The 57,477-nt window shown below is 65.5% G+C and carries 49 protein-coding genes and 1 pseudogene (2 of these 50 running past the window's edge); 34 read left to right on the top strand and 16 right to left on the bottom strand.

Going from position 1 to position 57,477, the window contains the following annotated elements:
- The 9 genes from FBZ90_RS08710 to FBZ90_RS08670 form a co-directional block, all read left to right on the top strand.
- On the top strand, positions 1-619 hold the end of the coding sequence (locus FBZ90_RS08710) for a pentapeptide repeat-containing protein (protein WP_145731046.1). The gene continues 680 nt to the left of window position 1, outside the view; 619 of the gene's 1,299 nt are visible here — the last part of the coding sequence; its start codon lies off the left edge, out of view; it ends in the stop codon at positions 617-619.
- 764 nt (positions 620-1,383) lie between these two features.
- Positions 1,384-3,771, top strand: coding sequence for a response regulator (locus FBZ90_RS08705; RefSeq protein ID WP_145731044.1), 2,388 nt, complete (start codon positions 1,384-1,386; stop codon positions 3,769-3,771).
- Complete coding sequence (locus tag FBZ90_RS08700; protein WP_186455676.1) at positions 3,746-4,309, top strand: response regulator; 564 nt, start codon at positions 3,746-3,748, stop codon at positions 4,307-4,309. Before FBZ90_RS08705 ends, FBZ90_RS08700 begins: the two co-directional genes overlap by 26 nt.
- Before the next feature lie 265 nt (positions 4,310-4,574).
- A complete protein-coding gene (locus tag FBZ90_RS08695; RefSeq protein WP_246130240.1) occupies positions 4,575-6,734 on the top strand; it encodes a putative bifunctional diguanylate cyclase/phosphodiesterase in 2,160 nt (719 codons plus the stop codon).
- Positions 6,735-6,983: 249 nt separating this feature from the next.
- Positions 6,984-7,226 carry an RHS repeat domain-containing protein gene (locus FBZ90_RS08690; protein WP_211101952.1) on the top strand — a complete coding sequence of 81 codons (243 nt, stop codon included), beginning with the start codon at positions 6,984-6,986 and terminating at the stop codon, positions 7,224-7,226.
- A gap of 290 nt (positions 7,227-7,516) precedes the next feature.
- On the top strand, positions 7,517-9,400 hold the full coding sequence (locus tag FBZ90_RS08685; protein WP_186455675.1) for a hypothetical protein: 1,884 nt from the start codon (positions 7,517-7,519) through the stop codon (positions 9,398-9,400).
- 17 nt (positions 9,401-9,417) lie between these two features.
- A complete protein-coding gene (locus tag FBZ90_RS08680; protein ID WP_186455674.1) occupies positions 9,418-12,039 on the top strand; it encodes an RHS repeat-associated core domain-containing protein in 2,622 nt (873 codons plus the stop codon).
- Positions 12,036-12,566 (top strand): hypothetical protein, encoded by a 531-nt coding sequence (locus FBZ90_RS08675; RefSeq protein WP_145731035.1) that lies wholly within the window; start codon positions 12,036-12,038, stop codon positions 12,564-12,566. The genes FBZ90_RS08680 and FBZ90_RS08675 overlap by 4 nt, the downstream gene beginning before the upstream one ends.
- Before the next feature lie 108 nt (positions 12,567-12,674).
- The gene (locus FBZ90_RS08670; RefSeq protein ID WP_145731033.1) at positions 12,675-13,010 is read left to right on the top strand and encodes a hypothetical protein; all 336 of its coding nucleotides are present in this window, start codon (positions 12,675-12,677) and stop codon (positions 13,008-13,010) included.
- Positions 13,011-13,028: 18 nt separating this feature from the next.
- Here FBZ90_RS08670 and FBZ90_RS08665 read toward each other — a convergent pair whose 3' ends face one another.
- From FBZ90_RS08665 to ald, 3 genes are all read right to left on the bottom strand, one after another.
- Positions 13,029-13,370, bottom strand: a complete 342-nt coding sequence (locus FBZ90_RS08665; protein ID WP_145731031.1) for a cupin domain-containing protein — start codon at positions 13,368-13,370, stop codon at positions 13,029-13,031.
- A 19-nt stretch (positions 13,371-13,389) separates the two neighbouring features.
- Positions 13,390-13,593 carry a hypothetical protein gene (locus FBZ90_RS08660; protein ID WP_145731029.1) on the bottom strand — a complete coding sequence of 68 codons (204 nt, stop codon included), beginning with the start codon at positions 13,591-13,593 and terminating at the stop codon, positions 13,390-13,392.
- A 172-nt stretch (positions 13,594-13,765) separates the two neighbouring features.
- Positions 13,766-14,881, bottom strand: coding sequence for an alanine dehydrogenase (gene ald, locus FBZ90_RS08655; RefSeq protein WP_145731027.1), 1,116 nt, complete (start codon positions 14,879-14,881; stop codon positions 13,766-13,768).
- A gap of 160 nt (positions 14,882-15,041) precedes the next feature.
- Here ald and FBZ90_RS08650 point away from each other — a divergent pair, with 160 nt between their 5' ends.
- Positions 15,042-15,548 (top strand): Lrp/AsnC family transcriptional regulator, encoded by a 507-nt coding sequence (locus FBZ90_RS08650; protein ID WP_246130223.1) that lies wholly within the window; start codon positions 15,042-15,044, stop codon positions 15,546-15,548.
- 110 nt (positions 15,549-15,658) lie between these two features.
- A complete protein-coding gene (locus FBZ90_RS08645) occupies positions 15,659-16,393 on the top strand; it encodes an SDR family NAD(P)-dependent oxidoreductase (RefSeq protein WP_145731025.1) in 735 nt (244 codons plus the stop codon).
- A 394-nt stretch (positions 16,394-16,787) separates the two neighbouring features.
- Here the strand turns inward: FBZ90_RS08645 and FBZ90_RS08640 are convergent, their stop codons facing one another.
- Positions 16,788-17,663, bottom strand: coding sequence for a dienelactone hydrolase family protein (locus FBZ90_RS08640; RefSeq protein ID WP_145731022.1), 876 nt, complete (start codon positions 17,661-17,663; stop codon positions 16,788-16,790).
- Positions 17,664-17,736: 73 nt separating this feature from the next.
- The gene (locus tag FBZ90_RS08635) at positions 17,737-18,999 is read right to left on the bottom strand and encodes a CaiB/BaiF CoA transferase family protein (RefSeq protein WP_145731020.1); all 1,263 of its coding nucleotides are present in this window, start codon (positions 18,997-18,999) and stop codon (positions 17,737-17,739) included.
- Positions 19,000-19,209: 210 nt separating this feature from the next.
- On the opposite strand from FBZ90_RS08635, the gene FBZ90_RS08630 reads away from it, so the two are divergent.
- The 3 genes from FBZ90_RS08630 (at position 19,210) to FBZ90_RS08620 (ending at position 21,367) form a co-directional block, all read left to right on the top strand.
- A complete protein-coding gene (locus FBZ90_RS08630; RefSeq protein WP_145731019.1) occupies positions 19,210-19,608 on the top strand; it encodes an acyl-CoA thioesterase in 399 nt (132 codons plus the stop codon).
- Positions 19,609-19,692: 84 nt separating this feature from the next.
- Positions 19,693-20,031 (top strand): hypothetical protein, encoded by a 339-nt coding sequence (locus tag FBZ90_RS08625; protein ID WP_145731017.1) that lies wholly within the window; start codon positions 19,693-19,695, stop codon positions 20,029-20,031.
- Between the two features lie 247 nt (positions 20,032-20,278).
- On the top strand, positions 20,279-21,367 hold the full coding sequence (locus FBZ90_RS08620; RefSeq protein WP_145731014.1) for a GGDEF domain-containing protein: 1,089 nt from the start codon (positions 20,279-20,281) through the stop codon (positions 21,365-21,367).
- Between the two features lie 29 nt (positions 21,368-21,396).
- Here the strand turns inward: FBZ90_RS08620 and FBZ90_RS08615 are convergent, their stop codons facing one another.
- Complete coding sequence (locus FBZ90_RS08615) at positions 21,397-21,975, bottom strand: TetR/AcrR family transcriptional regulator (RefSeq protein WP_186455673.1); 579 nt, start codon at positions 21,973-21,975, stop codon at positions 21,397-21,399.
- Between the two features lie 400 nt (positions 21,976-22,375).
- Complete coding sequence (locus tag FBZ90_RS08610) at positions 22,376-22,534, bottom strand: DUF3309 family protein (protein ID WP_145731010.1); 159 nt, start codon at positions 22,532-22,534, stop codon at positions 22,376-22,378.
- Positions 22,535-23,027: 493 nt separating this feature from the next.
- Here FBZ90_RS08610 and FBZ90_RS08605 point away from each other — a divergent pair, with 493 nt between their 5' ends.
- The 6 genes from FBZ90_RS08605 (at position 23,028) to FBZ90_RS08580 (ending at position 25,987) form a co-directional block, all read left to right on the top strand.
- Entirely contained in the window at positions 23,028-23,231 is a 204-nt protein-coding gene (locus tag FBZ90_RS08605; RefSeq protein ID WP_145731008.1) for a CsbD family protein, read from the top strand.
- A 238-nt stretch (positions 23,232-23,469) separates the two neighbouring features.
- Entirely contained in the window at positions 23,470-24,210 is a 741-nt protein-coding gene (locus tag FBZ90_RS08600) for a lipid-binding SYLF domain-containing protein (RefSeq protein WP_145731006.1), read from the top strand.
- A gap of 277 nt (positions 24,211-24,487) precedes the next feature.
- On the top strand, positions 24,488-24,970 hold the full coding sequence (locus tag FBZ90_RS08595; RefSeq protein WP_145731004.1) for a ferritin-like domain-containing protein: 483 nt from the start codon (positions 24,488-24,490) through the stop codon (positions 24,968-24,970).
- A gap of 68 nt (positions 24,971-25,038) precedes the next feature.
- On the top strand, positions 25,039-25,287 hold the full coding sequence (locus FBZ90_RS08590; protein ID WP_145731002.1) for a hypothetical protein: 249 nt from the start codon (positions 25,039-25,041) through the stop codon (positions 25,285-25,287).
- Between the two features lie 51 nt (positions 25,288-25,338).
- A complete protein-coding gene (locus FBZ90_RS08585; protein WP_145731000.1) occupies positions 25,339-25,800 on the top strand; it encodes a hypothetical protein in 462 nt (153 codons plus the stop codon).
- A gap of 37 nt (positions 25,801-25,837) precedes the next feature.
- Positions 25,838-25,987: an entericidin A/B family lipoprotein gene (locus FBZ90_RS08580; protein WP_211101951.1), complete on the top strand. Its 150-nt coding sequence runs from the start codon at positions 25,838-25,840 to the stop codon at positions 25,985-25,987.
- A 70-nt stretch (positions 25,988-26,057) separates the two neighbouring features.
- On the opposite strand, the gene FBZ90_RS08575 is transcribed toward FBZ90_RS08580, so the two are convergent.
- Positions 26,058-27,347 carry an Hsp70 family protein gene (locus FBZ90_RS08575; protein WP_145730998.1) on the bottom strand — a complete coding sequence of 430 codons (1,290 nt, stop codon included), beginning with the start codon at positions 27,345-27,347 and terminating at the stop codon, positions 26,058-26,060.
- Positions 27,348-27,442: 95 nt separating this feature from the next.
- The gene (locus FBZ90_RS08570; protein ID WP_145730996.1) at positions 27,443-28,477 is read right to left on the bottom strand and encodes a LacI family DNA-binding transcriptional regulator; all 1,035 of its coding nucleotides are present in this window, start codon (positions 28,475-28,477) and stop codon (positions 27,443-27,445) included.
- Between the two features lie 655 nt (positions 28,478-29,132).
- Between FBZ90_RS08570 and FBZ90_RS08565 the strand changes: the two genes are divergently transcribed.
- The 7 genes from FBZ90_RS08565 to FBZ90_RS08535 all read left to right on the top strand — a co-directional run bounded on the left by FBZ90_RS08565 (position 29,133) and on the right by FBZ90_RS08535 (position 41,740).
- Positions 29,133-31,331 carry a TonB-dependent receptor gene (locus FBZ90_RS08565; RefSeq protein WP_145730994.1) on the top strand — a complete coding sequence of 733 codons (2,199 nt, stop codon included), beginning with the start codon at positions 29,133-29,135 and terminating at the stop codon, positions 31,329-31,331.
- Between the two features lie 120 nt (positions 31,332-31,451).
- Positions 31,452-33,467, top strand: coding sequence for a glycoside hydrolase family 3 protein (locus FBZ90_RS08560; protein WP_186455672.1), 2,016 nt, complete (start codon positions 31,452-31,454; stop codon positions 33,465-33,467).
- Entirely contained in the window at positions 33,467-34,942 is a 1,476-nt protein-coding gene (locus FBZ90_RS08555; protein WP_211101950.1) for a glycoside hydrolase family 30 protein, read from the top strand. Before FBZ90_RS08560 ends, FBZ90_RS08555 begins: the two co-directional genes overlap by 1 nt.
- On the top strand, positions 34,939-36,333 hold the full coding sequence (locus FBZ90_RS08550) for a DUF1593 domain-containing protein (RefSeq protein WP_145730990.1): 1,395 nt from the start codon (positions 34,939-34,941) through the stop codon (positions 36,331-36,333). Before FBZ90_RS08555 ends, FBZ90_RS08550 begins: the two co-directional genes overlap by 4 nt.
- 47 nt (positions 36,334-36,380) lie before the next feature.
- On the top strand, positions 36,381-38,600 hold the full coding sequence (locus FBZ90_RS08545) for a beta-glucosidase (RefSeq protein ID WP_145730988.1): 2,220 nt from the start codon (positions 36,381-36,383) through the stop codon (positions 38,598-38,600).
- Between the two features lie 92 nt (positions 38,601-38,692).
- Complete coding sequence (locus tag FBZ90_RS08540) at positions 38,693-40,282, top strand: carboxylesterase/lipase family protein (RefSeq protein WP_246130222.1); 1,590 nt, start codon at positions 38,693-38,695, stop codon at positions 40,280-40,282.
- Positions 40,283-40,417: 135 nt separating this feature from the next.
- The gene (locus tag FBZ90_RS08535; RefSeq protein WP_145730986.1) at positions 40,418-41,740 is read left to right on the top strand and encodes a sugar MFS transporter; all 1,323 of its coding nucleotides are present in this window, start codon (positions 40,418-40,420) and stop codon (positions 41,738-41,740) included.
- Between the two features lie 64 nt (positions 41,741-41,804).
- On the opposite strand, the gene FBZ90_RS08530 is transcribed toward FBZ90_RS08535, so the two are convergent.
- Positions 41,805-42,731 (bottom strand): AEC family transporter, encoded by a 927-nt coding sequence (locus FBZ90_RS08530; protein ID WP_145730984.1) that lies wholly within the window; start codon positions 42,729-42,731, stop codon positions 41,805-41,807.
- Between the two features lie 6 nt (positions 42,732-42,737).
- Positions 42,738-43,316: a Holliday junction resolvase RuvX gene (gene ruvX, locus FBZ90_RS08525; RefSeq protein WP_145730982.1), complete on the bottom strand. Its 579-nt coding sequence runs from the start codon at positions 43,314-43,316 to the stop codon at positions 42,738-42,740.
- A 101-nt stretch (positions 43,317-43,417) separates the two neighbouring features.
- On the opposite strand from ruvX, the gene gatC reads away from it, so the two are divergent.
- Positions 43,418-43,705, top strand: coding sequence for an Asp-tRNA(Asn)/Glu-tRNA(Gln) amidotransferase subunit GatC (gatC, locus tag FBZ90_RS08520; protein ID WP_040845375.1), 288 nt, complete (start codon positions 43,418-43,420; stop codon positions 43,703-43,705).
- Positions 43,705-45,189, top strand: a complete 1,485-nt coding sequence (gene gatA / locus FBZ90_RS08515; protein WP_145730980.1) for an Asp-tRNA(Asn)/Glu-tRNA(Gln) amidotransferase subunit GatA — start codon at positions 43,705-43,707, stop codon at positions 45,187-45,189. The genes gatC and gatA overlap by 1 nt, the downstream gene beginning before the upstream one ends.
- An 80-nt stretch (positions 45,190-45,269) precedes the next feature.
- On the opposite strand, the gene FBZ90_RS08510 is transcribed toward gatA, so the two are convergent.
- From FBZ90_RS08510 to FBZ90_RS08490, 5 genes are all read right to left on the bottom strand, one after another.
- Complete coding sequence (locus FBZ90_RS08510) at positions 45,270-47,156, bottom strand: DUF3857 domain-containing transglutaminase family protein (protein ID WP_145730978.1); 1,887 nt, start codon at positions 47,154-47,156, stop codon at positions 45,270-45,272.
- A gap of 300 nt (positions 47,157-47,456) precedes the next feature.
- Complete coding sequence (locus tag FBZ90_RS08505) at positions 47,457-48,308, bottom strand: aspartyl protease family protein (protein WP_145730976.1); 852 nt, start codon at positions 48,306-48,308, stop codon at positions 47,457-47,459.
- Between the two features lie 43 nt (positions 48,309-48,351).
- The gene (locus FBZ90_RS08500; RefSeq protein WP_145730974.1) at positions 48,352-49,131 is read right to left on the bottom strand and encodes a ribonuclease T2 family protein; all 780 of its coding nucleotides are present in this window, start codon (positions 49,129-49,131) and stop codon (positions 48,352-48,354) included.
- 151 nt (positions 49,132-49,282) lie between these two features.
- Positions 49,283-49,465 carry a hypothetical protein gene (locus FBZ90_RS08495; protein WP_145730972.1) on the bottom strand — a complete coding sequence of 61 codons (183 nt, stop codon included), beginning with the start codon at positions 49,463-49,465 and terminating at the stop codon, positions 49,283-49,285.
- Entirely contained in the window at positions 49,462-49,716 is a 255-nt protein-coding gene (locus FBZ90_RS08490; protein ID WP_145730970.1) for a hypothetical protein, read from the bottom strand. The genes FBZ90_RS08495 and FBZ90_RS08490 overlap by 4 nt, the downstream gene beginning before the upstream one ends.
- A gap of 676 nt (positions 49,717-50,392) precedes the next feature.
- Here FBZ90_RS08490 and FBZ90_RS08485 point away from each other — a divergent pair.
- From FBZ90_RS08485 to FBZ90_RS08465, 5 genes and pseudogenes are all read left to right on the top strand, one after another.
- A complete protein-coding gene (locus tag FBZ90_RS08485) occupies positions 50,393-51,589 on the top strand; it encodes an efflux RND transporter periplasmic adaptor subunit (RefSeq protein WP_145730968.1) in 1,197 nt (398 codons plus the stop codon).
- 4 nt (positions 51,590-51,593) lie between these two features.
- Positions 51,594-54,659 (top strand): annotated as a pseudogene (locus FBZ90_RS08480) (efflux RND transporter permease subunit); the annotation flags it as partial.
- Between the two features lie 104 nt (positions 54,660-54,763).
- The gene (locus tag FBZ90_RS08475) at positions 54,764-56,233 is read left to right on the top strand and encodes an efflux transporter outer membrane subunit (RefSeq protein WP_145730964.1); all 1,470 of its coding nucleotides are present in this window, start codon (positions 54,764-54,766) and stop codon (positions 56,231-56,233) included.
- A gap of 144 nt (positions 56,234-56,377) precedes the next feature.
- On the top strand, positions 56,378-57,172 hold the full coding sequence (locus tag FBZ90_RS08470; RefSeq protein ID WP_186455671.1) for a transporter: 795 nt from the start codon (positions 56,378-56,380) through the stop codon (positions 57,170-57,172).
- Positions 57,173-57,228: 56 nt separating this feature from the next.
- Positions 57,229-57,477, top strand: partial view of a methyl-accepting chemotaxis protein gene (locus tag FBZ90_RS08465; RefSeq protein WP_145730959.1) — the start only. 1,419 nt of this gene lie beyond the right edge of the window; 249 of the gene's 1,668 nt are visible here — the first part of the coding sequence; its start codon is at positions 57,229-57,231; its stop codon lies beyond the right edge, outside the window.

The raw sequence follows: 57,477 nt of genomic DNA, 5'->3' as shown, positions 1-57,477 counted from the left end.
CGATCTGAGCGGCGCGCTGCTGGAGGATGCCCGCTTTTCGCGGCCGCTCGATTCGCTGGCCCTGGACATGCGTCACCGGGTGCATGAGCACGAGCGCTGGATCGACAGTGGTGGTGCCCGCGGTGCCCGGGCGGAGTTGGAGGGCGCCAACCTGGAAGGCGCCGATCTGCGGGGCGTGCGCCTCGCCGGCGCGATGCTTCGGGGCGCCCGGCTGCGCGGCGCCCTTCTGGCCGGTGCCGACCTGACATTGGTGGACCTGTCGGGCGCCGACCTGACGGAGGCCAGCCTGCGCGGTGCCGTGTTGCGCGGCGCGACACTGGGGCATGCGCGGCTCGTGGCGGCGGACTTGGCTGATGCGCGGCTGGATCCGGCCGACATTCTGAATGCTGATGGCCTTCCCAGCGGCCGGTCCTGGCCTGCCGACCTGTCCGGCACCGACCTTGCCGGGGCCAGTCTGTGGCGTGCCCAAGTACAGTATGCGAATTTCACCGGCGCCAGCCTGAACGATGCCGACCTCACTCAGGCTGACACCACGGGGGTCCGCTTCGCCGATGTCCACCTGCAAGGGGCGGTGGGCCTGGATCGGCCGTCGCCCTCCGCCTCCGCCTGGGCCGGTTGACCCGCCCCGCTCCCCATCCGGCCGCCCCCGCACGGTATCTATCCCAGTCCTGCCGATTCGCACTCTGGTCAGTACATACCGTCCGAAATACTCATCCGAACCGCATAGACCGAATGAAAGAGCGCTAAATGAAGCGTCTTTGATTACGGTCCTTTCTACCAAGTGTCCATGAGAAGCGGGTGGGAGCGGTAGATGAACGATCGACTAAGGCCGGAATTGCGGGAACTGGCGGTCAAGATCGCAACGTCCTACGCCCGGTCAAACCCTGTCAGCGTCGAGGCATTGCCCTCGGTGATTGTACTGGCGTACCAGGGACTTGAAGCCTGCGTCGCCCCCCCGCCGCCCCCGCCGCCCGAGCCGGTTAAGCGGGGTCGTCGCACCACGAAGGCCGTCGTCAAGCCCCGTGGGCGCGGGCGTCCCGCCGCCAGCCGGTAACTTACGGCTTTACTCTCGACTCCTTGTGGGCGCCGATTCGGCTTTGGGACGTTACACACCCGTATCGACCTCGGGTCTGTGCGTGGCTGGATTGGCGCGTGCCGCTCATGTACAGTGCCCTGAGCACGGGGGTAGGACGCGGGCGGTGTCCTGTCTTCTGGCTGTTCGTCCGGCCTGCCGGATGCCGACATGCTTCGGCGTCTCGCGGATCGATATGGGGCCCTATCATCAAGCGGCATAAAGGTGCCGACGCGTCGATCCATGGCTGTGACCAGCGGTTACAAACGACAGCAGGTCGTCACTGCCCGCCGCCGTGAAAACGGTCGGCCATGACGTCCGACCTCGATTCCCTGTTCCTGGTTGAGGATGCCCCCGCGACCCCGGCGCGGGAACTGCCGCCGTGGCCCATCCTTGTCGTCGACGACGATGAGGAGGTGCACATCATGACCCGGCTGGTGCTCAGCCGCCTGACCTACAAGGGCCGGCCGCTGGACTTGCTGACCGCCCGGTCGGCGGCGGAGGCGGCCACCGTCCTGACCAAGCGCGAAGACATCGCCGTCGCCTTGCTGGACATCGTCATGGAGACGGATGACGCCGGCTTGGTGCTGGCGCGACGCATCCGCGAGGAATTCGACAATCACGATGTGCGCATCGTGTTGCGCACGGGCCAGCCCGGCCAGGCGCCGGTGCGTGACGTCATCGTCAATTACGACATCAACGACTACAAGGCGAAGACCGAGCTCACCTCGGAAAAGCTGTTCATCACCATCATCACGGCGCTCCGGTCCTACGACAACATCCGCACGGCGCGCGAGGCGCAAAGCGCCAGCCGGTTGAAGTCGAGTTTCCTGGCGACCATGAGCCATGAAATCCGCACGCCCATGAATGCGGTGCTGGGCATGCTGGAACTCATGTCCCATACCGGGCTGGACGATGAACAGATGGAGATGCTGTTCACCGCCCGGGATGCGGCGGGCACCCTGTTGCGCATCATCGACGACATCCTCGATTTCTCGAAGATCGAGGCCGGCCGTATGGACATCGAATGCCATCCGGTGGCGCTGGGTCCGCTGGTGGAAGGGGTGGCGGACATGCTGGCGGCCCAGGCGCGCAAGCGTGCTCTGGATCTGCACGTCCACATCGACCCCGCCATTCCCGACCTGCTGATGGGTGACCCCCTGCGCCTGCGCCAGGTGCTGTACAACCTGACCGGCAATGCCATCAAGTTCACGGAGAAGGGGGGCGTCACCCTGTCGATGCGCTGCCTGCCGGGGGCGGAGCCGGGCCGCTGCCGGGTGAAGGTGGCGGTGCAGGATACCGGCATCGGCATTGCCGAAGACGTGCAGAAGCAGTTGTTCCAGCCCTTCACCCAGGCCGAAAGCTCCACCAGCCGGCGCTTCGGCGGTACCGGCCTGGGCCTGTCCATCAGCCGGCGCCTCATCGACCTGATGCAGGGGCGCATCGGTTTGGAAAGCGCGCCGGGGCAGGGCTCGACCTTCTGGTTTGAAATCGACCTGGCCATCGCCCAGGAGCAGCCCGCCACGGCGCCGCAGCCGGCCCTGCCCTCCTTGTCGGGGATCGACGTGCTGGTCGTGGCCGAAACCCCGGCGCTGCGCGACACCGTCGCCTGCTATATCGAGGCCGCCGGGGGCCGCGTGACGGAGCCGGGGCAGGCGTGGACGGTGGCGGTGGTCATTCCCCGCCCCGGCGATGTCTGGCCGGATTTGCCGGATGGCCGGCCGGCGGTGCTGGTGGCTGCCGCGGACTCGGTCCGGCCGGCGGGCCTGCCGTCCGGCACGGTGCAGATCGGGCGGCCGATGCGGCGAGTCCCCCTGATTCGCGCCATCGCCTCCGCCGCGGGGCAAGAGATGGCGGCGCGTTCCGCCACCTCCTCCCTGCGCCAGGGGCGGGGGGAACCGCCCCCGGTCGAGGTGGCCATCGCTCAAGGCCGGCTGGTCCTGGTGGCGGAGGACCAGCCCGTCAACCAGATGGTCATACGCCGGCAGCTGAGCCTGTTGGGCATCGCGGCGGAGATCACCGAAGACGGCCGCCAGGCCCTGGCGGCGTGGCGCTCGGGCCGTTTCGGCCTGGTCCTGACCGATTGCAACATGCCGGAAATGGACGGGTTCGAACTCACCGCCGCGATCCGCGAGGCGGAGACGGGCACCGGCCTGCGGACCCCCATCATCGCATTGACCGCGAACGCCATGGCCGGTGAATCGCAGCGCTGCCTGGCGGCGGGCATGGACGGGTTCCTGGCGAAGCCTCTGGAACTGGATCGGCTGGACCGCTGCCTGGCGCAATGGCTGCCCCCCCTGTCGGGCGCGGTACCGTCCCAGTCCGGGCCGTCCCAGTCAGGGGCATTGGGGGAGGCCGGTGCCGGGGTGGTGCCGGTTCTCAATCTGGCGCGCACGCTGGAATTGTTCAGCGCGCTGGATGACGAGGCACGCACTTTCCTGAACGACTTCCTGGACGCCGCCCGCCCCTTGGTTCTGGGTGTCGCCGCGGCATTCGCCCGGGATGATCTCGGCCATGCCCGGCACCAGACCCATGCCTTGGCCGGCGTGGCCAAGACCGCCGGGGCTGATATTTTGGCCCAGGCGGCTGATCGAGTGGAAGAGTCCCTGCTGCAAGGGAATCCGGAGGATGCCCGGCAGGCGGCAAAGGCTCTGCCGATTGCGCTGGAGCAGGTTGCGTCAACCATCGCCTCTTTATAACAAGACGACTTCCGAAATTTCTGTCTATACTAACTTAGTATTCCGGGCCTGTCGTTCCGGTGGACGTCGGGGCGGCTATTCACTCCACGTTAAAATAAGATTGTTTGGATTTGAAGCCGGCGGCCGTTTGGGGATGGCAATGGGTGTGATTTCCTTCAATTTCCGTAGCGCCCTGGTGATCGAGGACCAAAGCTTTATCCGTGGCGTCATCGTCCGGATTCTGCGGCAGCTGGATTTCGGCGCGGTGATGGAGGCGGAGGATGGATCGTCAGGGTTGAGCGTCGCCCTTGAGCGTCGGCCGGACGTTATCATCGCCGACATCGACATGGCGCCGGTGGATGGGTTGACCTTCCTGCAGCATCTTCGGTCGCGCGAAACGCAAGGGCACCATATTCCGGTGGTTTTCCTGACCAATCGGGCGGACAAGGAAACGGTATTGAAGGCCAGGGACTTGGGCGTGGACGCCTTCATCGCCAAGCCCGTTACCCTGGTCAGCCTGCGGGAAAAGCTTCAAGTGGTGATGGCGCCGCGACGTTAGGTCGGATGGCGGCGGCGTGTGCCCGAGGGCACGGCGCCACCGGTCGAACCGGCATCGAGGCCGGCATTTGGAGGCAACGGGGACTGAGCATGGCGAGGGTGGCGCGCGGGCAACGGGCGATTGGGCGTATGCCGGCTGTGAGGCTGGTGGTGGGCCTCCCGTGACCTATTCCCCGTCCACGACCCCGATCCACCGTTTGCTGGGTATTCCCGTACCCCGTTGGCTGTGCGCGTGGTTGTTGCGGCGCGCCCGGCGCCAGGCGGTGATGCGACGTCATCAGATGACCGTCGCCTTCTGGCACTCCCTGGCGGTACGGCAATCGGCCTTGGCCCTGCTGTCCGCCGTTGTGATCGGGGCGGCGCTGTCCCTGATCCAGGGCATCGGCCAGGCGGAGCGGGAGCGGGCCAAATTCGCCAACGCCGGCCGCGTCGTGCTGGACCTTGTGGAAAATACGGCCAGCGCCGCGGTCTGGAACCTGGATCCGGACCTGGCGTCGGGGCTGGTCCGGTCCGTGCTGGCCATCGATGGCGTGCGGGCGGTGCGCCTGGTGGAAATGCCCAACCGGGTGCTGGCCGAAGGCGCGCGCGACCTGCCGCCCGTGGACGGGGGCGCCCTGTCGTGGCGGGGCTGGCTGTCCGGCGCCCATTTCGCCCCCATCTTCAAGGATCTGGCGGAGACCCAGCGCCTCCTCTACCGTCCGGCCGGCAGTTCCCGCGGCGGCCCCATCATCGGGCGGCTGGAGCTGGAGTTGGATACCAGCCGGGCGGCGGCCGACTATGCCGCCTTCATCCGCACCACGGTACTGGGCGGGCTGGTGCGCGATCTGGCGCTGGGCGTGGTGCTGGCCCTGCTGCTGCACACCTTCCTGACCCGGCCGTTGCGCGCTGTTGGCCTGGCCGTCGCCAGCATCGACCCCTCCCGTCCCGGCGCCGCCCGCCTGCCCGATTTTCCGCGCCAGGCCGAGAATGAGCTGGGCTATCTCGTCCGGCGCTTCAATGAAGTGCTGCGTCTGCTGGACCGCAACCGGTCGGACATGGAGCAACTAGCCACCCACGATGTCCTGACCGGCCTGCCCAACCGCCTGCTGCTGCAGCGACGCCTGGATGAGGCGCTGCGGCGGCGGGAGCGGCGGCTGTACCACCCGGAGCGATCGGATCTGGTGGGGACGGTGGGGCATCCTGCGCGGGGGCGCGGCGGGATCGCCCTGTTCTTCCTGGACCTGGACCGGTTCAAGCATGTCAACGACAGCCTGGGGCACGATGTCGGCGACCGGCTGCTGCAGGCGGTCGCGTCGCGCTTGTCCGACTGCCTGGGCGAGGGCGACATGCTGGGCCGGCTGGGGGGCGATGAATTTCTGGTGGTGACAGAGAACGTCCATGAAGCGGTCGACGCCGCTGTCCTGGCGGAGCGGCTGCTGAAGGCGCTGGAGCCGCCGTTGGCGGTCGAGGGGGGCCACCTGCTGCATGCCGGCGCCTCCATCGGCGTGGCGATGGTGGGTGAGGGGACGGCGGCGGGTGAGATGGAAACCGCCAGCACGCTTCTGCGCCAGGCCGATACGGCGCTTTACGCCGCCAAGGCGGCGGGGCGCGGGCAGTACCGCTTCTTCTCCCGCGACATGAGCGAGCGGGCGGAAAACCGCCTGACCACCGAGGCCAACTTGCGCCAGGCGCTCAGTATCGGTTCCTTCGAACTTTACTTCCAACCCAAGGTGCGGGCGGCCGACCAGTCCTTGGTGGGGGCGGAGGCGCTGGTCCGCTGGAAGCATGACGGCCAGTTGGTTCAGCCTGGCGCCTTCATGACCGTGGCCGAGGATTCGGGCCTGATCATGGAACTGGGCAGCTGGGTGCTGGAGCAGGCGGTGCGCGAGGCCACGCACTGGACCAAGCTGCTGCCCGACTTCCACATCGCCGTCAACGTCTCCGCCCGGCAGATCATCGCGCCCGGCTTCGTCGAGCGCGTGCGCGACTGCCTGGCGCGCAGCGGCGTGCCCGCCGACCGCATCGAGATCGAGGTTACGGAAAGCGTCATGGTGGACAGCGCCCGCTCGCTGGAGGTGCTGTGGCGCCTGAAGCGCCTGGGCGTGCGCATCGCCGTGGACGATTTCGGTACCGGCTTTTCGTCGCTGTCCTACCTGCGCCAGATGCCCATCGACACCCTGAAGATCGACCGGGCCTTCGTGCAGGACCTGCCGCGCGACAGCGCCATCGCCGCCATGATCCTGACCCTGGGGGCGCGCCTGGGCCTGGAGGTGGTGGCCGAAGGGGTTGAGCGGGAGGAGCAGCTGGCCTGGCTGGTGGCCGAGGGCTGTCCCGTCGTCCAGGGCTTCTTCATCGCCGAACCCATGCCCGCCCGCCAGCTGGAAGCGCGCTTCCTGCACCCGCTGCTGATGGCGCGGGAGGACGAGCGCGAGGGGCGGAGCGCTTGAAGCGCTGTGGTGGAAGATCTCCGATGAAAACGTCATCAAGGGAGACTGGGCAATATTGCTTATAACAAAAGGGGCACGATTGTTGACGGTACCATCTTAAGGTGAGTACCCTGAACGGGCTTGGGGTCGTGCCCACCTGCCCATCCCGTTACCAGGAAATCGCGGGTGGGGGGATAATAACGGTTATAAATAGACAAGTGGGGGGACATGAGGCGGCACTTCACTCTTGGTTGGTGCTTGGGGCTTGTTGTGGCCGGAATGGTGGGGCTGGGGGCACGGCCCGTTTTGGCCAGTGGCGTCACCTACAAATATGACGCCCTGGGCCGCGTGATCTCGGTCACGTATCCGAATAATTCCACAATTTCATATACCTACGATGCTGCGGGCAACCGGAAGACTGTTTCCTTCAACGGGACGAAAGGCGGCACCTTCGCGCCCCAGGCGGTGATCGTGTTGCCGTTGTTGGGTGGTTTCGTCCTGCCGGTGCCGTAAGGCCTTCCTTGAAACCTGGACTGTTCCCCCGCGCGGCGGCCGTCGCGCGGAACCGTGGGGGTGACGGCCATGCCAGGGGGGCGGGCCGTACGAATGAAGATTTCTGACTGTTGGAGTCGGCTGTGCTGAATTGGACTATGGGGAAGGTCAGTCGCGTGAACGGGATGTCCACGGGCCGGATGGCATGGTTCCGGATGGGGGGCAGGGGGGTGAGCGGAGCGCTTTCCGTCGCCCTTCTGGCCATGCTCTGCGGGGGGGGGGCACCCGCGCCAGCGTACGCTCAGACAAAAATGTCGCCGCTGACCCTTCAGGCGCCCGAGGTCGACGCCATCGACGAGAATTTCGTCAGCGCGCAGACGGGCAAGACCCATTTTTCCATCAAAGCCGTCGCGCTCGGCGACGTCGCATTCTCCCCCACCACGGTCGCGGGGCTGTATTTCCAGTATGGTGGGGCCATTGCCGACAATAATTACGGCTACATCGTAAACTGCAATCCCCCTACTGGGTATCAAACCTATGGTGGTGTTTTTCAGTGCACGGCGCCATCGCCCGGTCCCTCGCTGCAGGTCATCCATGGGGAGGAGCGGGCGATCTTCATCCTCAACACCTCGACCGGCGCTTACGCGCCCGCCTCGAACGACGGGTCCAGCTTTACTGACGGTGGCGGCACCTGCACCTGGACCAAGCGCGACGGCACCCAGATTTCCTATGTGGGCTTCCACGTTTCCGGCAATCCGTTGTGCCAGAGCAACAACATCTCCAAAATCACTTACCCGGACGGCCGGATTCTCACTTATTATTACCATGGCGCGTTCTCGACGGCGGATGTGAATGGCCAGAGCCCCATCCTCTCGATCGCGTCGAACTCGGGCTATCTGCTGAAATATACCTACCCTTCGACGCCGACCTATGGCGGCGAATCCAGCGTCACCGCCATCAACCGCGCCTACGAAACTTGCGATCCGGCTGCGCTGAGTTGCTCGTTGGTCAATCCCTGGCCAACGGCGACCCTGTCATGGCAGATTAAGACCGTAAGCACATCGGATAATTTCGTCTCTCTGGGCACGAGCTATAATCCCTATCACCACTACATCTTCACGATCACTGATCAGGGTTCGCGGAATTATGTCTTCGAGCTCGATAGTTATTCGAGGGTGATTTCCTATCAGCCGCCCCAGGCGACGGCTCCGATGTATTATTACTCCCTATGCAATGTGCTGAGCGATGGCGACACGTTGCAGAACTGCTTCGGCAGGGCGAAATGGAACGCGAATAAGACGCCGTCCGATCCGACCTCGCAACCAGTGTCCCAGTATTTCGATATGGTGAGTAGTTCGACCAAGAACGGCCAGACGTGGACGTACTCGTTCAACCCGTCCCTGGGAAGTTATCCAGCCCCCTCGTCATGGAAGCACACGGTTTCTTCTCCCCTGGGCACCACGATAACGGCGAACGGCAACGGCACGCCTGGAACTGAGCAGGTCTATCAGCAGGGCCCCATCTCGAGCGTCACGCTCTATGACGGAACCACGTACGCGTATGAGGGCAGTTGGCGTAACTATGTTTCCAGAGCGACCACGCCTTCGGGCAAGGTCACGGGATATGGCTACGACAGTCGCGGCAATCTCCAGACCATCACGGAGACGCCCTATTCCGTCAGTGGATCGAGCGCGCCGACCATCACGCGGTCGGCGACCTATCCCAGCCCCTGCGGGTACATCGTTTCGTGCAATAAGCCGACGTCGGTCGTCGACGGAAACAACAACCAGACAGACTATACCTATTACGACACGACGCATGGCGGGATAAGGACCATGACCGGCCCGGCGGTGAACGGCGTGCGGCCGCAGACGCGTTACTTCTATGCCCAGCGGCGGGCATGGTATCGCAACGCCAGTGGCGTCATGTTACCGGATTCCGGCTACATCTGGGTGTTGACCTCCACCAGTGTGTGCAAGACGGGGGCGGCGTCGGGTGACGGCTGCGCCAATTCTGGTGACGAAATTCGAACCACCTATGACTACGGGCCGGACAGCGGCCCCAACAACCTGCTGCTGCGCGGCGTGGTGGTGGATGACGGCGGCCTGTCGCTGCGCACCTGCTACACCTACGACATGTACAGCCGCAAGATCAGCGAGACCAAGCCGCGCGCCGGCCTGGGCAGCTGCTCGTGAGCGGGGGAATGACGATCATGACGCGCATCGCCCGCACCCTCCCGATCATCGCCGGCCTGTTGGGCCTGGCCGTCGTCCCGCAGGCGCGGGCCCAGGCCAGCGCGCAGGCCTATACCACCGCTTACCGCTATGACATGGGCAACCGGGTGGTGGGGATCATCCAGCCCAGCGCCGATGGCTCGGCGCGCTACCCCGCCGTGCGCAACAGCTATGACGCCCAAGGCAACCTGACGAAGGTGGAAACGGGCTACCTGACCGCCTGGCAGGCGGAGACGGTGGCGCCGGCCAACTGGTCGAACTTCACCATGGTGCAGGAGGTCGACACCGCCTACAACGCCAACGGCACCAAGGCATGGGACGCTTTGATCGCCGCCGGCGCCATCCAGCACCTGACCATGTACAGCTATGATTCGTATGACCGGCTGACCTGCACGGCGGTACGCATGAACGCGGCTTGGTTCGGCCAGGAGATCGACGCCTGCAGCATCAAGCAGGTGAATGGCAGCGACGGGGCCGACGGGCCGGACCGCATCACCCGTAACACCTATGACAGCCTGAACCGCGTGACGGTGGTGACGCGGGCCTATGGCACCAGCGTGCAGCAGGACTACGCCACCTACACCTATACCGCCGATGGGATGAAGGAGACGGAGCGGGACGCCAATGGCAACCTGACGACCTACGTCTATGATGGGCTCGACCGTCTATCGAAGTGGCGCTTTCCATCGTCCAGTACAGCCGGGCAAAGCTCGACGACGGATTATGAGGAGTATGGTTACGATCAGAACGGCAACCGGACCAGTCTGCGCAAGCGGGATCAGCTGAAGATCAATTTCCTCTATGACGCGCTGAACCGGCAAACAGCGGCGTGCTACAATGGTTTGGATCAGCAGACGGGGCAGTGTGCCAGCCAGGGTGCCACGCCCAACGTCACCAACAGCTACGACTTGCTAGGCCGGCTGACGCAGGCGTCATCGTCGGCGCAGACGGTGACGTATCAATACGACAACGCCGGTCGGGTCACCTCGACGACGGCCGGTGGACGTACGCTGGGCTATGGCTATGATGCCGACGGCGACCGGACCTCCCTGACCTATCCCGGCTCGGTGACGGTGTGGACGGATTATGACGGGCAGGACCGACCCATCACCATCCGTGAGAACGGTGGCGCCACGCTGGCCCAGTACAGCTATGACGACTTGTCGCGGCGCACGACGGTGACGCTGGGCAACGGCACCACCACCAGCTACGACTACGCGCCGGACTCGGCCATCGCCCATTTGACCCACGATGTCCTAGGGACGGCGAAGGACGTCACCTGGACCTTCACCTACAACCAAGCCAAACAGATCATCGGCGCCGACATCAGCAACGACGGCTACCGTCCAACGCTGTCGGCCATGAACAATACCTACCAGATCAACGGCCTGAACCAGATGACCACGGTCAATGGCGGGGGCGTGGGATACGATGCCAACGGCAACCTGACCAGTGGCGGCGGCTGGAATTATGGCTATGACGCAGTCAACCGGTTGGTGTCCAGCAGCGGCCCGGGCATGTCGTCCAGCTATGTCTATGACCCCCAGGGGCATCGCATCGCCAAGACCGCCAATGGTGCTGTGACCAGCTACCAGTATGACGGCCCGAACCTGGTGGCGGAGTACGACAGCGGCGGCAACCTTTCCCGGCGCTATGTCTTCGGGCCCGGGGTGGACGAGCCACTGGTGGTCTACACGGGCGGCGGCATGGCCACCAAGCAGTGGTTCTACCGCGACTTGCAGGGCAGCGTGGTCGGGCTGGGGGAGGGCAGCGGCGAAATCCTGCCGTCCAACACCTACAGCTACGGCCCTTACGGCGAGCCTGGAACCACCAACACCAGCAGCCTGTTCCGCTACACGGGGCAGGTGTACGATCCAGAGACCGGTCTCTATCACTACAAGGCGCGCGCCTACTCGCCGGCCCTGGGACGGTTCCTGCAGACGGACCCCATTGGGTATAAGGATAATATCAATCTTTATGCTTATGTTGGTAATGATCCGGTTAACAATGTCGATTCATTGGGTCTTTGTAAGGATCATTACGATGACGGGACGTGCAGGGTGAATGTTGATTCTAATACTGGAAAAGATGGTATTAAAGCCGGTAAGGCCTTGGAAAGAGTATTGAACCAATACGATCGTCAGATAAATGCCCTTAATGACAAATCAGAGGTGAGCGTTAAAGACAAAAATGGAAAGACCATTGGGGAAGTTACTGGTGGAGAACTAAAGGCGGTATGGAATGGCACGTCATTCCAGATCACAAATGATGTCCCAAATAATGGAGGTGTTGGTGGTGCCACAGACGGTGTCTGGAGTGGTTCATCTTTCCAGGGGCTTAGCCGTCTCACGCCGCTAGCTGTCGACCGCTATGGTCAAGTGGCCACTTATCGTGGGCTTTCGGAAGCCGATGGACATAGCACTATTGTTTTCCATGAAATAGCTCACGAGTTCCACTTCGGCCAATCATTAACAAAACAATATCCCGTAACACCTATTGTGAGCTGGCCGCGGGAATGGGGAACAAGTTCAGCTGCAAAGGCGGTAGCGGACCGTGTGGGGGCTCCATTTAGCTGTGATGTTGTGGGGGGGTGTCAATGAAGATCGGATTGCCGATAAGTGTTTCGCTATTGGTAGTGCTTTATCTATTTCTCTTTACGGGTTCGAGTGGCGCTGAGTTGATCAACGAGGGCAGATATCGATCTTCTGACGGTCGTACGTTGAGTGTAATTACCTCAGCGGGTATGTGGCAAGATTCGGCAGGGAAGATACGTAAACTTTACAACTGTGGAGATGAGTTCCAGATCTGCTTTTCAGATGGGCGTGATTTTGGCTTTTCTTTTCCGAGAAAATGCAAGGACTGGCTTGATCGCAGCAATAATGAGAGATTGAGATTTCGTATCTCTCTCGTGGCCGTTCTTCACGAATACCTGTGGATTGTGTTTCCCGAACGTCCAAACTATATCTTTCAATATGCCGATTCTCGCGGTGTCGTGGGGATATATAATCGACTAGATCCGCCGATAAATTTTGCGAACGCTCTAGGGAAGGTGGGTGGGAATGTTTCAAATTTTGAAAAATTTGCCTTCTATAGCGTAACAAATGTGGGAGTTGCAGCCTGCGAGTAGCTGATTATTCGGAATAATATTCCGCTATCCAGAGTGTTATTTATAATAAAATTATTATTTGGCCTAATAATAGGTGTTGCTCGATACGAAACATTCCAGGGGCAGTAAATGCGATTTAGTATATTGGTTGTTGCCGCTTTAGTTGCGTGTCTCACCACCCCCGCCTTTGCCTTCGATGCGGTCGCGACAGGGAAGGTGCGGGTCATTGAGGCCAGCTATGTTCCGGATCAGGTTAACTTCCAGCTCGATACAGCGGTGGGGGCGTGCCCTGCCGGGGCTTGGTTGAACTGGGTTCCGACGAAAAGCACCGACGCCAAAAACGCCGACAGCGTCAATGCGGTCTACTCTCTGGTGACGACGGCCCTGGCGTCGGGCAAGGGGGTCACCGTCTACGTCACCAACACCAACTGCATGGTCAATTTCATCTACCTACAGAGCAATTGACGGAGCGCGAGGGGGCGCTTAAGTGGGCTCCCCACCTTTCGGTCCCCAGAACAGCACCCAGGTGGCGAAATCGTCGCTGAAATCCTCGAAGCGATGCTCGGCGCCGGCTTCCACGAACAGCAGGTCGTGCGGCTGGAAGGGGTGGCGTTCACCGTTCTTCACGAAGGTGCCGGTGCCGCTGATGATCACGTAGATTTCATCACGGACATGGGGGCCTTGCGGGTCGTGCGCGCGCGGGGCGTAGACGCCGACCTTCATGGTGCCGTGTTCCAGCAAATACTGGAACCGTTCCCCTGTCGGGACATCGGGCAGGGTGGCCAGGGCGGGGGCGGCGGAAAGAAGCCAAGCCGGGGTCTGCATCGCGGGCCTTTCCCGTCGGTCAGGGATGCTCAGGTAGCGGTTGGGGCAAGGCGGCGCCCTGTTCCTGCTTCAGCCGCCATTCTTCGCGGTCGTTTTCCAGCTTCAGTTTCCGCGCCCGTTCGCGGACTTCCTCTTCCTTGGCCTCGAGGAGGTCAGACAGGTTCCAAAGGCCGAAACCGCCACCGAACAAGAGAAGTAGCAAAAGCCCATCGGTAAGTGTCATTGGCACCCCCACAAGACAAACACAACTTAGACGGTGTGTCGCCGGGCTGGCCAGGGAAAATGCTTGAGTTATGGCGTCGCAGGTCGATTGGGGGCAGGGGAGCGGGCAGCGAAAAGGCCCGGCGTCGCCGCCGGGCCTTCGCAACTCAACCCTTGTCGCTGACCTGGAAGGATCAGGCGATGGCCTTGTCGGCGGCCAGGTAGCGGGCGTCGCCCTCTTCCACCAGGGCCGGGTGGGTCAGCTTGCCGCGGAACACGTTCAGGCCGTTGCGCAGGTGCACGTCATCGGCCAGGGCCTGCTGCCAGCCCTTGTCGGCCAGGGCCAGGACGAAGGGGGCGGTGGCGTTGTTCAGGGCGAAGGTGGAGGTGCGGGCCACGGCGCCGGGCATGTTGGCCACGCAGTAGTGGATGACGCCGTCCACCACGTAGGTGGGCTCGGCATGCGTGGTGGCGTGCGAGGTCTCGAAGCAACCGCCCTGGTCGATGGACACGTCCACCAGCACGCTGCCGGGGCGCATCTTGGCCACCATCTCCTTGGTGACGACGCGCGGGGCGTTGGCGCCCGGGACCAGCACGGCGCCGATGACCAGGTCGGCGTCCAGCACCGCCTGCTCGATGGTGTCGATGTTGGCATAGAGCGTGTTGACGCGGCGGCCGTACTGCTGGTCGATCTGGCGCAGCCGGTCCAGCGACTTGTCCAGCACGGTCACTTCCGCTTCCAGGCCCACGGCCATGCGGGCCGCGTTCAGGCCGACCACGCCGCCGCCGATGACCACGACCTTGGCGGCCGGGGTGCCGGGCACGCCGCCCAGCAGGATGCCGTTACCACCGTAGCTCTTCTCCAGGCACTTGGCGCCAGCCTGGATGGACATGCGGCCGGCGACCTCGCTCATGGGGGCCAGCAGGGGCAGGCCGCCGCGAACGTCGGTCACGGTCTCATAGGCGATGCAGATAGCGCCGGAGGCGAGCAGCAGCTCGGTCTGCTCCGGATCGGGGGCCAGGTGCAGGTAGGTGAACAGGACCTGGCCGGGGCGCAGCATGCGGCACTCATGCGGCTGCGGCTCCTTCACCTTCACGATCATGTCGGCCTTGGCGAAGATTTCTTCGGGCGTCTCCACCAGGGTGGCGCCGGCGGCGGCGTACTGCTCGTCCGTCAGGCCGATGGCGGTGCCGGCGTTCTTCTGCACGATGACCGAGTGGCCATGGGCCACCAACTGGCGCACGTTGCCGGGGATCAGACCGACGCGATACTCGTGGTTTTTGATTTCCTTAGGAACGCCGATCAGCATGGTTTTCTCCCGGATCATCTGGGTTGGCGCCGCCTGTCCGGTCGCGCAACCGTTGCCTCGATTTCGGAAGCCAAGATAAGGCCGAAGGCTGGTGCATGTCCTTGCGTTCAGGGATAGGCCAGGCGCACAATGCGCAAGAAACCACCGATGAAAGTGCACTATGCGCCAAGGTCTGCGAACAATGGTGCTGGATAGGATTGATCGTGCGATCCTGACCCGGCTGCAGGAGCATGGCCGCATTCCCAATTCGGAACTCGCCGCCCACGTCCACCTGTCGGAAAGCGCCTGCCTGCGCCGCGTCAAGGCGATGGAGGAGGCGGGGATCATCAGCGGCTATACCGCCATCCTGGACCCAGCGTCCTGCGGGCGGCCGGAGAGCGTGTTCGTCCAGGTGACGCTGGAAAAACAGACGGAGCCCTATCTGCGCGCGTTCGAGGAGGCGTTGGCCACCTGCCCGCAGGTGATGGAATGCTACCTGATGTCCGGCGACAGCGATTACCTGCTGCGCGTGGTGGTGGCCGGTGCCGCCGATTACGAGGCCCTGCACAACCGCATCCTGACCCGCCTGCCGGGGGTGGCCCGCGTCCATTCCAGCTTCACCCTGCGCACGGTCATGAAACGTACCGCCCTGCCGCTGGCCGATGTCGTCACCGTGGGCGGCGATTGACGGGCGCGATGCCAGGCCGTAAACCGCAAAGCCAGCCGTTGCGGTAAGGCGCGGGCATCTCGCGCCCACCGTGTTGCTGAAAGAACCTTTTTTCAAGGAAAGTGTCCCGCATGACCGAGCCTGCCTCCCCCACCGTTCCCGGTCGGCTCAAGGGCCGTGTCGCCGTTGTCACCGGCGCTTCACGCGGGTTGGGTGCCGCCGTCGCCAAGGGGCTGGCGGCGGAAGGGGCGCACGTCGTGCTGATCGCCCGCACCGTGGGCGGGCTGGAGGAGGTGGACGACGCCATCCGCGCCGCCGGCGGCACCGCCACCCTGATCCCCCAGGACATGGCGGCCGACCCGGCGCAGCTGGACGTGCTGGGGCCGGCGTTGCTGGACCGGTTCAAGCGGGTGGACATCCTGGTCGCCAATGCCGGCATGCTGGGGGCCATCGGCCCCATGGCCCATGCCGACGTGAAGCAGTGGGACAAAGTCCTGGCCCTGACGCTGACCGCCAACATGCGTCTGATCCGGACCTTGGATCCGCTGCTGCGCGGTTCTGACGCGGGCCGCGCCGTCTTCATCACCGACCGCTACGGCCATGAGCCGGTGGCCTATTGGAATGCCTACGCCGTGGCCAAGGCGGGGTTGGAGATGATGGCGCTGACCTACGCCCGGGAGGTCCTGCAAAGTCCGCTGAAGGTGAACCTGGTCGATCCGGGCCCCATGCCCACCAAGCTGCGCGCCCAGGCTTTCCCTGGGGAAAAGCCGGATACCCAGCCGCCGGTCACCCGCGTCGTACCCACCATCCTGGACTTGGTGGCGCCCGACAACACCCGCCATGGCGAATGCATCGCCCTGTACTGAGCGCATGGGACGTGGGCGCGCGCATTCAAGGTTGGTTAACGCATGGCTGCGTCGGCTTACGCTCCGCACCGTAGTGATATTGGTCACAGCAGGGTCGGTCCGGCGGGCATAGGCTTCTTCTTGTACCGGGGAAGGCCCCAACCTCTCCGGTACCGGAACGGCGACCAAGGTCCCGTTTCTGCTTCCCCGTCCGGGTGGGTTGCTCCCCGCGCCCAGCCCGGCATCTATGAAGGCCCGCCGCTCCCCCGCAGGCGGGCCTTTTTCTTGTCCTAATTCCTCAAGCGCCGGCGGGCCCTCCGGCCCTTGGCTGTCCTCGATTGCCGGTCCGCCCGCGGCTTCCCGGAAATCTCCGGCGGACGCGGTCGCGGCCTGTCCAAGAAATTTAGCAATTCACTCAAGCGTGCGGCACGTAGGGTACGCCGTGCTTGTTGAACCACTCCAGCATCTGTTTCCACGCGATCTTGGCATCGACAGGGTTGTAGCTGGGGCGGTAATCGGCGTTGAAGCCGTGGCCTGACTCCGGGAACACCCTCAACTCGCTCGTGTCTGCGGCCTTGTTGCCCTTGGCCAGGGCGGTCCGCATCTGTTCAACGCTGGCGACGGGAATGCCCTCATCCTTGGCGCCATAGAGGCCCAACACGGGGGCGTTCAACTGATCCACCAGATCAATGGGGTTCTTGGGATGGTCGGCGTCGGTGTTGCCCACCAGCCGGCCGTACCAGGCGGCCCCCGCCTTCAGGTCCGGGTTGTGGGCGGAGTAGAGCCAGACGATGCGCCCACCCCAGCAGAAGCCGGTGATGGCCATGCGCTGCGTATCGGCCCGGTTGTCGGTCTTCAGATGGGCCACCGTGGCGTCCAGGTCGGCCATGACCTGGGCGTCCGACACCTTGGACACGATGTCGCGGATCAGCGTGGGGATATCGGGCACCTTGGTGGCGTCGCCCTGGCGGAAGTACAGGTCGGGGGCGATGGCATAATAGCCCGACTTGGCCAGGCGCCGGCACAGGTCACGGATATGCTCATGCAAGCCGAAGATTTCCTGTACGACCAACACCACCGGATGGTGTCCGCCCTTGCCCGTCCGTTTGGGCACGGCGCGGTACGCTGCCATGGTGGCGCCACCGGCCACGGGCACTTGCACCATGCCCGCATCCAGGTCGTCGGCATCGGTGATGATGGTTTGGGCCGATACCGGCAGCACGGCCAGCGCGAAACCCGTGGCCAGGCCGGCCGTGGCGAAGCCCCGGCGGTTGATCCCAGTGTCGTCCATGGAAACGTTCCCTTCGGTTGCCGCTGTTATTCTATGTTGGAGATATTGGAAATCTGCCCGATCCGCGTCGCGGTCACAGCGCGCCGGCATGCCGCAGGCGTCCGATTTCCTCCTCATCCAATCGTAGCCAGTCGCGCAGCACCGCGTCGGTGTGCTGGCCCAGGGTGGGCGGCGCCTGACGGTAATTGACCGGAGTGTCGCTGAACTTCATGGGGCTGCCGATCAGTTCCACCGTGCCCGGCAGCCCGCCGCCCGCCGGGCCTGTGCCGCCGGCCTGGGGGTGGGGCAGGGTGACGCGCATATCCCGCGCCGCCACCTGGGGGTCGCCGAACACTTTGTCGATGGTGTTGATGGGGCCGCAGGGGACGCCCAGGGTTTCCAAGGCGTCGATCCAGAATTGACTGGTCTGCGCCTGCATGACGGTGGCGACCAGGGGCACCAGGACGTCGCGGTGGCGCACCCGCGCCTGGTTGGTGGCGAAACGGGGATCGCCGGCCCAGGCCGCGTTGCCCGTCAGGTGACAGAACCGGGCGAACTGCTCATCGTTGCCGATGGCCAGGATGATCCATCCGTCACTGGTGGCGAAGGTCTGGTAGGGCACGATGGTGGGATGGGCGTTGCCCACGCGCGGCGCCAACTGGCCGCTGGTCAGGTAATACTGGCCCGGATGGGAAAGCCAGGCCACCTGGGTGTCGAACAGCGACAGGTCGATGGCCTGTCCCCGGCCGGTAAGGTCGCGGTGGCGCAGGGCCGCCAGGATGGCGATGGCGGCGTAGGTGCCGGTCATCAGGTCGGCCACGGCCACACCCGCCTTCAGCGGCTGGCCCTCCGGCTCCCCGGTCAGGGACATGAAGCCGCCCATGCCCTGAACCAGATAGTCATAGCCGGCCCGCGCGGCATACGGCCCGGTGTGGCCGAACCCGGTGATGGAACAATAGATCAGGCGGGGGTAGGCGTCCCGCAAATCCTCATACGACAGCCCATAGCGCGCCAGGGTCCCGGTCTTGTAATTCTCCACCAGCACGTCGGCGTGGCTGACCAGTTGCAGGGCCAGGGCCTTGCCGGCCGGTGTCGTGAAATCCAGGGTCAGTGAGCGCTTGTTGCGGTTGGCCGACAGGTAATAGGCGCTCTCCCCCGTGTCCTGCCCGGCGTCGTCCTTCAGAAAGGGCGGCCCCCAGGTGCGGGTGTCGTCGCCCTGGCCGGGCCGCTCCACCTTCACCACGTCGGCGCCCAAATCCCCCAGGATCTGCGTGGCGCTGGGCCCCGCCAGCACCCGGCTCATGTCCAGAACCTTAAGGCCGGCCAGCGGGCCGGTGGCGGGAATGGGTTGGGTCATGGCGCGGCGCTACCCTTGGCGGGGTCCCTCGGTTCGTATCGCGCGATCTTACACAGGCCGCGGCGACGGCGGCTAGGGTGCATTGGCTGTGGTTCCTGGCTGCTCCAGGGCAGGAGACGCATGGGCGCCACGGCGAAGCCCGCGCTTCCCCTGGACCGCGTTTCACGCTCTGATGTCCTAACTATTGCCCTGCCGAACCCGAGGTTCCCGATGCTCGATAAGAACGCCAAGATGCCCGACGAGATTCCCGTCATCCGCACCATCGCCATGCCCGCCGACACCAATCCCGCCGGCGATATTTTCGGCGGCTGGCTGATGTCGCAGATGGACCTGGCGGCGGGCAATGTGGCGGCCCGTCTGGCCCGGGGCCGCGCCGCCACCGTGGCGGTGGACGCCATCGCCTTCCTGGGGCCGGTATTCGTGGGGGACGAGGTCAGCCTGTTCGGCCGGCTGGTGTCGCGGGGGCGCACCTCGATGCGCATTGAGGTGGAGGCCTGGCGCCGCAGCCGCGACGCCGACGACAGCAACAAGGTGACAGAGGCCGTCTTCACCTTCGTCGCCATTGACGAGAATCGGCGGCCGCGTCCATTGCCTCCTCTGGAGGGCTGAGAAAGGCTCGGCCAAAGTTCCCTCGACATCCGGGGGCGGGGATGCGCACTGTATCTGGGCATCCCATTCCAGGTGGACCCCGCCATGGCCGACCCCCGTGACGAACTGCTGCGCCAGATCCGCGCCATCCGCCGGCGGATCGACCCCCAGGTGCTTGAAAAAGCCGCGGCCGCGGCGGAGCGCATGCAGACGGCGCGGGCGGCGCCCGCCGCCAGTGGGGGCGGGAGTGGGGCCTCAGCCGAGGCGCCCAGCGATATTCCGTTTGATCGCCAGGCGGCCCGTGACGTGGTGATGACGTTTCTACAGTCACGCCACGACGGTGGCCGGTTCGCCATGAAGTTGATGGAAGAAATGAAGAAGCCCGAGGTTGCCGCCAAGGCCTATGGCCAGGCCGCGTCCTCAAAGCCCGCCCGCAAGTCTTGAGGCGGGCAACAAGGTTTCGATAAAAAGATAGAAAATTATTCCGACGCCGCGATCAGTCAAAACCGTCACCCGGAATCGGGGCATTGGGTGAGGGGTCGGTTACTCGCGCCATGAGCACTGGCGTAATCCTTCCTCGCCATGGCACCATAGCCAGGAATACCGTCATCGCCCGGCATGCGGGAGGAATGGGACCCCGTCTCCTTCACCCTCATTGGGGTTTCTGACGGTAAAACAGGGAACGGACCCGGTGGGCCACCATATCAAACAGGTCGTTTGGCCGAACCGGGCCTATGTCGACGATAAGTTCGACCATCACCGGTTGTTCAGCATCATCATGACGGTGGCCACGTCCATCACCGTCAGCGGCCTCTGGGGCTGGGACTACGTCATTGACACCGAGGGGGCGCAACGGACCATCGGCCTTCGCCTGCTGATGTCGGGCATCATCCTGCTGCACGCCTTGTTGCTTCATTTCCGTGTGCCGCGCCGTCTGACCACGGCCTATGCGTTCCTGGGCGCGTTCACGTGTCAGATGCTGTTCATCGAGGTGCTGAACCGTCTAGACCACGGTATGCAGGCCCAGTTTTCCGGATTCCTGTTCTTCACCTTTCTGCCGTTGCTGGTGATGCAGTATGTGCCCTTCACCACCGGCACCCTTTTCATGGTGCTGATCATCGCCTTGCCGCCGGCGGCCGGCGCCATCGGCTTCGCGCGTGACTTTGAATATGTGAAGTATCCACTGCTGCTGGGTCCGGTGGGTGCCATGTTCATCTGCGTGCTCTTCGCGTTCGAGCAGATCAACTACACCAATTATGAGAACCAGCGCCTGCTGCGTCTGGTCGCCATCACCGACAGCCTGACGGGGGCGGGGACGCGCCGCCACATCACCGAGACAGCGGCCCGTGAGATGGTGCGCGCGCGGCGCTATGGCGGCCCCCTGTCGGTGCTGATGCTGGACATCGACCATTTCAAACGCATCAACGACACTTGGGGACACCAGGCGGGGGACCACGCCATCCTGGCCGTTGTCGAGCTATGCCGCGCCACCATCCGTGAGACCGATGTCATCGGCCGCTTCGGTGGGGAGGAATTCGTGATCGTGCTGCCGCAAACAGGCCGGGCGGAGGCGGAGCGGGTGGCCGAACGGTTGCGCGCCGCCGTCGCGGCGACGCCTGTCGCCCTCACGCCCGATGTCAGCGTCACCCTGACCTGCAGCCTTGGGGTCACCGAGCTGGTGGATGACGACGAAACGGTCGACGGCTTGCTGGCCCGGGCGGACGAAGCCCTCTATGCGGCCAAGAACGCCGGCCGTAACCGCGTGTCCGTGGCGGCCTGAGGGCGCCCACCGTAGCGTGAGGTAGGCGATTAGGCGGGATACAGCGCGTCGCTGTGCACACGCAGGGGCCTGGGTGCCGGCTGGGCGCGGGTGGGGCCCAGGACGGCCGCCACCAGGCGCTGCGTCCATCCGGGCTCATCCACCGGCTGGTGACGGATCAGCAGGCGGCTGTACAGCGTGTTGTAGAGCAGTTCCACCACGACCGTTTCATCCAGGTCCGGCGCCAGCTCCCCGGACCGCACCCCATGGTGCAGGATTTCGCGGATACGTTCCCGGCGGGGGTTCAGCACCTGCGTGCAATAGGTCTCCAGGACTTCGGGATTGTTCTGTCCCTCGACGATGATGCTCGCGATCACCCGGCCCATAGGGCCCGCCATGGTGCCGGCCATGACCTCCACCATGCTTTCAAGGTCGCGTCGCGCGGACCCCGTGGCCCGGATGGGGGCGGCAACCTCAACCACCTCCAGCAATGAGGCGACGGCCAGCGCGCCCTTGGTCGGCCACCATCGATAGATGGTTGTCTTGGCGCATCCGGACCGGGCCGCGACCGCCTCGATGGTGAAGCCGGACAAGCCCTCCTGGACCAACAAATCGTAGGCGCTGCTCAAGATCGCGTGACGGGATTTGTCACAGCGCGGGCGGCCACGAACGGAACGCTGTTGGGGGACCTGGGCAAGGGCAGTGTCAGTCATGGGCCTGTCATCACGCTCAAAGGACATTGGAATTTCGTGGATGGCTTCCTGGACGGAGATGGCCCGGCACGGCTGTCCAGCAGGTCGACCGCAGCCCCCCTGACCTGGCTGCATGCATCCCTTATCCAATCGGTCTTATCCCATCGGCCAGCAACAAACAAGACGTGCGACGGCAACATCGGGTCAGAAAATTAACGAGAAGAGGGGAACTGGATGGTGGGCCGAGGGTTTATCGGACACCGGGAAAAGCGACAGCCCCGGCAAGTGACTTGCCGGGGCTGTCCGAGACGGAGGGTGGCCGGGACTGAAGTGGAAATTAAAGCCGGCCAATCAGGATCAGGATGAGCACGATGACGATCACCGTGCCCAAGCCACCGGCTGGATAATATCCCCAGTGGACGCTGTGGGGCCAGGTCGGCAGGGCGCCGATCAGGAACAGGATTAAAATGATCAGGATGATGGTTCCAAGATTCATGGCGGCCTCTCTTAGAAATCGGAAGGCGTTGCGATCATGAAAAATCATTATGACCAAAACATGTTTTTGTAGATTTGCTGACACGTCAAACGGCTTATCTGCCGAATAAGGGATATAAAGCACTTTCCGCTGATATGCTGCGCGGCCTTGATATATTCCAATTTGCTGGGTGATGCGTAAGCAAAGGTTAGGTCATAGATAATAGGTCGTATCGATATTGCCGCGCACCGAACCGAGGCCTGACTAAATAAATAAGGTCATTTTCTTCCAATCGCCTACTTCATCTTTTAATGGCAATTGCCGCAGTATCCGCCCAGACACGCCACATTCCCGCCACATGGCGTGCTGAACATTGTTTGGTCAGTGACACGTCAACTCTTGGGACGTTTTTGCCCGCTCCGGGGCAGACCCCATGGGGCGAATGGAAACTTTCCGGTTCGGAACCGGAAGTGATCCACGCGCCCCCATCGCAACCCAGCTGAGGAGGACGACCATGAACAAGAACCGCATCGAAGGTAACGCCAAGATCGCCGGCGGCGCCGTCAAGGAAACGGCCGGCAAGGTCTTGGGTGACGATCAGATGGCCGCTGAAGGCAAGGCCAAGAAGGTCGAGGGCCACGCCCAGAACGCCGCCGGCAAAATCCAGGAGGCCGGAAAAGCGCTGAAGGACACGGCCAAGAAGGCCCTGGGCGAGTAAGGCGGCCGTGGTTTGCCGCTGCGCCCGCCGCCGCACCGGTGACGGCGTCCGCGCCGTCACCGCCAGCCCCCAGGAGGATTCCTTCCTGGGGGACTCCGCGGTCGGGGCGGCGGGTGCCCCCGGCTATCGGAAGGGGCGGCCGAATGCGCCCTTCCCATCAACCCCCTCCGCCGTCGGGGTGCCCGACGGCGATGGCTTGGCCGGACTTGACGGCCGGCCCAATAATGGAGCGACGATAATGCCTGTGTCGTACACGTCGACGGCGGCCAAGCCGTCCCTACACTCCCGGATCATCCCCGCCGCCCTGTCGGCGCTCATGGTCTTCGGCGCCATGACGGTGTCGGCGCCGCATGCGCTGGCCGCGGCCACGCACGGCACCGATCAGAGCAATCTGGTTGAACGGGCCCGCGTCACCGTCGACGATTTGCGCAAGGACAAGGAATTCGGCAACGCCCGTGACCTGATGCGCCGTGCCAAGGGTGTGCTGATCGTTCCGCAGCTGATCAAGGGCGGATTCTTCGTGGGCGGTGAGGGCGGCGATGCCGTGCTGTTGACCCGTGGTCCCAATGGCGACTTCAGCTATCCCGCCTTCTATACCTTGGGCTCCGCGTCGTTCGGCCTGCAGATTGGTGTCGAGCAGGCTGAACTGGTCATGTTCATCATGAGCGACAAGGCCCTGACCTCGGTGTTGCAGGATGAGTTCAAGATCGGTGCCCAGGCGGGCCTCGCCGTGGTGACCCTGGGGTCCACCGCCGAGGCGGCCACCCCGACCTCGCTGAATGGCGACATCATCGTCTGGGCGTCCGCCAGCGGCGCGTATGCCGGCTTGACGCTCAACGGTTCCATCCTGAAGCCGCGCGACAGCTGGAATGAGGCCTATTACGGCAAGCCGGAAACGGTCTCGGCCATCGTGACCGCGCGCAGCGCCAAGAATGCCGATGCCGATGGGTTGCGCAAGAACCTGGCGTCCATCCGCTAAACCGTTTGCGCCAGCGGTTGGGGAAGGGCGACCGCCCTTCCCCAACCGTCTTTCATCAACCGGATGTTGGCGTTGATTCAAAGGCATGGAGGCCATTTATTGATGCCAAAGATATAGAGGTGATCGCGTTAAACGAGATTGATATGCAGTAAGTTATAATAAAGCGATTTATGGAAACTATTCTGTGTATTTGTTTGTTTATTGTAGGTCATGCTGAACAAAACTTTACGGCGTGACAATCGCGACAGGAGCAATCACTCCAGGAGAGGAGCAGACGATGATCCCCCCCACCGTTCCGCCGACCACCCCCTCCGCCGTTACCGAACAATCGATCAAGGTGCTGAACGACCTGATCGAGAAGACCCTGGACAGCGCCCTTGGCTACAAGGACGCTGCGGAGGAGTCGACCAACGACAGCTTCAAGACGCTGTTCTCCACACGGGCACGCCAACGTCGCCAGTTGACCACCGCCCTACAGGCGGAGGTGATCAGTCTGGGCGGCCAGCCGGAAACCGATGGCACCGTGCTGGGGGCCGCCCGGCGCATGTTCGTCAACCTCAAGAACGCCGTCACGGGTAGCGACCAGAGCGTCGTCGCCGCTGTCGAGGCTGGCGAGGATGACATCAAGTCCAGCTTCGAAAAGGCGTTGCAGGGCGATCTGCCCATGCCGGCCCGTGAGGTCGTGGCCACCTGCTATGACAGCATCAAGGCCGACCATGACCAGATGAGCACCCTCAAGCACGCGCTTGAGCGGAATTAAGCGGCTGATTTCCTGGGCCGCGGACGCAGGGGCGTTAAGGCGCGCCCCCTGAACAAGCAAAGGAGAGGATGATGAAGAGCGAAACCATCGATGCCGCGGCCACCGCCGCCCGGTCCGTGCGCAACGCCGCGCGGGAGGACGCTGATCACCTGACCGACGCCATCAAGGCGGAGGCCAACGACCTGTACCGGACGCTGGCGGCCAAGGGCGAGGCCGCGGCCAAGGCCGTCGGCACCCAGGTGGAGGCGCAGCCCATCACCAGCCTGCTTCTGGCTTTTTCCGCCGGCTTCATCGCCAGCCGCCTGCTATCCCGCTGACGTCGGACGGCAGGCGACGGAAGAGCCGCAAGTCGAACAAGGGGAGCGTTGATGGAAGGCTGGACCAAGCTGGCCGTCATGGCCTTGTCGCAACTGGGGGTGATCCCCTTTGGTCCGGTGCAACGGTCCTCTCCGGCCCCGCTGGTGGACGGGGTGGTGACCCTGGTCATCACCGGTGTGCTGGCGATGCTCGCGGTCATCGGCGCCGTCGGTTTCCTGTGCGCGGCCCTGTGGGCCGGCTTGGAACCGACCATGGGACCTGTCTGGACGCCGGCCCTGGTGGGGCTGGCCCTGGTGGTCCTGTGCCTGATCCTGTTGCTGGTGATGCGCATGACGCTGAACCGGCGGGAGCCACCGCCTCCGGCGGTGAACCCGGCGCTGGACCTGGACCCCGAGGTGCTGTTGGCCGAGGCCCAGCGCCTGGTGGTCAAGCACAAGGTGCCGGCCCTGCTGGCCGCGGTGGTGGCCGGACTGGTCGTCGGCAATGCCGGCACCCGTCCCGTCCGCAAGTGACAGAAATAGCAACCCCTAGCCCATGAGGAGGGCCACGATGTCTACCAAACTGCGCGCGCTTGTTCTTTTATCCATGCTGGGCATGGGGGCGCTGGTCAGCGCCTGCCATACGACCGCCGGCGCCGGCCAGGACATCTCCGCGACCGGTGACGCCATCAGCAAGGAGGCTCGCAAGGACACGCCGTGACCTTGCTGAGACCGGCCTTTCAAGAAAACACCCGCCGAGGAGGTCCCCGGCGGGTGTTTTCCTGTTGGTATCAACCATACCGGCGCATGGCCTCCAGCGTCAGGCCCAGCCCGACGGAACCGAACTTGTCGCCCTCCACCACCCGCGCGTCGGGAAGCTCGCGCAGGATGCTGGCACGCACGTTGGGCAACAGGGTGGAGCCGCCGGTCAGGAACACCGCGTCGATCCTGTCGCGGGTCAGGCCGCTGTCGGCCAGCGCCTTGCGGATCATGCCGGCGATGCCGTCGGTGAGCGGCGTGGTCGCGGCCGCGAAGCCGGGGACGGTGAAGGGCATGACCAGTCCCCGCTCGATGAAGTCGAACGGAATCTCGACCACCAGGTCCGTCCCGCCCGGCTGCGCGGCGGTGGCGCTGAGGCGGATCTTGGTGCGCTCCACCGTCATGGCGACGCGGTGGCCCAGATGCTCCTCCACCACCTGGATCAGCCGTTCGATCAACTCGGGGCGCGCGGACTCCCGCAGCACCTGCCGCAGTTCCGCCATAACCTTCGGTGCATAGAGGAAGTTGATCTTGGACCAGGTGGCCAAGTCGTTGAAATAGCTGTTGGGGGCCAGCAGGCCGGCGCGCTTCATCCGCGACTGGTAACCCAGGTGCGGCATCACGCCATGAAGCGACAGCAGGCGGTCGAAATCGGTGCCGCCGATGCGCACGCCGGTGCTGGCCAGGATGTCCTGGCCCCGGTCCGCCACCCGCCGCCGTTCCGGCCCGATGCGCACAATGGAAAAGTCGGAGGTGCCGCCGCCGATGTCGGCGATCAGCGCGATCTCTTCCGCGTTCACCTGGCGCTCATAATCCAGGGCCGCGGCGATGGGTTCGAACTGGAACGAGACGTCGGTATAGCCGATGTCGCGCGCGATCTCCGCCAACGCGGTCTCCGCCCGCTGGTCGGCCGCGTCGTCGCCATCCACGAAATGCACCGGGCGACCGTGGACCACCTGGGTCAGGGGACGGCCAGCCTGGTCTTCCGCCCGGCGCTTGATCTCCCGCAACAGGGTCTTGAGCACATCGCGGAAGCTGATGCGGCGCCGGTCCAGCTGCGTTTCCATGTCGATCAGGTCGGTGCCCAGCACCGACTTCAGCGACCGCATCAGGCGGCCGTCGGCACCCTCCGCATAAATCTGGATGGCGGCGCGGCCGAATTCCTCGCGCTTGGCGGCGAAGTCGAAGAATAGGGCGCTGGGCAGGGTGGTTTCCTCCCCCTCCAGCGGCAGCAGGCGGGCGTGAGGCTCTTGCCCATCGCGGACGTCGACGATGCCCAGGGTGCTGTTCGACGTTCCAAAGTCCAGGCCGCAATAGCCCATGATGCGCGCTCCAACGACGGCCGAAACAACCGGATTTTTAATTGGGGGCGCGGTTTGTAACGGAAATCATTCTGGGCCGCCAGGAAAAAGGGCGGTCACGCCGGCGGGGCCGTCGATTCCCGGACCACCAGGCTATGATCGAACACCTGCTTCAGGTAGTTGCCCACTTGTCCGGCGGTGCGGTTGATGATGAAACGGGCGGCGGCGGCCCCCATTTCCACCACCGGCTGGCGGACGGTGGTCAAAGGGGGACAGACGACACTGGCGGCGGGCAGGTCGTCGATGCCGGCGACCGACAGGGCGCCGGGCACGGGGATGCCCATCCTGTAGGCGACGGACAGCACGGCCATGGCCATGCTGTCGTTGGCGGCGAAGATGGCGGTGGGGCGCTGCTTCTGGCCGAGAAGGGCGCGGGCGGCGGGCAGGGCGCTGTCGAAGGTGAACATCCCCGGTTGGATCAGCCGTTCGGGAATGGCCCCGCCGTCGAACAGGGCGTCCCGATAGCCCGCCTCACGCTGTGCGGCGGCGGCGTGCAAGGGGTGGCCCTGGATGAAGCCGATGTCGCGATGCCCCTGGTCCATGAGGTGGCGCGTCATCTGGAAGGCGGCCTGGTAATTGTCGATGTCCACGCCCCATCCCCATTTCTCATCCCCGTGGGTATCCAGGGTGGGGGAGATGCGCACGCAATTGACGCCACGGTCGGCCAACAGGGACAACAGCTGCGGGTTGTCGCACAGGGGCGGTATCAGGATGACGCCATCCACCCGCAAGGTGGACACCAGCGTTTCCGTCAGGGCGCCGAAATCGGATGCCCCCAGGTCCACGTATTCCGTCAATAAATGGTAGCCGCCGGCGCGGCAGGCCTGGATGGCGCCCAACTGCAGTTCGGTGACGTACAGCATGGCGTTGTCCGACACACCGCCGGGGGAAACCAGGGCGATCAGGAAACTGCGCGACCCCGACAGGGCGCGGGCCGACAGGCTGGGCGTGTAATTCAGGGTGCGCGCCGCCTCCATCACCCGGGCGCGGGTTTCGGGGCTGGCCTTCGGCTCACCGTTCAGGACACGGGACACCGTCTTGATGGAGACGTTGGCCGCGCGGGCGACATCGTAAATGGTGGCCTTGCTCAATGCCCCTCAACTCCAACCAGACTTTATGCCCTTGCGCGCCGATCGCCGCCGTGCCCCTGGACGGCGTCGGGATCATATCACCGGTGTCACGCAAAGATAGCGCCTGAAAGCCCGCTGGCGGCGGCGAATGGAAACGGCATGTCGGGATTAATCGGGTTGAAGAAATCCTCTTGCGCGGTGTTGTTCTCGATGATAACAAAAAGGGGCCAACGAAGGCCCCAAATTTTTTAGGCATTAGGGACAGCGCTGTCATCGCCGCCCTGAAAGACCGGAACGACAAGGCGGGGGCCCAAACAAACGGGAGAGACAACCATGCGTGACGCACGGGCGTTAGGGCGCGTGACCAGCCGGTAAGGCGGCCGCCTTTTAAACGACCATCACCGGATATGAGCCATCGCGCCCGCCCAAAGGCGACGGTGAAGGGACGGGTCTTGCCTGGAGCCCGAACCATCCCCGTCAGGGACCATCGTCGCGATGCCCGCCACGGTGCGCCCGCTTGTGGCGCCATCCGGCCCTGAACCCGGGGTCGGCGTGGGGATGCTCATGCTCAAGCGAACCCCGAAGAGGCACGACAGAGGCATCAAGGGTCCGCCACCTGGGGGCTGTCCCCCGCGACCACAACAATAAAGAAGCAGAATTGGGAGAAATGGGAGAAATGCGTACATACGCCCTGTTGGCCGCCACCGCGCTGGCCAGCCTGATCACCGCGCCCGCCCTGGCCCAGACGGCCACCGCGCCCGCTCCGCAGAACGCGCCCCAGGGGGCGTCGGCCCAGCAGCAGTTGGAAGACATCGTCGTCACCGCCGAACGGCGCGAGGAAACGACGCAGCGGACCCCCATCGCCATCACCGCCTTTTCCGGCGACACCCTGCAGCAGCGCGGCGTGTCCAGTTCCACCGACCTGAACAACATGGTGCCCGGCCTGGCCGTGGGCAATAATGGCGGTTCCGTCCAGATCGCCATCCGCGGTATCGGCAGCACCAACGACACCGAGGTCGGCGACCCCGCTGTGGCCTTTAACGTCGATGGCGTGTACATGGCGCGTTCCCGCGCCGCCATCGGCGCGCTGTACGACGTCGACCGTATCGAGGTGCTGCGCGGCCCCCAGGGCACGCTCTATGGCCGCAACGCCACGGCCGGCAGCATCAACGTCATCACCAAGCGACCCAGCGACAAGTTTGAAGGCAACGCCTCGCTGGATTACGGCAATTACAACAGCCTGCAGACGTCCGGCATGCTCAACGTGCCGCTGACCGATACCCTGGCCGTCCGCGCCGCCTTCCAGACCAGCCGCCACGACGGCTATACCAACAACGGCCGTTCCAGCAATTTCAATGATGAGGATACCCAGGCCGGCCGCCTGCAAATCCAGTTGAAGCCCAGCGAGACGTTCAAGGCCCTGCTGTCGCTGGATGTGTTCCACGAGGGCGGCGTGGGCTATGCCAACGGCCCCATCGGCCAGTACGCCAAGTTCGGCTCGCCCTACACCTTCCCCATGTCGGCGGACGGCAGCCTGAACCACACCAACAAGGGCGTGGGGCTGACCACCGATTGGGACCTGGGCTTCGCCACGCTGACCTATGTCGGCAGCTATCGCGAGGATACTGACCGGACCCACGGTGGTTCCACGCAAAGCGGCACCTGCCAGGCGCCGTCCGGTCCCTATTGCGCGTCCACCATCTTCCGCTCCGACGAGAACCAGACCTCGCATGAGTTGCGGCTGGCCAACAGCGACGGACCGCTGAAGTGGGTGGCGGGCCTCTACTATTTCAAGGAAAACAACGACGTCCTGTTCGCGTTGGACCCCGTTGCCGGCATCACCTCGTTGGCCTTCGTCCAGCCCAAGGTGTCAGAGGAGTCCAAGGCGGCGTTCGCCCAGGCGACCTACAGCCTGACCGACAGCCTGCGGGTGACCGGCGGCCTACGCTACACCGAGGATGCCAAGGCCCGCACCGGCGCCACCGAGGCCTTTGGCCACATCGTCGGCAACACTTATGTCGGCGGCTCCGCGCTGTATCTCAACAACGCGGATCTCAGCTGGAATTCCACCAACTGGAAGGCTGGCGCCGAATACGACCTGGCGCCGGACAGCATGCTCTACGCCTCTGTTGGCACGGGCTATAAGGCGGGTGGCTATGGTGACGGCCAGCCGCCCAACAACAACCCCTACCAGCCGGAGAAGCTGACCGCCTACGAAGTGGGGCTGAAGAACCAGTTCATGGACAAGAGGCTGCAGTTGAACCTGACGGGCTTCTACTATGACTACCGGGACTTCCAGGTCAGCGCCATCGGCCAGGTGGCGGGGCAGGCGTCCACCGTCACGGTCAACGCCGGCACGGCCGAGGTCTATGGCGTGGAGGTGGAGGGCGCCGCCCTGCTGACCGGCAGCGACCGCGTGGATGGCAGCGTGTCCTACATCCACGCCCGCTACACCGACTTCATCCTGGCCACGGGCGATGTCTTCCATCCCAACAGCGCCGCCGTCTACACCGGCAACCGGCTGGCCAAGTCGCCCGAATGGACCATCAACCTGGGCTACCAGCACATGTGGGACTTGGCATCCGGCGCCATGATCACGGCCCGCGTCGACAGCGTCTATGTCGGTGACCAGAACCTGGACTACCGCAACTTCGCCGTCACAGAGCAGAAGGCCTACACCAAGACCAACCTGTCGCTGGCCTATGACGATGCCGACCGCCGCTGGCGGGTCATGGCCTATGTCCGCAACCTGGAGAACAACGCCGTCCTGGTGGTGGCCAACCCCGATACCAACGGGTCTGGTAACCGGCTGGCCGGCAGTGGCGCCTACGCCCCGCCCCGCACCTTCGGCGTGAGGGTCTCGGCCAACTTCTAAACCTTCCCCGAACCCCCGAGGCTATTGCCTCACTCCCCTGGGCGTGCCGCAGGAACCTCCTTCCCCGGCGGCACGCCCCCTTTTTCCGGTTTGTTTTCAAACGACGGGATGATGAGACCCATGCCCCTGCCGATCCGCCGCCGTTCCGCCCCCCGCCTGGCCGCCGTGGTGACCCTGAGCGTGCTCCTGGCCACGCCGGCCGCCGTGCCCGCCTGGGGCGGGCCGTCGCAGCCGGTGCTGGGCAGCCGGGTGAAGCCGTTGTTGACGGTGGATGGCCTGTCCTTCCGCGACCTGAACGGCAATGGCACGCTGGACGCTTACGAGGATTGGCGCCTGCCGGTCGATGCCCGCGTGGCCGACCTCCTGTCCCGCATGACGGTCGAGGAAAAGGCGGGTACCCTGCTGCACGGCACCGTGCCGCCGGAGGGCGGCTTCTCCTTCGCCACCATGCGCGGGCCCTACGACTTTCCGCTGGCCACCCACATGATCCGCGATCTGGGTATCACCACCCTGATCACGCGCCAAGCCACCCCCCCGGCGCAATTGGCGGAGCAGGATAATGGCCTGCAGGCGGTGGCTGAGGGCGGGCGCCTGGGCATTCCGCTGACGCTCAGCACCGACCCGCGCAACCATTTCCAGGTGACGGCCGGCGCCAGCCAGCTGTCAGCCGGCTTCTCCCAATGGCCGGAGCCGCTGGGCCTGGGCGCCATCGGCGATCCGGCTTTGGTGCGCCGCTTCGCCGACATCGCCCGTCAGGAATACCGGGCGGTGGGCATCCACCAGACCCTGTCGCCCCAGGCCGACGTGGCGACGGAGCCGCGCTGGTCCCGCATCAACGGCACCTTTGGCGAGGACCCGGCCCTGGATGGCCGTCTGGTGCAGGCCTATATCGAGGGCTTCCAGGGGGGCGATGACGGCCCCGGCGCCACCGGTGTTTCGGCGGTGGTCAAGCATTGGGTCGGCTACGGTGCCGCGGCGGAGGGCTTTGACAGCCACAACAGCTATGGCCGCTATTCCCTGGTGCGGCCGGCCCATTTCGACCTGCATGTCCTGCCGTTCAAAGGCGCCTTCGCCGCCCACGTCGCCGGCGTCATGCCCACCTATTCCATCCTGAAAGAGATGGTGGTGGATGGCAAGCCGGTGGAGCAGGTGGGCGCTGGCTTCAACCGCTGGCTCCTGACCGACCTGTTGCGCGGCACTTATGGCTTCCAGGGCGTCATCCTGTCCGACTGGGCCATCGCCAACGACTGTAATGAGGTCTGCCGCAACGGCTTCCCCGCAGGGGAGCGGCCGACCTTCAAGGATTTCTCCACCGCCTGGGGTGTCGAGGACCTGTCCACCCCGGCGCGCTTCGCCAAAGGGCTGGAGGCCGGCCTGGACCAGTTCGGCGGTGTCGACGATCCGGCCCCCCTGCTGGCCGCCGTCAAGCAAGGTTTGGTGACGGAGGCGCGGCTGGACCAGTCGGTGCGCCGCATCCTGGCACTCAAGTTCCGCCAGGGACTGTTCGAGAACCCCTATGTCGACGCCCAGGCCGCCGCCAAGGTTGTGGGCACCCCGCAGTTCCTGACCGAGGGGCTGGCCGCGCAGTCCCGGTCCATGGTCTTGCTGGAGGCGGGCAAGGGCCCCGTGCCGCTCATTGGTCGCAAGGTTTTCCTGCGTGGCGTGTCGGCCGAGGCGGCCAAGGCGGCGGGTCTGACAGTGGTGGACGATCCGAAGAAGGCGGAAGTGGCCCTCCTGCGCCTGTCCGCGCCCTTTCAGACCTTGCACCCCAACTACACCTTCGGCAGCCTGCAGCACGAGGGTGATCTGGGCTTCCACGACGGCAACGCGGACTATGAGGCGCTGAAGGCCATGGCCGCCGCCAAGGTCCCGGCGGTGGTCAGCGTCTATCTGGACCGGCCGGCCATCCTGACCAACATCCGTGACAAGGCCGCCCGCCTGTACGTTGATTTCGGCGTCAGCGACCAGGCCTTCCTGGACGTGGTGACGGGCAAGGCGGCGGCCCAGGGGCGCCTGCCGTTCGAGCTGCCGCGCAGCATGGAGGCCGTGGCCGCCCAGGCGTCGGACGTGCCGCACGACAGCGCGGATCCGCTGTATCGCCTCGGGGCTGGCGGCGCCAAGGCGGGACTGCGGTGATGATGAACCGGCGGGAACTGGTGGTGGCTGCCGGCGCCGCCACGGTCGTCGCCGGCAGCCGGATGGCTCTCGCCGCCGGGCTGGGCGGTGTCGAGTGGCGATGCACCACCCAGACGGCGGCCTGGGTATCGCTCCAGGGCGCAGAATGGACCGCCGCCGGCTCCGATCCCTTCGGCCGGGACGTCGAGGTGCGGCTGGACCGCCCGCTTCAGACCATGGTGGGGTTCGGCGGCGCCTTCAGTGAAAAGGGCTGGGAAGCCCTGCGGGCCCTGCCCGAGGCCCAGCGGGCCGCCGTCCTCGATGCCCTGTTCGCGCCGGGGGAGGGCCCCGGGGCGGGGCTGTGCTTCACCCTCTGCCGCACGCCGATGGGTGCCAACGACATCGCCCGGGGCTGGTACAGCTACGACGAGGTCGACGGCGACTTCGCGCTCGATCATTTCAGCATCGCCAACGACCATGAGACGCTGATCCCCTTCATCCGCGAGGCGCGGGCCCGCCAGCCGGACCTGCGGCTGTGGGCGTCGCCGTGGAGCCCCCCCACCTGGATGAAGACCAACCGTCACTACGCCATGACACCCGCCTGGCCGGGACAGCCATCCAATGGCCTGAAACCGGATCAGGTCGGAAAGGAGGGGCAGGACTATTTCATCCAGGACGACCGCTATTTCGACGCTTATGCCCGCTACTTCCGCCGCTATGTCGAGGCCTATGCCGAGGCCGGCATCCCCATCGGCACGGTGATGCCCCAGAACGAGTTCAACTCCGCCCAGCCTTTCCCCAGCTGCTGTTGGACGCCCGCCGGCCTGGCCCGCTTCCTTCCCCATCTGGGGCGGGAGATGGAGAAGGTGGGCGTCACCCTCTATTTCGGCACGCTGGAGCGGGCGAACGCCGATCTGCTGAGCCGGGTGATGCGCGATCCGGCCGCCGGCCCGCTGATCCGGGGCGTGGGGGTGCAATGGGCCGGCAAGGGGGCACTGCCGGTGATCGCCGACCGCCATCCCGACCTGGCCATCTGGGGGTCGGAACAGGAATGCGGCACCGGCACCAACGATTGGCATTACGCCCGTTATGGCTGGGACCTGATGAAGCGCTATCTGCTGAACGGGGCCAGCGCCTGGCAATACTGGAATATGGTCATGCCCACGGGCGGGATGAGCGGCTGGGGCTGGCCGCAGAACGCCCTGGTGACCGTGGACGGCCCGACGGGCACGGTGCGCTTCAACCCTGATTTTCAGGTGCTGAGACACCTCAGCCATCCTGTGCGACCTGGCGCGCGCCTGCTGCCGGCGGAAAGCTTCACGGGGTTCGAGAACCAACTGGCCTTCCGCAACCCGGACGGCGGGGTGGTCATCGTCGTCCAGAACGAGATGGCGGCCCCCCAAGTCATCCGCGCCAAGGTGGGGGAGCGTCTGTTGACGGCCCGCCTGCCGGCCGACAGCTTCAACACCTTCGTCATTCCGGGGAGGTTGTTGTGAAGCTTCTGTCGCTTGTCCTGCTCATCGCCCTGGTGCCTTGGACGGCCACTGCCGCGCCCAAGCCCCGCGTCTTCGTCCTGACGGACATTGCCAACGAGCCGGATGACGAGGAATCCTTCGTTCGCTTCCTGCTCTACACCGATCAGATGGATGTGGCCGGCCTGGCCGCCACCACCTCCACCTGGCAGAAGGACCAGGTGCATCCTGAACGGCTGCGGGAACGCATCGCGGCCTATGGCCAGGTGTTGCCCAACTTGCGCGCCCACGACCCGGCCTATCCCGAAGCGGCCGCGCTGATGGCCCGCGTCACGGCGGGCCCGGCGCTCTATGGCTTGGCGGGCGTGGGGGAGGGGCATGACAGCGCCGCCTCCACCGCGCTGATCGCGGCTGTGGACGATCCCGATCCCCGGCCGCTGTGGGTCACCATCTGGGGCGGCGCCAACGTGCTGGCCCAGGCCCTGTATCATGTGGGCGCCACCCGCACGCCAGATCAGGTGGCGGCCTTCGTCTCCCGGCTGCGGGTCTATGCCATTTCCGACCAGGACGACAGCGGCGCCTGGGTCAGGACGCGCCATCCCCAGCTTTTCTGGATCGGCAGCATCCATGCCTTTAGCCACTATTCCACCGCCACCTGGACCGGCATCTCGGGGGAGGCGTTCTATCAATTCCCAGGACCGGACAGCGCTTCCGTCTCCCATGACTGGATAGACGCCCATATCCGCAAGGGCCCGCTGGGCAGCCTTTATCCGCAATGGAAATACATCATGGAGGGCGACAGCCCGTCCTTCCTGTACCTCGTCGCCAACGGCCTGAACGCGCCGGACCGTCCCGATTACGGCGGGTGGGGCGGCCGGTACGGCTTGGCCGCCGACGGGCTGGGGTTGCATACCGATGTCGTCGACACGGCCATGGGCGCCGACGGCCAGGCCCACCGCAGCGCTCAGGCCACGATCTGGCGCTGGCGCCAAGCCTACCAGAACGATTTCGCCGCCCGCATCGGCTGGACCCTGACGGCGGATCGCACCCAGGCGCCCCACCCACCGAGGGTGGTGGTCAACGGGCAGGTGGGCGACGATCCCATCGCCGTGACGCTGAAACCGGGGGCCAGCCTGGCCCTGGACGCCAGCGCTTCCGTCAACCCCGATGGCGGCCCCCTGACCTTCCGGTGGTGGCAGTACAAGGAACCCAGCACCTGGCAGGACGCCCTGGCGGTGGTGCCGGAGCTGGTCATCCAGGGGGCTGACGGACCCAAGGCCGTCATCACCGCGCCGACGGCGCCGCCCCTCCTGCCGGGGCCGCAGCGTCTGCACCTGATCCTGGAGGTGACCGGCGGCGGCGCGCTGCCGCTGACCCGCTATCGCCGCGTCATCGTCGACGTGCCGTCCGCATGACCTTCTCTTTTTTTCTTAAGCAAAACAACCTGATGGAAACGCACCTCATGACCGCACGCACCCGCTCCTTGCTGATGGGCACGGCCCTGTCGCTTTCCCTCGCCACCGCCGCGCTGGCCGCCGACGGTGGCCGGCCCTGGATGGACACCAAACTGTCGCCGGATCAGCGCGCGGACCTGTTGAACAAGGAACTGACGCTGGATGAGCGTATCGGCCTGGTGCATGGGCCCATGGCCATGCCCTTCCTGGGCGCCAAGCTGCCGGAGGGGGCCATCGGTTCCGCCGGCTACATTCCCGGCGTGCCGCGCCTGGGCATTCCCGCCTTGCAGGAAAGCGACGCCAGCCTGGGTGTCGCCAACCCCATGAACGTGCGGCCGGGCGACCCGTCCACGGCCCTGCCGTCCGGCCTGTCGCTCGCGTCGACCTGGAACCCCGACACCGCCTACAAGGGCGGCGCCATGATCGGACAGGAGGCGCACGCCAAGGGCCTGAACGTCCTGCTTGCCGGCGGCGTCAACCTGGCGCGCGACCCGCGCAACGGCCGCAACTTCGAATATCTGGGTGAGGACCCGCTGCTGGCTGGCACCCTGGGCGGGGAGTCCATCCGGGGCATCCAGGACCAGAACGTCGTTTCCACCATCAAGCACTTCGCGGTGAACGACCAGGAAACCCAGCGCATGACCCTGGACGTCAAGATCGGCGAGGCGGCGGCGCGCGAAAGCGACCTGCTGGCCTTCCAGATCGCCATCGAGAAGGGCAAGCCCGGCTCCGTCATGTGCGCCTACAACAAGGTCAACGGCGCCTATGCCTGCGACAACCCCTTCCTGTTGAACAAGGTGCTGAAGACCGACTGGGCCTATCCCGGCTGGGTCATGTCCGACTGGGGGGCGGTCCATGGCGTCGAGGCGGCGGTGAACGGCCTGGACCAGGAATCGGGGGAACAGATCGACGTCATGCTGAGCCCCGGTGGCAAGGTCTGGTTCAATGAGCCGCTGAAGGCCGCCATCCAGGACAAGACCGTGCCGGCGGAGCGCCTGTCCGACATGACCCGGCGCATCCTGCGCTCCATGTTCGCGGCCGGGCTGTTCGACAAGCCGGCGGCCAAGGCGCCCATCGACTTCGATGCCCACGCCCAGGTGACGAAGGCGGCGGGGACGGAGGGCATCGTCCTGCTGAAGAACAAGGCCGACCTTTTGCCGCTGGCCGCGAAAGGCAAGACCATCACGGTCATCGGCGGCTTCGCCAATGTCGGCGTGCTGTCGGGTGGCGGATCGTCGCAGGTGGTGTCCGATGCCGGCCCCGGCGCCAGCATCCCCCTGGGCGGCGACGGCATGATGGGCGCCTTCCGCACCGTGGTCTATCATGCGTCCTCCCCCTTGAAGGCCATCCGCGCCAAGGCGGGCGAGAAGCAGGTGCGCTTCACCGATGGCGCCTACCCGGCGGAGGCGGCGGCCCTAGCCAAGACCACGGACGTGGCCATCGTCTTTGCCACCCAGTGGATGAGCGAGGGGGCCGACGCGCCGGACCTCAGCCTGCCCAATGGCCAGGACGCGCTGATCGCCGCCGTGGCCGCCGCCAACCCCAACACCATCGTGGTGCTGGAAACGGGCGGGCCGGTGCATATGCCCTGGCTGGACAAGGTGGCCGGCGTGGTGGAGGCCTGGTATCCCGGCAGTCGGGGTGGTGAGGCCATCGCCGACATCCTGTTCGGCGACGCCAACCCGTCCGGCCGCCTGCCCATCACCTTCCCGGCGAGCGACGCCCAGCTGCTGCGCAAGGACATTCCCGGCGCCGACAAGCCGGAGTTCAGCCCGGCGGAGATCACCTATACCGAGGGCGCCGACGTCGGCTACCGCCACTATGCCAAGACGGGGGCCAAGCCCCTGTTCCCCTTCGGCTACGGCCTCAGCTACAGCCACTTCGCCTACAGCGATGTGAAGGTCTCGGGCGGCGACACCCTGACCGTCAGCTTTGATGTGGCCAACACCGGCAAGCGCCCGGGGCAGGATGTGCCCCAGGTCTACCTGACCAATGCCGCCGGCACCAAGACGCAGCGGCTGATCGGCTGGTCCAAGGTGTCGCTGGCGCCCGGCGAAAAAAAGCGCGTGACCGTCACCGCCGATACCCGCCTGCTGGGTAGCTTCGATGAGGGCGCCCATGCCTGGCAGGTGAAGGCTGGTGAGTACCAGGTGGCCGTCGGCGCATCGGCCACGGACCTGACGCTGAAGGGCGGTGCCGCCGTGACCGCGTCCACACGGCGGCCATAAGCCTTCCTGGAACCTTGGGTTGCCGCCGGTGTCGGCTATTCCTGGCACCGGCGCCTTGGGCCGATGGCTATGATCCTGACAAGGGGAACGTGATGTTGAAGATGATGAGGCGGTTGATGGGCGGCGCCACGGTGGCGCTGCTGCTGGCCGGGCCCGTCCTGGCGGCCGAGGCGCCCGTGGCCCAGGTGGAACAGGGCAAGGTGTCCGGCGTCGTCACCGATGGGGTCGCGGCGTTCAAGGGCATACCTTTCGCCGCCCCGCCGGTGGGCCCCCTGCGCTGGCGCCCGCCCCAGCCCGCCGCCGCCTGGACGGGCGTACGCTCCGGCACGCAGTACGGCGCCGATTGCATGCAAAAGCCCCTGCCGGGCGATGCCGCCCCGCTGGGCGTGGCGCCGGCAGAGGATTGCCTGTACCTGAACGTCTGGGCACCAGAGGACACGGCCACCAAGCCGGCGGCCAAGCGCCCGGTGATGGTGTGGATTTATGGCGGCGGCTTCGTCAATGGCGGCAGTTCACCCGCCGTCTATGACGGGTCCAACTTCGCCCGGGACGGCGTGGTGCTGGTCAGCTTCAACTACCGCGTCGGCCGCTTCGGCTTCTTCGCCCACCCCGCCTTGACGGCGGAGGCGGGCCAGGGCCCCACCGGCAATTTCGGTTACCTTGACCAACTGGCAGCCCTGCACTGGGTGAAGCGCAACATCGCCGCCTTTGGCGGCGACCCTGACAATGTCACCGTCTTCGGCGAATCCGCCGGCGGCGTCTCGGTGCACATGCTGCTGACCTCGCCCTTGGCCAAGGGCCTGTTCACCCGGGGCATCATCCAGTCGGGCGCGGGGCGCGAGCGCCTGTTGCCGACCCCGCCAGTGCATGCGGAAGGTGATGCGCCCTCGGGTGAAAAGGCGGGGGTGGCCTACGCCGCCCAGCACGGCATCAGCGACACGGGCGCTTCCGGCCTAGCGGCCCTGCGGGCCTTGCCGGCGGACACCGTGGTGGATGGCCTCAACATGGCCACCATGAACACCCCCACCTATGCCGGCCCCATGGTCGATGGCGCGGTGGTGCAGTATGCCGCCCCGGTCCTGGCCTACGCGGCGGGGAAGGGGGCCGATGTCCCGGTGATGGTCGGCGCCACCGGGGCCGATGGCTTCTTCTTCGGCGGTACGCTGGACAGCATCCTGGCCCCATTCGGCGCTGAGCGCGACCAGGCCCTGGCGTTGCTGGACCCTGACGGCACGCGCGACGTGAAGCTGATCGGGCACCGGGCCGCTGGTGCGGCCATGTTCATCGAGCCCGCGCGCTACACCGCGCGCCTGCTGTCGGCCCATAAGTCGCCCGTGTATCTTTTCCGCTATTCCTACGTGGCGGAGAGCATGCGCAAGGAATGGTGGGGCACCCCGCACGCGACGGAAATTCCCTTCGTCTTCGATACCGTCAAGGCGCGCTATGGCGACGCCCTGACGGCTGCGGACGCCGCCGCCGCCAAGGCCGCGCACGCCTATTGGGTCGCCTTCGCCAAGACCGGCAAGCCCGATCCGGCCGGCCTGCCCGCCTGGGCCCCCTTCAAGGCGGGCAAGGACGAGCGCCTGATGGAGTTCGGCGCCAAGGGCCCGGTGCTGGAGGAGGACCCGCTCAAGGCGCGGCTGGATCTGGTGGAAAAAGTCGCGGAACAAAAGAGCAAATGATTATTGTGCGTTGCGAAAAATTTCTTTTCGCAACGCAATAAAATAGGAATGTGTCGTAATAGGCATTGAACCCGGGCCCGGTGGATGTCAAACCCCTCGGGCCCGGACTTACTATACCGACTGGACGAACGATCGATGTCGACCGCATCCGCCCACAATAAATCCATGACGTCGCTGGCCCCGATCGTCGTCATGCTGTTTTTCGCCTGGGGCTTCGCCACGTCCATCGTGGACGCCGTGATCCCCAAGCTGAAGGAACAGTTCTCGCTGAACTACACCGAGGCGATGCTGGTGCAGTTCGCCTTCTTCCTGGCCTACTTCGTCGTATCGGTTCCGGCGGGCGCCCTGCTGGCGCGCCTGGGCTACCTGCGCGGTATCGTCGCCGGCCTCAGCATCATGACCCTGGGCTGCCTGCTGTTCGTGCCAGCCTCCAGCATGGGCCTGTTCGGCGCCTTCCTGCTGGCGCTGTTCGTCATGGCGGGCGGCATCACCGTGCTGCAGGTGGCGGCCAATCCGCTGATGTCGCTGCTGGGCCGGCCGGAAACGGCGTCCAGCCGCCTGAACCTGGCCCAGGCCTTCAATTCCTTCGGCACCACCATCGGCCCCATCCTCGGTTCCGTCTTCATCTTGTCCAAGGCGGCGGATGGGGATGCCAGCGCGCGCGGCGTGCATGTGCCTTTCCTGATGATCGCGGGCCTGCTGATCGTCCTGGCCGTGCTGTTCTGGTTCTTGCGCGGGCGTGAAGGGGCCGCCACCGACCAGCAGTCGGGCAGCAGCGGCCTCAGCGTGAAGGTGCTGCGCCACAGCCAACTCGCCCTGGGTGTCGTCTCCATTTTCGTCTATGTCGGGGCCGAGGTGTCCATCGGCAGCGCCATGGTCAACTACCTGATCCTGGATCGGACGCGGGACGCGGCATCCGAATTGGGCACCTGGTTCGCCGGCCTGATGCACCTGCATGATGTGTTGAACACGCCGGAATCCAAGGCCGCCGTGCTGGTCAGCCTGTATTGGGGCGGCGCCATGGTCGGCCGGTTCATCGGCTCCGTCGTCCTGCGTTTCGCCCGTCCAGGCATCGTGCTCATGGCGTGCTCGCTGGCCGCCGCCCTGCTGGTCAGCCTGTCCATGGCCAGCACCGGCACGATGGCGATGGCCACCATCCTCTCGGTGGGGCTGTGCAACTCCATCATGTTCCCCACCATCTTCACCATCGCCATCGATGGCCTGGAGGAAGAGACGCCGCAGGGGGCCGGCATGCTGTGCCTGGCCATCTTCGGCGGCGCCGTGGTGCCCATGATCACCGGCAAGGTCGCGGACATGACCAGTCTGGTGCTGGCCTTCATCGTTCCCGTGGCCTGCTACCTGATGATCGCCGGCTACGGCCTGCTGACCGGCCTGCACCTGCTGTCGGGCAAGCCCGCCACAAAGGGCAGCGCGCCTCGCGCCGTGTCCATGCACTGAGGCACGAAAGCATCGGTGAGAGAGCTCGGCGGCGTTGGGGCGACCTGGCGCCGCCGAAGTCTTTTCAGCTGGCCAGCAATGCCATCACGATGGGCAGGGTGATGGCCGCCGCCAGGGTCTGCACGGTGATGATGCCGGCCATCAACGGCGCGTCGCCGCCCATCTGGCGGGCCAGGACGTAGGCGCTGACGGAGGTGGGTAAGGCGTTGTACAGCACTACGGCGGTGAAGGCGTTGCCCCCCACGCCCAGCGCCCTGGCCAACAGCGCCGTCACCAGGGGCAGAACCGCCAGCCGGGCGACGCTGCTGATCGCCACCGCCACCTTGGCGCCTTGGATGGCGGAAAAGCCCAGGCCGGCCCCCACCGCCAGTAGGCCCAGGGGCAGGCTGGCCTGACCCAGCACGGCCATGACGGGCGACACCACCGGGATCTGGCGGATGCCCGCCAGGTTCAGCGCGGCGCCGGCGATGACGGAACAGACCAGCGGGTTGCTCAGGATCTGCCACAGGATGCGCAGAGGGTGTCCCCTCATGCCGGCGGGCACGTCGCCGTGGCGCTGCATCACCAGGATGCTGAGCACGTTCACCGTCGGCATGCAGAACAGCACACCGATCGCCATCAGGGCCGTGCCGTGGGGACCCAGCAGGGCGGCGCCCAGGGCCATGGCCACATAGGTGTTGACCCGCACGGCCCCCTGGAACACCGAGGTGTAGGCTGGATCGCTGCCCGACAGGCGCCGACAGGTCAGCTGCAGGGCCAGGCTGACCAGCAGGATGCCCCCGACCAGGGCGCCCCCCATGGCCCAGATGTCCATGCCCGACAGGTTGGTCTTGGCCGTGCTGTCGATCAACAGGGCCGGGAACAGCAGGTAATAGATCAGCCGTTCCGCCGCGCCCCAGAAGGCGGCGTCGATCAGCTTGAACCGCCGCAGGGCGAAACCGATCGCGATCAGCAGGAAGGTGGGCGCCAGTGCCGTCAGAACCTGCAGCATGTTCGGTCAGGCGTCCCGGTCGGTATCGTCCCGCCCGGTGTCGTAGCGGTCCTCTTCATGGCTATCGCCGGCCTCATCCTCCGCCGCCAGCGCGGCGCGGGCGGCCTGGGCCGCCAGATAGTCCAGCGCGCCTTGAAGGATGTAGGCCGCCGCCATGCGATCGACCACCTCGTCCCGGCGTTTGCGCGTCATGTCCCATTCGATCATCATGCGGCTGACGGCCGAGGTGGACAGGCGCTCGTCCCAGAAAGCGATTTCCGGCACCGTGCCGCCCAGCAGGTGGGGCTGCTCGATCAGGTTCTGGGCGAAGCTGCGGGCGGACTGGGCCGCCGGGCCGTCGCTACCGTCCATGTTGCGGGGCAGGCCGATGACGAAGCCGGCGACGTTGCGGCCGCGCAGCTCCTTGGCCAGGTCCTGCACGTCCGTCGTGAACTTGCGCCGCGTGATCGTGCCCACGGGCGAGGCCACCGTCAGGCCGGGATCGGAGATCGCCATGCCGATGGTTTTGGAGCCCAAATCCAGGCCCATCAGCCGCCCGCCGGGGGGCAAGTGGGCCTTGAGTTCCCTGAGGTTGCGGATCGCCATACCGGGTGTTACCTTCCGCGCCGCCCGGGGGCCGGCGGCATACGACACGCCGCCTGCCATCGCCCCCGAGGCTCCTTATTTCGAAGGAGAGACTTAGCACCATGTCCCTCGACAAGGCCACCGTGGCGAAGATCGCGCATCTCGCCCGCATCAAGGTCCCGGACTCCGATCTGGAGCAACTGGCCGGCGAACTCAACACCATCATGCACTGGGTGGAAATGTTGGGCGAGGTGGACACCCAAAACGTGGAACCGATGACCAGCGTGGTCGCGGCCAACCTGCGCCGCCGCCCCGACGCCGTGACCGACGGCGGTTATCCGGAAAAGGTGGTCGCGAACGCCACCGACGCCACCGAGAATTTCTTTTCCGTGCCCAAGGTTGTCGAGTGATGACGAAGCTGACCCACCTGACCATGGCCGACGCCTTGGCCGGCCTGGCCGCCAAGGAGTTCACCGCCGTCGAACTGACCCAGGCGCACCTGGACGCCATGGCGGCGACCAAGGAGCTGAACGCCTACATCGTCGAGACGCCGGACGTGGCGCTGAAGCAGGCGGCGGATGCCGACGCCCGCTACGCCAAGGGCGAACAGCGGGCCCTGGACGGCCTGCCCCTGGGCATCAAGGACCTCTTCTGCACCGAGGGCGTGCAGACCACGGCCGCCAGCCACATCCTGGACGGCTTCGTCCCGCCCTATGAAAGCACGGTGACCACCCAGCTGTTCCGCGACGGCGCCGTCATGCTGGGCAAGCTGAACCTGGACGAATTCGCCATGGGCTCGGCCAACATCACCAGCCACTACGGCCCGGTGATCAGCCCGTGGTCGCCCAAGGACGAAGCCGGCAACTTCACCCGCAAGCTGGTGCCCGGCGGTTCCTCGGGCGGTTCGGCCGCCGCCGTGGCGGCGCGCCTGGCGCTGGGCGCCACCGGCACCGATACCGGCGGTTCCATCCGCCAGCCCGCCAGCTTCGTCGGCATCGTCGGTATCAAGCCGACCTATGGCCGCTGCTCGCGCTGGGGCATCGTCGCCTTCGCCTCGTCCCTGGATCAGGCGGGCCCCATGACCCGCACGGTGAAGGACGCGGCCCTGATGCTGCGCTCCATGGCCGGCTACGACCCCAAGGACAGCACCTCCATCGACCTGCCGGTGCCGGACTACGCCGCCGCGCTGACCGGTGACATCCGCGGCCTGCGCGTGGGCATTCCCAAGGAATACCGCGTCGACGGCATGCCGGCCGAGATCGAGAAGCTGTGGCAGCAGGGTATCGAATGGCTGAAGGCCGCCGGCGCCACGCCGGTGGAGATCAGCCTGCCGCACACCAAGTACGCCCTGCCGGCCTATTACATCGTGGCCCCGGCCGAGGCCTCCTCCAACCTGGCCCGTTATGACGGCGTGCGCTTCGGCCTGCGCGTCGAGGGCAAGGACCTGAAGGAGATGTACGAGAACACCCGCGCCGAGGGCTTCGGCGCCGAGGTGAAGCGCCGCATCATGATCGGCACCTATGTGCTGTCGGCCGGCTACTACGACGCCTATTACCTGAAGGCGCAGAAGGTGCGGGCCCGCATCGCCGAGGACTTCACCAAGGCGTATGAGCAGTGCGACGTCATCCTGACGCCCACCGCCCCGTCGGCCGCCTTCGGCATCGGCGAGAAGATGGACGATCCCATCGCCATGTACCTGAACGACGTCTTCACCGTGCCGGCCAACCTGGCGGGCCTGCCCGGCCTGTCCGTGCCGGCGGGCCTGAGCAGCGAGGGCCTGCCCCTGGGCCTGCAGGTGCTGGGCCGTCCGTTCGATGAGGCCACCGTGCTGAAGGTGGGCCACGTCATCGAACAGGCCGCCGGCCCGCAGCCGCTTCCGCCCCTGGTGTCGTAACGGCTGTTCCGGTCCCGGAATGATAAAAGGCGGCGTCCTCGCGGGCGCCGCCTTTTCCAATTGCGCGCTCCGCCCTGGACTTAATGGCCGGCGGTGTTGACCGGCATGAGCGAAATCGTCGCCCGCTGATCGGCGGCGATGGCCAGCAGGGCCTTGGCGGCGGACTTGCGCACGTCGCCGGTGCATAGGGCCTGATCGATATGGGTGTCAAAGGTGCGGCGGACCGTCACCACCTGTCCCTTCTGCGACCACTGGCTGACATATTTCAGATGGTCGTCGGCGATGGTGGCGTCGCCGGGCAGCTTGGTCACCGTGTATCCGGCCGGCAATTCCAGCGACCGGGTTTCCTCCATATGGCCGCTGAAGCAGGGGGTGGGTTCGGTGTCCTTGATCCGGGGGATATTGAGGTCGCCCATCAGAAGGTCGCCGACCGGCAGGACGATCTGCAAGCCATTGGGCATGCCAAAGCCCGCGCCCGTCAGCATTTCCGGCTTGGGGTCAGCCGTGTAGCTGCCCCCGATACGATAGCTGGGGCTTAGAGCAAGTGGTGATTGGTCGAAGGTGTATGTTCCGCTTCCGGCCAAGCCCCAAGCCTGGAGGAATTGCGCGGCCATTCGATCCGGGCCCTTGGCCTCCGCCTCCTGGGCACTGTCGCGCAGGCTCATGCCGAAGGGACCGTTCCCCTCAGCATCCATACTCCCCGTGATGACGCCGTCGGCATTCAATTTCGCCACCGCGACAACCTTCAACGATGAACCCGTAGGAAAGACCGGCACCTGACGAACCGCGCCGCCGTTTGAGACGACATGCAGGACCGGTTTGCCGTATTCGGAGAACGGAAGGACGCCGAAGGGGGCGACCATGGCGGTGGTGTCGACGTAGAGATGGAACTCCGGCAGCCAACTGATCATATGGTTGAACTGGGCGAAGGTGGGGACGGTTGGCAGGCTGTAGCCATTGCCGGCGTTGATCAGGACCAATTCGCTGGCGATACCCTTGGCTTTCAGCAGGGTGCCAAGCAGGGTGGCGTGGTCCTTGCAGTCGCCGTAGCCATTGGTCATGACGGTTTCCGCCGCGTGGGGAATAATGCCGCTTCTGCCGAATTCCAACCCCACGTACCGGATGTGGGTGCTAACCCAAGCGTACAGCTTTTCGGCTTGCTGCCGCTTATCGGTAACGCCGGCGGTAATCTCGTCGGCCTTCGCCTGTATCTTAGGCGTGACGGTTTCGGCGGCTGCCGTTTCCGCCGCGTAAGCCTTGGCCAGGCTGTCATAGTCCTTGAACGTGGACACGAAGAAGCGTGTCCCGCGATCCTTCTGGGAGACAGCCGCCAGATCCTCCGTCAGCGGATCAGGATTGCTGTACTGCCAGCGGTAGAGAACGCGGTCGCCCACTGCCTCCTGGGTAATGGAGATGCCATGCGCCTCTATGCTCAGAGGCATGTCCCGGGGCAGGGAGATCGTGGCCCGCTCATCCCGGACCAGCAAGGTCGGCGAAAAGGTCACATTGTCCATGAACTGGCCCTTGAGAAAGGGCACCTTGATATGGTGTCGTGCGGTATAGGCGACGGTATCCCCGGCCGTGACGTCGCGGAAGATGATGGTCTTCATCTTCAGGTCGCTGAAGAGCGGCACATTGGCGGCGCCCTGGGGTGCCTGCGTCAGGATGGCGCTCAAATCGACGGGCAACTTACGGCCGTCGGCCTTCAGGGTGTAGGCGTCGACGATATCCAGATCTTCAAGATTCTCGCTATAGTATTCATTGAGTTGCCCAATATTATGGGCGGCGGCTGTGGTCTTCGCCAACAGTTCCAGATGATTGGTCTTGGTGTATGTGCCGTCGCGTTCCACCACGATTTCGGCGCTGGACTCTTTATACTCGATAGGTTTGTCCGCCGCATGGGCCGACAGCGGCGTCCCCATGGTGCCCGCCAGCAGCGCCCATATCACCCTTCTAGAAGTGCCCATGCCTGTTCTTTCTGGTTAGAATTGTAAATGTGAAATTAACAGACTATTTATTGCGCTAAGACGAAATTAAATATACCATTCTACATGAAGGCAAATTGGTTTTATAAATTTAAACGACCAGAATGTCGCAGCCCAGGGGAGCCGCGCCATCCTCAGCGCCTCATGCGGGTTGCCGTTGTCACACTGGCAGGTCTGGTCGGCGGGGCCGTCGTTCAGGTGGGTGGCATCCACGGTGGTGGTGCCGTCATCCGCCGCCTTGAGGGTTCAGGTGATCTGGGTCAGGAATGGTAAAGGGCCGCGCTACTGGCCGCCAGGTGGTGGCGCCCCGACGATCCATACCTTGGCGCCTGGATAGTCGATCGTCAGCCTGGTTCGATATAGGAAGTCCAGCCCCAAGATGCCGTCGACCGTCGACCCAGCCGCCGAGCTGATGGCGGAGAGGCGGTCGGAAATGCTGACATTCCTCAGGTCGTAACTTACGGGACCAAGGCTGATGCGCGCGTCGCCACGCCGGACCGCCACCGTCCCGCCTGCGCCGCCGAGGACACCGTCCCCCGTGGCGACAACTCCGGCGCGCTCCGCCGCGTCGGGGGACAGGGTCGTCACAGTGGCCCCGGTGTCGATTTCAAAGGTGAAGGGACCGGCGCCGTTCACCGTCGCCTGGACCAGGATCAGGGGCTTCTTTTGGCCGAGGCTGAATGGCAAGGCGTCGGCATCCCGCCCTATCGCCGCCGCGAAGTCGATCTGGTGTGCGACATAGTCGATGGAGAAACGATAGTTGCGAAGGAACTGATAGCCAACGATGGCATCGACGGGGGTGCCGACCTGCCGCGTCATGGCGTCGATCATAGGCAGAACCGCGACCTTGGCATGTTCCAGCTTGACGGGGCCGATCGAAAAGGCGGGCAACTCCCCTTCCCGGTAAGTTTGCGGTCCGCCGCCGATGGCCGTCGAGCTTTCCGGCGTAACATCGTCCGACAGCGGAAGGTGCAGTCTCTGGGCCTGGGATACGCTCAGGAATATCGGGAAGGGGGCGGTCGCGCCGGTGTCGACGACAATACGCCCTCTTTCCGCCTGTTCACCAAGCTGTCCCTCGACAACGATCAGTGGCGCCTGCTGGGATGCATAATCAAAGGGTATCGCGCCCGACATAGGCTCACCTGTCCATCGTCAGCCTGTCATGGATCAAGGGTGATCACTTGAATCCCGCCACCTTCAGCGCCTCATCCGGGTTGCCCTTGTCACAGCGGCCGGCCTGGTCGGCGGGGCTGTCGGTCAGGTGGGCGGCGTCCAGGGCGGTGGTGCCGTCGTCGGCCGCCTTGAGGGTGAAGGTGATCTGGGTCAGGAAGGCGGCCTTGCCCGTGCCCAGCACGGCGGACTGGCGCGCGGCTTCGCCGAAGTCGGCCGCCAGGGCATCGCACAGGGCCTTGCGCGTCACGCTCTTGCCCGTGGCATTGGCCAGCAGGGTGCCGGCCTTGCTGCTGCCCAGCGTCTTCACCATCGCGCCGGCCTGGGCGTAATACTGATCGGCGCTGAGGCCGCTGCAATAGCCGTGCTTCTGCCACTCATGCAGCGTCAGGCCGGAGGCGATGCCCGGCATGACCTCCGCCAAGGTGCTCTGCACCGCAGGCGACAGGGGCGGCAACACGCGGTCCTTCCACGTCGGGTCGTTGTCCTTCGCGGAGAGGGAGCAGGCGCTGCTCCATTGCGGCCACAGGCCGTGCAGGGTCAGGTGGGTGGCGCCGAAGCTGGTGGCCCGGTCGCCCGCCGCGCATTCCGGATGACCGTCGCCATGCAGGTAGCAGAACTCCGGCTCCCAGCTCAGCACCAGCATGTAGGTGTGATGGCCGGGTGTCTGCTTGTCCGCCGGAATGGAGGGCGAGTCCGCCGCCAGGGCGGGGCCGCTGGTCAGGAGGGTGGCCATAAGGTTGGCCACCAGGGCAGCCATGGCGGTTTGCTGAACACCCTTGCGCATCGCGTGTATCCCCCATCCGGTTCGCCCCTATGGAGTGTGGGACAAAGCCGCCGCCGTCAAGAGCGAAATGGTCCAAATGGGGAACACGGAAGCGATAGGGCCCCTGGCCGCGGCGATCCCCACAGCAAGCCCAGCGATCACTCCGGGCTTGCTAGGTCCGTCGGAATAGGCTGGCCAGGAACTGCAGCAGGAACAGGAACACGCCGATGCCGACGATGATGCGCAACGCCTCTGCCAGGATCGGGGGCAGCAGGCTCATCGCCAGGTCCACCAGCATGATGATCAGCAGCAGGCTGAGAATGGCGTAAAGGATGGAACGAAGGGGGGCGTTCATGGCGCGATCTCTTTCGGCAGTGAACCAGGACGGGTTGAGCCAGGGCCGGTTTCGGCTCGGCCCCCTGTTGGGCCGGCGCGTCGGATCACGGCCGCGGCCGCTTGGCCGAGAAACGCGACGAAGACCAGGCCCGCCAGCAGCGGCGGCAGGGCGCCGATCACCGGCGGCAGAACCTGCATCGCCAGGTCCGTCAGGGGAACCAGCAGCAGCAGAACGACGGTGACCGACAGTAGCTTATGCAGGGCGTTCAACACCGACGACCTCAGACGTTCTGTGACGGGCCTTGGCGGCCCACCGCGTGATCCGTTCGGACGGTTTCAAAATCCGTTCCCGGGTAACGAAATCGGGAAATAGCGGGGTCGGTTTCACCGTCAACCGGAAGGCCGGCCAAAGCGCTAGGAAGGGCGCCGGAATGCCTATCCGCGACATCCGATCCACCTCCGCCGGGCAATCGGCGTATCGGCAGGGTGGATGACGAAAGAGGGGCCCCACGGCGGAAGTGGAACCCCCTCCGCCGTTGGTGATAGGTCCATGCGGCAAATGGCGCGGCCCGCGACCCTTGGTGCGTCTGCGACTGAACGCTGGTCGGCGTTCAGTCGGCGCTGGGGACCTTATCGCAAGGGAAAACGGCATCATTGCGGCGCGGGAGCCGTAACATTACAGTCAAATTTTTCCGGCAATGGTTGCCCTGCTGGGAAAATTCCCCAGCAAGCCAATAATTCGCCGCCCGCCTGCGCTGAAATAGCCCATTGCCACTTTCCGCCAAAGGTGCGATTTCGCGCTTCCTTGTTTTTGCGGTGCAATGCACGGGTGCGTCATCGCGCCACGGTTTCTTAACCTTGACCCGTGCGGCGCCAAACGGCGTGTGGAGTGTAGAGGGTGCGTTTTCGCCGCTTTCTTTCCGGTTCGGGCCATGGACTGCAGTGGTTGGGGGCTACCCTTCTTCTGGTCGCCGTGGTCGCCATGATCGTGATCCGCGAGAGTGACGTGACGCCTGCCGTGGCGGCGGCGCCCCCACAGGCCGATCCCGCCCCCGGCACCTTCCAGGTGACGCCGGGCCAGTGGGCGACGCTGGGGATGGATGCCGTGACCCCGCACCCCTTCCAGACCCACATCGACACCGATGGCCGCGTGGCGGCCAATGATGAGGCGACCACCCCGGTCTATTCCCCGGTCACCGGCCAGGTGGGTACCGTCATGGCGCGGGTGGGCGATCATGTGGCCAAGGACGCTGTGCTGATGACCGTGGAGGCCGCCGACATCGCCCAGGGCCGCAGCGACCTGGCCAGCGCCGCCTCGGCGGTCGCGGCGGCCGATGCCCAGCTTCGCCAGGCCCGCGCGACGGAGCAGCGCCAGCATGACCTCTACCAGGCGGATGGCGGCGCCCTGAAGGATTGGCAGCAGTCGCAGGCCGACCTGGTGACGGCGGAAACGGCGGCGCACACGGCGCATGCCGCCCTGGCCGCGGTGCGGGATCGTCTGCGGGTGCTGGGCCGCACGCCGCAGGAGATCGCGGCGCTGGCGAACGAGGGTGCCGCCCTCGTGCCCACGCCGGTGCGGGCGCCCATCGCCGGCACCGTGCTTCAGCGCCAGGTGGCCCCGGGCCAGTATGTCAATGGCGCCGCCAGCGGTGGCGCCGTGGCCTTCACCATCGCCGACCTGTCCACCGTCTGGTTGCTGGCCAATGTGCGCGAGGCCGACGCGCCGGCCGTGGCGGTGGGGCAGGAGGTGGAGGCGCGGGTGCCCGCCTATCCCGCGCGGGTGTTTCGCGGCCATGTGACGGCGGTGGCGCCGGCCCTGGATCCCGCGACCCGGCGCCTGGCGGTGCGGGTCACCCTGGACAATGCCGATGGCGCCCTGAAGCCGGAGATGATGGCCGTGGTCCGTCTGCTGTCCTCGCTGGCGGCGCCCGTCCTGGCCGTGCCCGAACGGGCGGTGATCCACGAGGGGGACGACGCCCGTGTCTGGGTGGCCGATGCCGCCCACCACACCCTGGCCCTGCGCACCGTCACGCTGGGGCGGCAGCAGGACGGTTTGGTGGAGGTGCTGAACGGCCTCAAGGCGGGGGACAGCGTGGTGACCAAGGGCGCCCTGTTCATCGACCGCGCGGCGCAGGGCGACTGACATCATGAACAAGGTCGTCATTTTCGCGCTGCGCCAGCGCGTCCTGATGCTGGCGGCGCTGGCCGCCCTGCTGGTGGTGGGTGTGGGCGCTTTCCTGCATCTGAATATCGAGGCTTATCCCGATCCGGTCCCGCCCATGGTGGAGATCGTGACGCAGAACAGCGGTCAGTCGGCGGAAGAGATCGAGCGGTACATCACCGTGCCCATCGAGGTGCAGATGGCCGGCATCCCCCATGTCACGGCCATCCGCTCCGTCTCGCTGTTCGGGCTGTCGGACATCAAGATCCAGTTCACCTACGACTTCACCTATGACGAGGCGGTGCAGCGGGTGACCAACCAGTTGTCGCAGCTGTCCAACCTGCCGTCGGGCGTGCAGCCGGCCATTTCGCCGGAAAGCCCCATTGGCGAGATCCTGCGCTATCAGGTGGTGGGCCCGCCGGGCTATTCGGTCACCGACCTCAAGACCCTGCAGGATTGGGTGTTGCAGCGGCGGTTCAAGGCGGTGCCGGGCGTCATCGACGTGTCGGGCTGGGGCGGCAAGACCAAGGCCTATGAGGTGACGGTGGACCAGCGCAAGCTGACCGCCTATGGCCTGACCATCCCCGGCGTGCTGCAGTCCCTGAACAATGCCAACATCAATGTCGGCGGCCAGACGGTGAACATCGGCGACCAGGCCATGGTGGTGCGGGGCGTCGGCCTGATCCATTCCGCCGACGACATCCGCGGCACCATGCTGGCCGCCAACGGCGGCACGCCGGTGCTGGTGGGCGACGTCGCCACCGTCACCGTGGGCAACCAGCCGCGCCTGGGCATCGCCGGCCGTGACGACCAGGACGACATCGTCCAGGGCATCGTGCTGATGCGGCGCGGGGCGGAGAGCAAGCCGACCATCCTGGCCGCCAAGGCGGAGATGGAGAAGATCAACAACTCCGGCATCCTGCCGCCGGGCGTGTACCTGAAGACCATTTACGACCGGTCGGACCTGATCGACCTGACCACCCATACCGTGATGCACAACATGGTCATGGGCATCGTCCTGATCTTCTTCGTGCAGTGGCTGTTCCTGGGTGATTTGCGCAGCGCCGTCATCGTGGCGGCCACGGTGCCCTTCGCCCTGTTCTTCGCCATCCTGATCATGACCCTACGCGGGGAGTCCGCCAACCTGCTGTCGGTGGGCGCCATCGACTTTGGCCTGATCGTCGATGCGACCGTCATCATGGTGGAGAACATCTTCCGCCATCTGGCGCAGCCGCCCAAGGAGCGCTTCGCGAAGTCGTCCATCCTGCACAGCGTGCGGCAGGACGTGATCCTGAAGGGCCGGTTCGGCGTCATCGCCAATTCCGCCGTCGAGGTCAACCGGGCCATCTTCTTCTCCGCCGCCATCATCATCGCGGGCTTCGTGCCGCTGTTCACCCTGTCGGGGGTGGAGGGCCACATCTTCGGGCCCATGGCCAAGACCTACGCCTACGCCATCGCTGGCGGCCTGATCGCCACCTTCACCATCTCCCCCGCCTTGAGCGCCATCCTGTTGCCCGAACAGGTGCGGGAGCATGACACGGTGGTGGTGCGGGTGCTGCACCGCCTCTATCCTCCCCTGTTGCGCATGGCGCTGGCCAACCGCCGCCTGGTGCTGGCCGTGGCCAGCGTGCTGATGCTGCTGGCCATCGCCTGCACCCGCTTCATGGGCATGGAATTCCTGCCCCACTTGGAAGAGGGCAACCTGTGGATCCGCGCCAACCTGCCCCTGTCCATCTCCCTGGAGGCGGGGACCGAGGCGGTGGATGGCATCCGCCGGGTCATCAAGTCCTACCCGGAAGTGGAGACCGTCATCTCCCAGCACGGGCGGCCCGATGACGGCACCGACGCCACCGGCTTCTTCAATGCCGAATTCTTCGTCCCGCTGAAGCCCTTCGACAGTTGGCCGAAGGGCTGGGACAAGGAACGCCTGACCCGCGATATCGAAGCTAAGCTGAGCGACCGCTTCCCCGGCATCGAGTTCAACTTCTCCCAGTACATCGAGGACAATGTGGAGGAGGCGGCCAGCGGCGTTAAGGGTGAGAACTCGGTCAAGCTGTTCGGCAACGACCTGGAAACGCTGGAAAAGACCGCCAACCATATCAAGCAGGTGATGTCCACCGTCCCCGGTGTGACCGATCTTGGCGTGTTCAAGTCGCTGGGCCAGCCCACGATCAAGATCACGGTGGACCGCGCCAAGGCCGCCCGCTATGGCCTGGCGACCGGCGACGTCAACGCCGTCGTCCAGGCCGCCATCGGCGGGCAGGCGGCCGGCAACCTGTATGAGGATGGCAGCGACCGCAACTTCCCCATCGTGGTGCGGTTGTCGCCGGAAGATCGCGGCAGCCTGGATGCCATCCGCCACATCACCGTGGGGACGACGGCGCTCGGCACCGGGACGGCACCCATTCCCCTGGCCGACGTGGCCGACATCCGCATGGTGTCCGGCGCGTCCTTCATCTATCGCGAAGGGCAGGGGCGCTACATCCCCATCAAGTTCAGCGTGCGCGGCCGCGACCTGGGCGGCGCCGTGCTGGAGGCGCAGCAGAAGGTGGCGGACCAGGTGCAACTACCCGGCGGCTACCGCCTGGAATGGGTGGGCGAGTTCGGCAATCTGCAGGACGCGGTGCGCCGCCTGGCGGTGGCCGTGCCGGTCAGCCTGGTGCTGATCTGCGTGCTGCTCTACCTCAACTTCTCCTCCATGACCGACACGCTGCTGGCGGCCAGCGTCATGCCCATGGCGCTGATCGGCGGCATCTTCATCCTGGCCGTCACCGGCACGCCCTTCTCCATCTCCGCCGCCATCGGCTTCATCGGGCTGTTCGGCATCTCGGTGATGGAGGGGATCATCGTCATCTCTTACTTCAACCAGCTGGTCCATGCCGGCATCGAGCGGTCGGTGGCCCTGGTGAAGGCGGCGGAGACGCGCCTGCGCCCGGTGATGATGACCTGTATCGCCGCCTGCGTCGGCCTGTTGCCGGCGGCCCTGTCGCACGGCATCGGGTCACAGGTGCAGCGCCCCCTGGCCATGGTGGTGGTGGGCGGCATCCTGTTGGCCCCCGTCCTCATTCTCGTGGTCCTGCCCGTGCTGATCAGCCTGTTCTCCAGCCGCACCGCGCTGCCTGTTCAAGACGGGCCGGCCCCGGTGGTGGAGGCTGAATGATGCGCCGCGCCCTGACCCTCATCCCCGCCTTGTGCCTGGCCGCCTGCGCCGTGGGGCCCGACTACCAGACGCCCGACGCCCCGCCGCCGCAGGCGTTGGCCGCCCCACCCAAGGTGGCCGGGCAGGCCTTGCTGGCCGGTCGTGACATTCCGGCTGACTGGTGGGCGCTGTTCAAGTCGCCGGCCCTGGACGGCCTGGTGCGCGAGGCCATGGCCCACAATGCGGACGTGGCCGCCGCCCAGGCGGCGCTGCGGGTGGCGCGGGAAAACGCGCTGGCCAATGTTGGATCTTTCTTCCCCTCCGTCACCGGCAGCTTCCAGGCGACGCGGCAGAAGGACCCCACCGGCACCGTCGCGCCCACGGCGGCCAACAATGCGCCGCAGCTGAACCTGTTCACGCCGCAACTGTCCATCTCCTACAGCCCCGATCTCTGGGGCGGTATCCGGCGGGCGCAGGAGGCGTTGGACGCGACGGCAGAAGGCCAGCGTTTCCAGGTGGAGGCGACCTACCTGACGCTGACGGCCAACGTGGTGGTGGCCGCGGTGACGGAGGCCAGCTTGCGCGGCCAGGTGGCCGCCACGCAATCCATCATCGCCGACGCGGACAAGGCGCTGACCATCCTGCGCCGCCAGCGGGAATTGGGCCAAGTCTCGGCCGCCGACGTCGCGGCCGGCGAAACCGCCGTGGCGCAGGCCCAGCAGGGGCTTCCGGCCCTGGAAAAGCAATTGGAACAGCAGCGGCACCAGTTGAACGCCCTGCTGGGCCGCATGCCGGCCGATCCGACACCGGAGACGTTCCAGCTGTCCGACCTGACCCTGCCGGCGGAACTGCCGTACAGCCTGCCGGTGCGGCTGGTGGAGCAGCGGCCGGACATCCGCCTGGCGGCGGCCAACCTGCATGCCGCCAGCGCCGCGGTTGGTGTGGCCATCGCCGACCGGCTGCCCAACCTGACGCTCAGCGGGGCGACCGGCTCCAGCGCGTCAGCCCTCGACAGCCTGTTTTCCCCCGGCAACGGCTTCTGGAATTTCGGCGCCACCCTGACACAGCCGATCTTTGACGGCTTCAGCCTGATGCATAAGGAACGGGCGGCGCGGGCGGCCTTGGACCAGGCGGCGGCGCAGTATCGCTCCACCGTCGTCCTCGCCTTCCAGAACGTGGCCGACACCCTGTCAGCGCTGAAAAGCGATGGCGACGCCCTGGCCGCCGCCCAGCGGGCCGATGCCGCTGCGGCCCATAGCCTGGCCCTGGCCCGGCGCCAGTTGGAACTGGGCGCGGTGGCGCCGTCGGTCGTCCTGGCGGCCCAGCAGGCGGCGGCCCAGGCGCGTCTGACCCTGGTGCAGGCGGAGGCCTCGCGCCTGATGGACACGGCCGCCCTGTTCCAAGCCCTCGGCGGCGGCTGGTGGAACGTGCCGCCGGCGGAAGCCGGGGGTGAGGCGGGACATGCGGGGGCCGCGGGCGGAACCTAACCTTTCGTTGATCAACCCGCAAAAAATCTATTAACCAACGGGAAACCTATTTCCGGCACCGTCTTGACGCAGTGACGATTTGTCACGGACGACAGGGCGGGGCTGGCTGTGCGTACTTCCATCCAGATGATTGGGCCGCCGCTGATGGCCGCGGTGCTTGCCGTGTCCGCCGGCGCGCCGGCGCGCGCTGGTGAAGGCGGGGCGCGGGAAATGACCGCCGACCGGCCGGACAAGACCGAGGTCCCCTATACCATCGACCCCGGCTATATCCAGATCGAGGCGGACATCGTCAGCCACAACCGCGATTTCTATAACGACGACGGCACGCGCCGGCGCGAAACCGTCTACATGGCGCCCAACATCCGCATTGGCGTTTGGGACGATACCGAACTCAGCATCATCCCGCCGGCCTACACCGTCATGGCGCTGTCGGAGCGGGGGGGCGGCCACACCCGGATCCACGGCTGGTCGGACATGACCGTCCGCGCCAAGGTCAATCTCTGGGGGAACGATGGTGAGGGCGCTACCGCCTTGGGCCTCATCCCCTTCGTCAAGCTGCCCGTCGCCGCCCAGGCTCTTGGCAACGGGGCCGTGGAGGGGGGTGTCGGCCTGCCCTTTTCCATGAAGCTGGGCGGTGAATGGGAGATGGGGGCTCAGGCCACCTTGGCCCTGAACCGCAACGCCATCGGTAACGGCTATGATCCCGACTTGGCCTTCTCCGCCACCCTCAGCCATCCCCTGGGGGCATCCTTGGACGGCTATGTCGAGCTGTTCGGTGAACGGCAGACCGGCCCCGATGCCGCCACGGTCGCCACGCTGGACTTCGGTCTCACCTATCAGGTGACGGCGACCTTCTCCCTGGACTGCGGCGTGAACATCGGTCTGACCAAGGCCGCGGACGATCTTAACCCCTTCGTCGGCTTCACGATCCGCTTCTGACGCGCGTTTCCCTTTTCGACCTCGATACCCCGTTTCCAATCCGGCGGAGGCCCCTCATGAAACTCGCGCACAAACTGATCCTCGCGTCCGCCTTGAGCGTGCTGCTGATCCTGGTGATCGCGGCGGTCTTCACCCTGACGCTGGGCCGGTTGGCCCAAAGCAAGGCGACGCTGACCACCGCCGCCGCCGTGGCCGCCAAGTCGGTGCGGGCCGTTTCAGCCGGCAACGACCTGTATGCCGTCGTCGCGGATGCGGAGATCAACCACAACCTTGATGAAACCCGGGTGGATTGGGCCGCGAAGAAG

The organism is Nitrospirillum pindoramense, assembly GCF_007827955.1.
In the GTDB taxonomy this organism is placed as follows: Bacteria; Pseudomonadota; Alphaproteobacteria; order Azospirillales; family Azospirillaceae; genus Nitrospirillum; species Nitrospirillum amazonense_B.
This window is presented reverse-complemented; position numbering and strand designations above follow the sequence as displayed.

What these genes read in the sequence shown, in the direction of transcription:
- FBZ90_RS08590 (WP_145731002.1), top strand. Translation starts at nt 25,039, where the DNA reads ATGATGAAGAGCGAAACCATCGATGCCGCGGCCACCGCCGCCCGGTCC.
- gatC (WP_040845375.1), top strand. Translation starts at nt 43,418, where the DNA reads ATGTCCCTCGACAAGGCCACCGTGGCGAAGATCGCGCATCTCGCCCGC.
- FBZ90_RS08560 (WP_186455672.1), top strand. Translation starts at nt 31,452, where the DNA reads ATGCCCCTGCCGATCCGCCGCCGTTCCGCCCCCCGCCTGGCCGCCGTG.
- FBZ90_RS08475 (WP_145730964.1), top strand. Translation starts at nt 54,764, where the DNA reads ATGATGCGCCGCGCCCTGACCCTCATCCCCGCCTTGTGCCTGGCCGCC.
- FBZ90_RS08575 (WP_145730998.1), bottom strand. Translation starts at nt 27,347, where the DNA reads ATGGGCTATTGCGGCCTGGACTTTGGAACGTCGAACAGCACCCTGGGC.
- FBZ90_RS08470 (WP_186455671.1), top strand. Translation starts at nt 56,378, where the DNA reads ATGGCCGCGGTGCTTGCCGTGTCCGCCGGCGCGCCGGCGCGCGCTGGT.
- FBZ90_RS08500 (WP_145730974.1), bottom strand. Translation starts at nt 49,131, where the DNA reads ATGCGCAAGGGTGTTCAGCAAACCGCCATGGCTGCCCTGGTGGCCAAC.
- FBZ90_RS08665 (WP_145731031.1), bottom strand. Translation starts at nt 13,370, where the DNA reads ATGCAGACCCCGGCTTGGCTTCTTTCCGCCGCCCCCGCCCTGGCCACC.
- FBZ90_RS08535 (WP_145730986.1), top strand. Translation starts at nt 40,418, where the DNA reads ATGTCGACCGCATCCGCCCACAATAAATCCATGACGTCGCTGGCCCCG.
- FBZ90_RS08670 (WP_145731033.1), top strand. Translation starts at nt 12,675, where the DNA reads ATGCGATTTAGTATATTGGTTGTTGCCGCTTTAGTTGCGTGTCTCACC.
- ruvX (WP_145730982.1), bottom strand. Translation starts at nt 43,316, where the DNA reads ATGGCGATCCGCAACCTCAGGGAACTCAAGGCCCACTTGCCCCCCGGC.
- FBZ90_RS08705 (WP_145731044.1), top strand. Translation starts at nt 1,384, where the DNA reads ATGACGTCCGACCTCGATTCCCTGTTCCTGGTTGAGGATGCCCCCGCG.
- FBZ90_RS08605 (WP_145731008.1), top strand. Translation starts at nt 23,028, where the DNA reads ATGAACAAGAACCGCATCGAAGGTAACGCCAAGATCGCCGGCGGCGCC.
- ald (WP_145731027.1), bottom strand. Translation starts at nt 14,881, where the DNA reads ATGCTGATCGGCGTTCCTAAGGAAATCAAAAACCACGAGTATCGCGTC.
- FBZ90_RS08645 (WP_145731025.1), top strand. Translation starts at nt 15,659, where the DNA reads ATGACCGAGCCTGCCTCCCCCACCGTTCCCGGTCGGCTCAAGGGCCGT.
- FBZ90_RS08545 (WP_145730988.1), top strand. Translation starts at nt 36,381, where the DNA reads ATGACCGCACGCACCCGCTCCTTGCTGATGGGCACGGCCCTGTCGCTT.
- gatA (WP_145730980.1), top strand. Translation starts at nt 43,705, where the DNA reads ATGACGAAGCTGACCCACCTGACCATGGCCGACGCCTTGGCCGGCCTG.
- FBZ90_RS08660 (WP_145731029.1), bottom strand. Translation starts at nt 13,593, where the DNA reads ATGACACTTACCGATGGGCTTTTGCTACTTCTCTTGTTCGGTGGCGGT.
- FBZ90_RS08530 (WP_145730984.1), bottom strand. Translation starts at nt 42,731, where the DNA reads ATGCTGCAGGTTCTGACGGCACTGGCGCCCACCTTCCTGCTGATCGCG.
- FBZ90_RS08680 (WP_186455674.1), top strand. Translation starts at nt 9,418, where the DNA reads ATGACGCGCATCGCCCGCACCCTCCCGATCATCGCCGGCCTGTTGGGC.
- FBZ90_RS08495 (WP_145730972.1), bottom strand. Translation starts at nt 49,465, where the DNA reads ATGAACGCCCCCCTTCGTTCCATCCTTTACGCCATTCTCAGCCTGCTG.
- FBZ90_RS08625 (WP_145731017.1), top strand. Translation starts at nt 19,693, where the DNA reads ATGGCCGACCCCCGTGACGAACTGCTGCGCCAGATCCGCGCCATCCGC.
- FBZ90_RS08595 (WP_145731004.1), top strand. Translation starts at nt 24,488, where the DNA reads ATGATCCCCCCCACCGTTCCGCCGACCACCCCCTCCGCCGTTACCGAA.
- FBZ90_RS08640 (WP_145731022.1), bottom strand. Translation starts at nt 17,663, where the DNA reads ATGGACGACACTGGGATCAACCGCCGGGGCTTCGCCACGGCCGGCCTG.
- FBZ90_RS08600 (WP_145731006.1), top strand. Translation starts at nt 23,470, where the DNA reads ATGCCTGTGTCGTACACGTCGACGGCGGCCAAGCCGTCCCTACACTCC.
- FBZ90_RS08685 (WP_186455675.1), top strand. Translation starts at nt 7,517, where the DNA reads ATGTCGCCGCTGACCCTTCAGGCGCCCGAGGTCGACGCCATCGACGAG.
- FBZ90_RS08505 (WP_145730976.1), bottom strand. Translation starts at nt 48,308, where the DNA reads ATGTCGGGCGCGATACCCTTTGATTATGCATCCCAGCAGGCGCCACTG.
- FBZ90_RS08675 (WP_145731035.1), top strand. Translation starts at nt 12,036, where the DNA reads ATGAAGATCGGATTGCCGATAAGTGTTTCGCTATTGGTAGTGCTTTAT.
- FBZ90_RS08635 (WP_145731020.1), bottom strand. Translation starts at nt 18,999, where the DNA reads ATGACCCAACCCATTCCCGCCACCGGCCCGCTGGCCGGCCTTAAGGTT.
- FBZ90_RS08580 (WP_211101951.1), top strand. Translation starts at nt 25,838, where the DNA reads ATGTCTACCAAACTGCGCGCGCTTGTTCTTTTATCCATGCTGGGCATG.
- FBZ90_RS08610 (WP_145731010.1), bottom strand. Translation starts at nt 22,534, where the DNA reads ATGAATCTTGGAACCATCATCCTGATCATTTTAATCCTGTTCCTGATC.
- FBZ90_RS08630 (WP_145731019.1), top strand. Translation starts at nt 19,210, where the DNA reads ATGCTCGATAAGAACGCCAAGATGCCCGACGAGATTCCCGTCATCCGC.
- FBZ90_RS08585 (WP_145731000.1), top strand. Translation starts at nt 25,339, where the DNA reads ATGGAAGGCTGGACCAAGCTGGCCGTCATGGCCTTGTCGCAACTGGGG.
- FBZ90_RS08540 (WP_246130222.1), top strand. Translation starts at nt 38,693, where the DNA reads ATGTTGAAGATGATGAGGCGGTTGATGGGCGGCGCCACGGTGGCGCTG.
- FBZ90_RS08565 (WP_145730994.1), top strand. Translation starts at nt 29,133, where the DNA reads ATGCGTACATACGCCCTGTTGGCCGCCACCGCGCTGGCCAGCCTGATC.
- FBZ90_RS08695 (WP_246130240.1), top strand. Translation starts at nt 4,575, where the DNA reads ATGCGACGTCATCAGATGACCGTCGCCTTCTGGCACTCCCTGGCGGTA.
- FBZ90_RS08650 (WP_246130223.1), top strand. Translation starts at nt 15,042, where the DNA reads ATGCGCCAAGGTCTGCGAACAATGGTGCTGGATAGGATTGATCGTGCG.
- FBZ90_RS08555 (WP_211101950.1), top strand. Translation starts at nt 33,467, where the DNA reads ATGATGAACCGGCGGGAACTGGTGGTGGCTGCCGGCGCCGCCACGGTC.
- FBZ90_RS08510 (WP_145730978.1), bottom strand. Translation starts at nt 47,156, where the DNA reads ATGGGCACTTCTAGAAGGGTGATATGGGCGCTGCTGGCGGGCACCATG.